At 37.7% G+C, this 57,671-nt stretch carries 50 protein-coding genes (2 of these 50 cut by a window edge); 13 read left to right on the top strand and 37 right to left on the bottom strand.

Features of this window, described 5'->3' with window-relative positions; genetic code table 11:
* From dcm to proC, 9 genes are all read right to left on the bottom strand, one after another.
* Nucleotides 1-839 carry the 5' portion of a DNA (cytosine-5-)-methyltransferase gene (dcm, locus tag ACSBPO_RS03085; RefSeq protein ID WP_442598621.1) on the bottom strand. 187 nt of this gene lie to the left of the window's left edge, so the window shows 839 of its 1,026 coding nt (coding positions 1-839); its start codon is at nucleotides 837-839; its stop codon lies beyond the left edge, outside the window.
* Between the two features lie 16 nt (nucleotides 840-855).
* Nucleotides 856-2,262 carry a protein NO VEIN domain-containing protein gene (locus ACSBPO_RS03080; RefSeq protein WP_442598620.1) on the bottom strand — a complete coding sequence of 469 codons (1,407 nt, stop codon included), beginning with the start codon at nucleotides 2,260-2,262 and terminating at the stop codon, nucleotides 856-858.
* A gap of 23 nt (nucleotides 2,263-2,285) precedes the next feature.
* Nucleotides 2,286-3,335 carry a DNA cytosine methyltransferase gene (locus tag ACSBPO_RS03075; RefSeq protein ID WP_442598619.1) on the bottom strand — a complete coding sequence of 350 codons (1,050 nt, stop codon included), beginning with the start codon at nucleotides 3,333-3,335 and terminating at the stop codon, nucleotides 2,286-2,288.
* Nucleotides 3,336-4,043: 708 nt separating this feature from the next.
* Nucleotides 4,044-5,198, bottom strand: coding sequence for a glycosyltransferase (locus tag ACSBPO_RS03070; protein ID WP_442598618.1), 1,155 nt, complete (start codon nucleotides 5,196-5,198; stop codon nucleotides 4,044-4,046).
* Between the two features lie 461 nt (nucleotides 5,199-5,659).
* Nucleotides 5,660-6,919 carry a suppressor of fused domain protein gene (locus ACSBPO_RS03065; RefSeq protein ID WP_442598617.1) on the bottom strand — a complete coding sequence of 420 codons (1,260 nt, stop codon included), beginning with the start codon at nucleotides 6,917-6,919 and terminating at the stop codon, nucleotides 5,660-5,662.
* Nucleotides 6,920-6,925: 6 nt separating this feature from the next.
* Nucleotides 6,926-10,840 carry a transglutaminase domain-containing protein gene (locus ACSBPO_RS03060; RefSeq protein WP_442598616.1) on the bottom strand — a complete coding sequence of 1,305 codons (3,915 nt, stop codon included), beginning with the start codon at nucleotides 10,838-10,840 and terminating at the stop codon, nucleotides 6,926-6,928.
* A gap of 42 nt (nucleotides 10,841-10,882) precedes the next feature.
* The gene (locus tag ACSBPO_RS03055; RefSeq protein WP_442598615.1) at nucleotides 10,883-15,256 is read right to left on the bottom strand and encodes a VWA domain-containing protein; all 4,374 of its coding nucleotides are present in this window, start codon (nucleotides 15,254-15,256) and stop codon (nucleotides 10,883-10,885) included.
* 480 nt (nucleotides 15,257-15,736) lie between these two features.
* Nucleotides 15,737-17,389, bottom strand: coding sequence for a hydroxylamine reductase (gene hcp, locus ACSBPO_RS03050; RefSeq protein ID WP_442600298.1), 1,653 nt, complete (start codon nucleotides 17,387-17,389; stop codon nucleotides 15,737-15,739).
* A 498-nt stretch (nucleotides 17,390-17,887) separates the two neighbouring features.
* Nucleotides 17,888-18,700: a pyrroline-5-carboxylate reductase gene (gene proC, locus ACSBPO_RS03045; protein WP_442598614.1), complete on the bottom strand. Its 813-nt coding sequence runs from the start codon at nucleotides 18,698-18,700 to the stop codon at nucleotides 17,888-17,890.
* A gap of 192 nt (nucleotides 18,701-18,892) precedes the next feature.
* On the opposite strand from proC, the gene ACSBPO_RS03040 reads away from it, so the two are divergent.
* Nucleotides 18,893-19,132, top strand: coding sequence for a hypothetical protein (locus tag ACSBPO_RS03040; RefSeq protein ID WP_442598613.1), 240 nt, complete (start codon nucleotides 18,893-18,895; stop codon nucleotides 19,130-19,132).
* Nucleotides 19,133-19,310: 178 nt separating this feature from the next.
* On the opposite strand, the gene ACSBPO_RS03035 is transcribed toward ACSBPO_RS03040, so the two are convergent.
* The 5 genes from ACSBPO_RS03035 to ACSBPO_RS03015 all read right to left on the bottom strand — a co-directional run bounded on the left by ACSBPO_RS03035 (nucleotide 19,311) and on the right by ACSBPO_RS03015 (nucleotide 23,851).
* The gene (locus ACSBPO_RS03035) at nucleotides 19,311-19,967 is read right to left on the bottom strand and encodes a carboxymuconolactone decarboxylase family protein (RefSeq protein WP_442598612.1); all 657 of its coding nucleotides are present in this window, start codon (nucleotides 19,965-19,967) and stop codon (nucleotides 19,311-19,313) included.
* Nucleotides 19,968-20,012: 45 nt separating this feature from the next.
* Complete coding sequence (locus ACSBPO_RS03030) at nucleotides 20,013-20,399, bottom strand: RidA family protein (RefSeq protein ID WP_442598611.1); 387 nt, start codon at nucleotides 20,397-20,399, stop codon at nucleotides 20,013-20,015.
* Nucleotides 20,400-20,454: 55 nt separating this feature from the next.
* Nucleotides 20,455-21,807, bottom strand: coding sequence for an APC family permease (locus ACSBPO_RS03025; RefSeq protein ID WP_442598610.1), 1,353 nt, complete (start codon nucleotides 21,805-21,807; stop codon nucleotides 20,455-20,457).
* 157 nt (nucleotides 21,808-21,964) lie between these two features.
* Entirely contained in the window at nucleotides 21,965-23,155 is a 1,191-nt protein-coding gene (locus ACSBPO_RS03020) for a MalY/PatB family protein (RefSeq protein ID WP_442600297.1), read from the bottom strand.
* 15 nt (nucleotides 23,156-23,170) lie between these two features.
* Nucleotides 23,171-23,851 (bottom strand): helix-turn-helix transcriptional regulator, encoded by a 681-nt coding sequence (locus ACSBPO_RS03015; protein ID WP_442598609.1) that lies wholly within the window; start codon nucleotides 23,849-23,851, stop codon nucleotides 23,171-23,173.
* A 391-nt stretch (nucleotides 23,852-24,242) separates the two neighbouring features.
* On the opposite strand from ACSBPO_RS03015, the gene ACSBPO_RS03010 reads away from it, so the two are divergent.
* Both ACSBPO_RS03010 and ACSBPO_RS03005 read left to right on the top strand, forming a co-directional pair.
* On the top strand, nucleotides 24,243-24,959 hold the full coding sequence (locus ACSBPO_RS03010) for an MBL fold metallo-hydrolase (protein WP_442598608.1): 717 nt from the start codon (nucleotides 24,243-24,245) through the stop codon (nucleotides 24,957-24,959).
* Between the two features lie 3 nt (nucleotides 24,960-24,962).
* Nucleotides 24,963-25,532: a TetR/AcrR family transcriptional regulator gene (locus ACSBPO_RS03005; RefSeq protein ID WP_442598607.1), complete on the top strand. Its 570-nt coding sequence runs from the start codon at nucleotides 24,963-24,965 to the stop codon at nucleotides 25,530-25,532.
* A 571-nt stretch (nucleotides 25,533-26,103) separates the two neighbouring features.
* Here ACSBPO_RS03005 and ACSBPO_RS03000 read toward each other — a convergent pair.
* Nucleotides 26,104-26,673, bottom strand: a complete 570-nt coding sequence (locus ACSBPO_RS03000; protein ID WP_442598606.1) for a Uma2 family endonuclease — start codon at nucleotides 26,671-26,673, stop codon at nucleotides 26,104-26,106.
* A gap of 328 nt (nucleotides 26,674-27,001) precedes the next feature.
* The gene (locus ACSBPO_RS02995; RefSeq protein WP_442598605.1) at nucleotides 27,002-27,739 is read right to left on the bottom strand and encodes a hypothetical protein; all 738 of its coding nucleotides are present in this window, start codon (nucleotides 27,737-27,739) and stop codon (nucleotides 27,002-27,004) included.
* A 218-nt stretch (nucleotides 27,740-27,957) separates the two neighbouring features.
* On the opposite strand from ACSBPO_RS02995, the gene ACSBPO_RS02990 reads away from it, so the two are divergent.
* Complete coding sequence (locus ACSBPO_RS02990) at nucleotides 27,958-28,695, top strand: type II toxin-antitoxin system prevent-host-death family antitoxin (protein ID WP_442598604.1); 738 nt, start codon at nucleotides 27,958-27,960, stop codon at nucleotides 28,693-28,695.
* 146 nt (nucleotides 28,696-28,841) lie between these two features.
* On the opposite strand, the gene ACSBPO_RS02985 is transcribed toward ACSBPO_RS02990, so the two are convergent.
* Both ACSBPO_RS02985 and ACSBPO_RS02980 read right to left on the bottom strand, forming a co-directional pair.
* Nucleotides 28,842-29,465 carry a CPBP family intramembrane glutamic endopeptidase gene (locus ACSBPO_RS02985; RefSeq protein WP_442598603.1) on the bottom strand — a complete coding sequence of 208 codons (624 nt, stop codon included), beginning with the start codon at nucleotides 29,463-29,465 and terminating at the stop codon, nucleotides 28,842-28,844.
* Nucleotides 29,466-29,598: 133 nt separating this feature from the next.
* Nucleotides 29,599-30,684 carry a citrate synthase/methylcitrate synthase gene (locus ACSBPO_RS02980; protein ID WP_442598602.1) on the bottom strand — a complete coding sequence of 362 codons (1,086 nt, stop codon included), beginning with the start codon at nucleotides 30,682-30,684 and terminating at the stop codon, nucleotides 29,599-29,601.
* Between the two features lie 111 nt (nucleotides 30,685-30,795).
* On the opposite strand from ACSBPO_RS02980, the gene ACSBPO_RS02975 reads away from it, so the two are divergent.
* Together ACSBPO_RS02975 and ACSBPO_RS02970 are read left to right on the top strand one after the other, a co-directional pair.
* Complete coding sequence (locus ACSBPO_RS02975) at nucleotides 30,796-31,674, top strand: LysR family transcriptional regulator (RefSeq protein ID WP_442598601.1); 879 nt, start codon at nucleotides 30,796-30,798, stop codon at nucleotides 31,672-31,674.
* Between the two features lie 274 nt (nucleotides 31,675-31,948).
* Nucleotides 31,949-32,311 (top strand): hypothetical protein, encoded by a 363-nt coding sequence (locus tag ACSBPO_RS02970; protein ID WP_442598600.1) that lies wholly within the window; start codon nucleotides 31,949-31,951, stop codon nucleotides 32,309-32,311.
* Between the two features lie 139 nt (nucleotides 32,312-32,450).
* Here ACSBPO_RS02970 and ACSBPO_RS02965 read toward each other — a convergent pair whose 3' ends face one another.
* The 5 genes from ACSBPO_RS02965 to ACSBPO_RS02945 all read right to left on the bottom strand — a co-directional run bounded on the left by ACSBPO_RS02965 (nucleotide 32,451) and on the right by ACSBPO_RS02945 (nucleotide 37,599).
* Complete coding sequence (locus tag ACSBPO_RS02965; protein WP_442598599.1) at nucleotides 32,451-33,782, bottom strand: hypothetical protein; 1,332 nt, start codon at nucleotides 33,780-33,782, stop codon at nucleotides 32,451-32,453.
* A 390-nt stretch (nucleotides 33,783-34,172) separates the two neighbouring features.
* Entirely contained in the window at nucleotides 34,173-35,432 is a 1,260-nt protein-coding gene (locus ACSBPO_RS02960; protein WP_442598598.1) for an ATP-binding protein, read from the bottom strand.
* 166 nt (nucleotides 35,433-35,598) lie between these two features.
* The gene (locus ACSBPO_RS02955) at nucleotides 35,599-36,435 is read right to left on the bottom strand and encodes a nuclease-related domain-containing protein (protein ID WP_442598597.1); all 837 of its coding nucleotides are present in this window, start codon (nucleotides 36,433-36,435) and stop codon (nucleotides 35,599-35,601) included.
* A gap of 9 nt (nucleotides 36,436-36,444) precedes the next feature.
* Nucleotides 36,445-36,750 (bottom strand): nucleotide pyrophosphohydrolase, encoded by a 306-nt coding sequence (locus tag ACSBPO_RS02950; RefSeq protein ID WP_442598596.1) that lies wholly within the window; start codon nucleotides 36,748-36,750, stop codon nucleotides 36,445-36,447.
* A 291-nt stretch (nucleotides 36,751-37,041) separates the two neighbouring features.
* Nucleotides 37,042-37,599, bottom strand: coding sequence for a GNAT family N-acetyltransferase (locus ACSBPO_RS02945; protein WP_442598595.1), 558 nt, complete (start codon nucleotides 37,597-37,599; stop codon nucleotides 37,042-37,044).
* A gap of 226 nt (nucleotides 37,600-37,825) precedes the next feature.
* Between ACSBPO_RS02945 and ACSBPO_RS02940 the strand changes: the two genes are divergently transcribed.
* Nucleotides 37,826-39,823 (top strand): S9 family peptidase, encoded by a 1,998-nt coding sequence (locus tag ACSBPO_RS02940; protein WP_442598594.1) that lies wholly within the window; start codon nucleotides 37,826-37,828, stop codon nucleotides 39,821-39,823.
* A gap of 176 nt (nucleotides 39,824-39,999) precedes the next feature.
* Complete coding sequence (locus ACSBPO_RS02935; RefSeq protein WP_442598593.1) at nucleotides 40,000-40,704, top strand: DUF421 domain-containing protein; 705 nt, start codon at nucleotides 40,000-40,002, stop codon at nucleotides 40,702-40,704.
* Nucleotides 40,705-41,182: 478 nt separating this feature from the next.
* Here the strand turns inward: ACSBPO_RS02935 and ACSBPO_RS02930 are convergent, their stop codons facing one another.
* From ACSBPO_RS02930 to ACSBPO_RS02915, 4 genes are all read right to left on the bottom strand, one after another.
* Entirely contained in the window at nucleotides 41,183-43,042 is a 1,860-nt protein-coding gene (locus tag ACSBPO_RS02930) for an ABC transporter ATP-binding protein (protein ID WP_442598592.1), read from the bottom strand.
* Between the two features lies 1 nt (nucleotide 43,043).
* Nucleotides 43,044-44,771 (bottom strand): ABC transporter ATP-binding protein, encoded by a 1,728-nt coding sequence (locus ACSBPO_RS02925; RefSeq protein ID WP_442598591.1) that lies wholly within the window; start codon nucleotides 44,769-44,771, stop codon nucleotides 43,044-43,046.
* A gap of 531 nt (nucleotides 44,772-45,302) precedes the next feature.
* On the bottom strand, nucleotides 45,303-46,043 hold the full coding sequence (locus ACSBPO_RS02920; RefSeq protein ID WP_442598590.1) for a DUF4253 domain-containing protein: 741 nt from the start codon (nucleotides 46,041-46,043) through the stop codon (nucleotides 45,303-45,305).
* Between the two features lie 37 nt (nucleotides 46,044-46,080).
* A complete protein-coding gene (locus ACSBPO_RS02915; RefSeq protein WP_442598589.1) occupies nucleotides 46,081-47,058 on the bottom strand; it encodes a YbgA family protein in 978 nt (325 codons plus the stop codon).
* Nucleotides 47,059-47,265: 207 nt separating this feature from the next.
* Here ACSBPO_RS02915 and ACSBPO_RS02910 point away from each other — a divergent pair, with 207 nt between their 5' ends.
* Together ACSBPO_RS02910 and ACSBPO_RS02905 are read left to right on the top strand one after the other, a co-directional pair.
* The gene (locus tag ACSBPO_RS02910) at nucleotides 47,266-47,787 is read left to right on the top strand and encodes a hypothetical protein (RefSeq protein WP_442598588.1); all 522 of its coding nucleotides are present in this window, start codon (nucleotides 47,266-47,268) and stop codon (nucleotides 47,785-47,787) included.
* 135 nt (nucleotides 47,788-47,922) lie between these two features.
* Entirely contained in the window at nucleotides 47,923-48,516 is a 594-nt protein-coding gene (locus ACSBPO_RS02905; protein WP_442598587.1) for an HD domain-containing protein, read from the top strand.
* 35 nt (nucleotides 48,517-48,551) lie between these two features.
* On the opposite strand, the gene ACSBPO_RS02900 is transcribed toward ACSBPO_RS02905, so the two are convergent.
* From ACSBPO_RS02900 to ACSBPO_RS02885, 4 genes are all read right to left on the bottom strand, one after another.
* On the bottom strand, nucleotides 48,552-48,833 hold the full coding sequence (locus ACSBPO_RS02900) for a hypothetical protein (RefSeq protein ID WP_442598586.1): 282 nt from the start codon (nucleotides 48,831-48,833) through the stop codon (nucleotides 48,552-48,554).
* A 10-nt stretch (nucleotides 48,834-48,843) separates the two neighbouring features.
* Nucleotides 48,844-49,239 (bottom strand): SHOCT-like domain-containing protein, encoded by a 396-nt coding sequence (locus ACSBPO_RS02895; protein ID WP_442598585.1) that lies wholly within the window; start codon nucleotides 49,237-49,239, stop codon nucleotides 48,844-48,846.
* A gap of 12 nt (nucleotides 49,240-49,251) precedes the next feature.
* Nucleotides 49,252-49,617 (bottom strand): DUF2089 domain-containing protein, encoded by a 366-nt coding sequence (locus ACSBPO_RS02890; RefSeq protein ID WP_442598584.1) that lies wholly within the window; start codon nucleotides 49,615-49,617, stop codon nucleotides 49,252-49,254.
* A 202-nt stretch (nucleotides 49,618-49,819) separates the two neighbouring features.
* Nucleotides 49,820-50,299: a DinB family protein gene (locus ACSBPO_RS02885; RefSeq protein WP_442598583.1), complete on the bottom strand. Its 480-nt coding sequence runs from the start codon at nucleotides 50,297-50,299 to the stop codon at nucleotides 49,820-49,822.
* A 170-nt stretch (nucleotides 50,300-50,469) separates the two neighbouring features.
* On the opposite strand from ACSBPO_RS02885, the gene ACSBPO_RS02880 reads away from it, so the two are divergent.
* Nucleotides 50,470-50,685 (top strand): DUF2281 domain-containing protein, encoded by a 216-nt coding sequence (locus ACSBPO_RS02880; protein WP_442598582.1) that lies wholly within the window; start codon nucleotides 50,470-50,472, stop codon nucleotides 50,683-50,685.
* Complete coding sequence (locus ACSBPO_RS02875) at nucleotides 50,678-51,022, top strand: type II toxin-antitoxin system PemK/MazF family toxin (protein WP_442598581.1); 345 nt, start codon at nucleotides 50,678-50,680, stop codon at nucleotides 51,020-51,022. The genes ACSBPO_RS02880 and ACSBPO_RS02875 overlap by 8 nt, the downstream gene beginning before the upstream one ends.
* A gap of 232 nt (nucleotides 51,023-51,254) precedes the next feature.
* On the opposite strand, the gene ACSBPO_RS02870 is transcribed toward ACSBPO_RS02875, so the two are convergent.
* The 4 genes from ACSBPO_RS02870 to ACSBPO_RS02855 all read right to left on the bottom strand — a co-directional run bounded on the left by ACSBPO_RS02870 (nucleotide 51,255) and on the right by ACSBPO_RS02855 (nucleotide 54,908).
* Nucleotides 51,255-51,956 (bottom strand): response regulator transcription factor, encoded by a 702-nt coding sequence (locus ACSBPO_RS02870; RefSeq protein WP_442598580.1) that lies wholly within the window; start codon nucleotides 51,954-51,956, stop codon nucleotides 51,255-51,257.
* A gap of 102 nt (nucleotides 51,957-52,058) precedes the next feature.
* The gene (locus tag ACSBPO_RS02865; RefSeq protein WP_442598579.1) at nucleotides 52,059-52,997 is read right to left on the bottom strand and encodes a c-type cytochrome; all 939 of its coding nucleotides are present in this window, start codon (nucleotides 52,995-52,997) and stop codon (nucleotides 52,059-52,061) included.
* Between the two features lie 422 nt (nucleotides 52,998-53,419).
* A complete protein-coding gene (locus ACSBPO_RS02860) occupies nucleotides 53,420-54,127 on the bottom strand; it encodes a M48 family metallopeptidase (RefSeq protein ID WP_442598578.1) in 708 nt (235 codons plus the stop codon).
* A gap of 58 nt (nucleotides 54,128-54,185) precedes the next feature.
* Nucleotides 54,186-54,908: a YwaF family protein gene (locus ACSBPO_RS02855; RefSeq protein WP_442598577.1), complete on the bottom strand. Its 723-nt coding sequence runs from the start codon at nucleotides 54,906-54,908 to the stop codon at nucleotides 54,186-54,188.
* A 306-nt stretch (nucleotides 54,909-55,214) separates the two neighbouring features.
* On the opposite strand from ACSBPO_RS02855, the gene ACSBPO_RS02850 reads away from it, so the two are divergent.
* Nucleotides 55,215-56,555: an amino acid permease gene (locus ACSBPO_RS02850; RefSeq protein WP_442598576.1), complete on the top strand. Its 1,341-nt coding sequence runs from the start codon at nucleotides 55,215-55,217 to the stop codon at nucleotides 56,553-56,555.
* Nucleotides 56,556-56,648: 93 nt separating this feature from the next.
* On the opposite strand, the gene ACSBPO_RS02845 is transcribed toward ACSBPO_RS02850, so the two are convergent.
* Nucleotides 56,649-57,110, bottom strand: coding sequence for a hypothetical protein (locus ACSBPO_RS02845; protein WP_442598575.1), 462 nt, complete (start codon nucleotides 57,108-57,110; stop codon nucleotides 56,649-56,651).
* Between the two features lie 432 nt (nucleotides 57,111-57,542).
* On the bottom strand, nucleotides 57,543-57,671 hold the 3' portion of the coding sequence (locus tag ACSBPO_RS02840) for a hypothetical protein (protein WP_442598574.1). The gene runs 426 nt beyond the window's last position; 129 of the gene's 555 nt are visible here — the last part of the coding sequence; its start codon lies beyond the right edge, outside the window — the gene reads right to left on this strand; its stop codon occupies nucleotides 57,543-57,545.

The following is a 57,671-nucleotide window of genomic DNA, read 5'->3' as shown; positions in this document are numbered from 1 at the left end:
CTAGGAGTAAACCTACGATACCTATCGTTAATTTTTAGGACAGGGTCTGTACTGTTTAGACTAACCTTAGCTAAATGAGCTCCAACCGTATTACATGGTTTGAAAATATCCTGTGCTCGTCCTTTATTCATCTCTTTCTTAGCATTTAGCATTCCTTCTACCGCTTTATCGCTAAAATAGTATTTCTCATCAACTTGACTTTCAGGAAAAATCACATCTATTAATGGAACATACGACCTACCAAAGAGACTACCTTCCTCATAATGGGTTGGTTCTGGAAACTTATAATCAATTTTCAGATCATTACGAATTCCAACAATTATTACTCTTAGTCTGTTCTGTGGAACTCCAAATTCAGCAGCATTTAAGAGCCTATATTTTACTGTGTAACCTGCTGCTTCAAACTCTTTAATAATCAAAGGGAACGCTTCACCTTTATTTGCAGATAGAAGACCTTTAACATTTTCAGCTATAAAAGCCATAGGTTGCTTCTTTTTTAGTATTCTTACCATCTCAAAAAAAAGTTTACCGGATTCATCATTTTTAATTCCTAATCTCTTAGGATTTTGTGCAACTATAGAAAAGGATACACACGGGAAACCGCCAACCAAAACATCATGCTCTGGAATATCATCTTCATGAACATTTCTTATATCTTGTACATCAGGAATGATATTAAAATTTTCACTAAATATTTCTGCAATTTTTGCATCTATCTCATTTGCATAAACTGTTTCAAAAGGTAAAGAATCATAATATTCTCCTAGGAACTCAAATCCACCTTTTAGTCCCTTATCTCCTCCACCACAACCTGAAAACAGCGATGCTACTTTGTACATAATTATTTCACCTACTTTATATTTTAAGTGTCTCCTCTTTTCCACACCTATTCGGGTCAAAGATTATATCCATTCCGTTTCTAGGGGTTGCAGACAGATTTCCAAGTTTATAGTTACCAACTGGGTCCTGAATAGTAATTAGCTTTACTGCTCCCTTAGTTACCATTAACCGATAAACGTAGTATCTTTCTTTATTTGATTCTGCCGCGCTCCATTCATTTGGAGTCAAGTGAAAACGCATGAAAGACAACGGAGTGGCACTTGAAGTAGTCTTTACTTCGATATTACGATGAGTTTCATCTATCTCTCTTGAATTAATGTCATACCCAATAGCATATTGAGTAGGTATCAATTTTATCAGATGTTCAAGGTCAGGTCGACCTTCCTGAACTATTCTTTTCTTCTCATGGTTGAGTATTAGGCTCTCACCAATTGAGCCTATACTTCCTGTTGTAGATAAGCCACCTTCAGCAATTACTCTATCAAGGTCAATAAGACTTTTTAATTCCCGATATTGTGATGCAGATTCAGCTACCAACGCAAGTATATCCGTATCGAAAAACCCTTCATCACGTTGAGTGTTAAAATATGTAACCCACTCTGCATCTAATTCTTTTACTTCACGAAGTGTAAGTGTGGACACGTCAGAAATTTCATCATAATAATTAAATAAATCATTAGTAGGATTAATAAATCTACGAATAGCAATACTTTCAACTCGATTTATATAATATTTATGGCTGGCATGTCTGACGAGTAAATTTGCTTGCACCATATAATCTAAAATATCACCTGCATAGCGTATTACATCACCAGTCCAATCATATTCCATTCCATTGTCCCTATTCTCTTTTATTAATTTCCAAGTATCTTTTTCTGGTCTACCGTCCCTTGTTACGCGAAGGTCATTAAATATACAATGTGTTGCTTCTGACTTACTTATTCCAGCGCGAACTCCTTCATGTTCTTCGACTTCGCTTAACATTTTTAAAATGTAAGAACATGGTCTGAAATTAATTCCGTTTCTTAGATATTCCAGATTAACATGTTGCTTTAAAAACCCACCTGGGTACTGAAAGTGATAGCAAAAAAGCTTGAAAAATTTGACTAAATCTTGATTATTCGCTAATTCAATTGCTCGATGACTTGGTTTCAGAAATCTTCCTTCTAGCTCGATAAAACAAAAAAGAGCATCTATTTCAGTCCGCCAATTATTTATAGTTTTTTGGGATTTTGTTAGATTACCAGGATATTTTTTTATGGCAAAATCTAAATCCAATACAAAATCTCTTATCGGTTTCCTTCCAATGGCAGTTATTTCTGTTGCAAAATAAATTAAAACATTTTCTATGTCATTCTTAAAGCGAGGTCTAGGATGATGTAGTCTAAAAAAGTATTGGCTTGGTACACTGTATAGTGTCATTTGTTCACCCCAAATTATGAATCCTAATTAAGATATTTAATTAATTGCTCTGCTATAGCCTTTGCTAACAATGGTGGAACTGCATTTCCTACTTGTCGATACTGTTGAGTTTTATTTCCATAAAAGATAAAGTCATCAGGGAATGATTGGAATCTAGCATTCTCTCTAACTGTCGGAACTCGGTTAGCTTTATAGTGAAAATGGTGGCGATGCCCCGTATCAATAGTTAAAGTAGGTCTTTTACTATGATATCGTGTCCATGCCACATTAAAATTCCTTTTGCCTTTAAACTCTTCAGGAAGATTTTTATAATTCCCACCTTCTGGTACAAGGCTGATGATTTTTATGGTTTGCTCAGTGTGTTTTGTTGCCAAGTGATTATGAATCTCTTGAGAATTTTTTCTGCAGTATCTCTGATAATCATTTTGTGGCTCACCTGTATAGTGTTCTATTTCATTGCCAAGAGAGTTCTCTAGCAATGGTAAATCATTTGTTGCATCTTCTGCTGTAATCCAATCATTCTCATAGAAAATCTTCGGCTCTGGAAAACTGAAAGTTTCACCTTTTTTAATACCAACAAAGAACACTCTCTTTCTAATTTGAGGTACACCGAAATCGGCAGAATTTAACAGCTGATACTTCACATTATAACCCATTTTTTGGAATTCTTCTAATATGCTGTCCTTAATTGCCCCTTTAAACAAACTTACGATACCTGGTACATTTTCAATTACAAACGCTTTAGGTTGCAGTTCTTGAACAATCCTGATAAATGATAAATACAACTTATTTCTTGGATCATGTAACTTTCTTGGTCCTGCCAAAGACATCCCTTGGCAGGGTGGACCCCCAATAACTACATCAATATTTGTATGGCCAACTATCTTCTTAATTTCTTCCCCAGTAATCTCAGTAATATCTGTACTTAGACCAATACTGCCTTTATGATTTTTGACGAATGTATCTACTGCTGCTTTATCATTATCAATTCCTAATAAAGTTTTGTAACCAGCCAGTTCAAAACCTAATGATAATCCCCCACACCCACTGAAAAGGTCTATGATTTTATACATTTATTTCTCCTCGAATCTATTCTTATTATTAAATCATTTATTTCAAAATTAGAATTGAGTTGACAAAAAACTCTTCATAATACCTCATTGTAACAAAAAAAGACAATATGCAGTATGGAAATCATTGAAAATTAGTAATGGGTACAAAACTGTTTTAAATGAGGAAAGAAATGTCCCAGTATAGGGACATTTCTTGATAGTGTAATTACTAATTAGCTTTTCCCACTTTAAAAACCGCTTTAATTCAAGTCAAAATAATTTCCCTATAATCCTTAGCAAGAAAATGCTAATGTATCTATTAATTTATAACCATTACCTTGATTTTCTATTATATTAAATTTTTTCAAATTATTAATACATTCCTCAATTCATCTTTTTTGATTATGTTCTCATTATTTGTTTTTTTATACATCTTCACAGAATCTGCTAGTTTAATTCCTCTGTATTCTCTCAGTCTTGACACCTCTTCTACGTTAGAAGATTACAATCATACATTCTAGCCCTTTATAAATGAATTTATGTAGCTGGTTAGCAACGAAACATTAGATAGGTCAAAGCCGGGTTCCTAATTCCTATCAATTTTTTAAGAGGTACCAGTTGCAAGTACTAGGTACCAACAAAAGACAAATAATCAATTTGTCTATGTAGTGCTACATAAAAAAGCGAACACGTGAACTGTTCGCTTTTTTTATTTATTGAATATCAGGGTTAAGTTTTTTTGTTTAGGTTTTTTTCTCTTAATTCTTTTAACGAATAAAAGGTGCCTCGCCATTGGATGCCGCCTTTGATATAGGTTAAGGCAACTGCCCGTATGGTGGAGTAGAGGAAGATCGTTGTGGTGACTGGGTATACGGCTATTTTCCACAGTGAATAACTCGTCATTTTTACAATCGTTACTCCATAAAGTGCTAGAAAAATCAGTAAGAAAAGAGCACTCATGAGTTGTACTCTGGGGTCATGCGAAAAAAGCGTAAAAATAGGTAAAAAATGAGTGACTAGAATGGAAGTAATCGCAAATACCGTGACGACAAGTGAATAGTGTAATCCGGCGAAGGTGTTTTTTTCCAACCCTTTAATAGCTTCTTTCAAGGATGGATACCATTCCACCCATACTTGATGAACACCAGAAAGAAAACGCTGTTTAAATCCCTGTTGTTTAATCGCTTGTCCCAGCTTCAAATCATCATCGGGACGATTTTTAATCGCCTCATGGGTTCCAATCTGCTCATAAACATCTCTTTTTATAAGATTAAAGGCGCCGATTCCCACCCCACCTTTTCTTGAATGGTCATTGTTCGCTGTCCAAGGGCGTTTGAACACACTAAATCCATATAGAAAATAGCTGATAAAGGCTTGAAGCCAGAAACCTCTTGCCTGTAAATCCGGAGCAAGGGTCAAATGACCCACATTCTGAGCCTTCATGTAGGTGAGAGCCTTACTAATAGTGTTCGCTTGGAAATGAATGTCAGCATCGGCAAATAATAAAAAATTCCCAGAAGCTGCTAGATACCCTTTATAAAGGGCATGATTCTTTCCCAACCACCCTCCCGGCAATGTTTCAATATGTATGGGAACGATCCGTTGGTGCTGATTGGCTAACCTATTTATTTTCAAATCTGTAGCATCCGTGGAACGGTCATTGACGACAATCAGTTCTAGATTTTGGTGAGTTTGGTTCAGAAGTGATAAAATGGTCGCCTCAATTGATATTTCCTCATTCCTTGCCGCTATAATCACCGAGACCTGCTCATCATTTGCTAGAGGTTCAACAGCAGATAGTGGCAATACGGTTTGAATACCTCTCCATGTATCAACAAATATGATAATTCCAATGATGATCATGACACTTAAAATCCAAATCAAGGTACTCCCTCCCATAAATGAAATCCGGATTCTCTTACTTATTCATGGAAATGCCTATTCCTTTACTTTTTTCCCAATCTTGTGGTGTGGTGGGGATAAAAAAGACAATTCCCACCACTCTCTGCAGCTATTTTTTATACTTTACCATAATAGTCAGTAGAATGCCTTATCACCAAAATCACCGAATCACCAAACCTCACCAGCCGTAATATCTCTTGCTGCCATCAATTAAAGGTTAAACATTTATCTGTTAGCTCGAATCTTGACTCATTGAAAAGTGTTTCATACGCTACAATTGCTACTCTTTGGGTCGCGGTTGATAAATTTGAAAAACGGTTGATAAATTTAATTTGCGGTTGATTAACCGCCAAAACCAGTTGATAAATCGATTTCCCCCCAAAAAAAGGCAACAAAAAAACGGTCCAGAGCTCTCAACAAGCTCTAGACCACTTTTTTTGTATCTAGCAAATGGATTTTCGATTTAAATCAAACATTTTTTCGATTCCATGTTCAAGAATTCTCTTAACAAAACGATCTTTACCTTCTTTAAAATAGAAATGGATCTCTTCTCGATAAAGAGGAATCAAAGTATGGAAGTAAATCGGCCATTCTCCTTCCACCACTTTTCCTTCATCTAAATAAGGCATTTTAAACACATCTGAGATCGTTGGAAAAGGTGGTGCAATCATGACTCCGCAGAAGTCAGTCTCAGGGCAGTAAGATTCCAACTTCGAATCAAAATGAAACGTTTCAACCCCGAATAGGGCGGCATACGTATTTCGCATCTCTTCTTCCGATTGGTTAGGGAATACGAACCACTGTCCTAGCCAGTAGCCTTTTCTCATCACATCTTTTCCGAAATTTTTCATAAGCGTTACTGGCCAACCATTTATATCCCAATCCGCAGGGAGGTGCAGCATGAGTTCGGCGTATGCACTATCGACCGTCGAAGGCGCCTGCATTTTAAAGAAGCTATTTCCTTTTGTGATAATCGTGTTAGCCTTTATTTTAGAATTCGGACGAACACAATATAAATCTACTTCTGTTAACAGATTAGATGGATCGACTATTACTTTATCAATTTCACCGACATGTTCTTGAATATGTGCTTCAAAATCCGTTTTTGTCACAATTCTTAGAGACGGATTCTTTTCAGTGTAAATCGTTTTCTTTTTAACATCAGTACCTGAATTCCAGATGCTAGTAAACCTAAATCCCTTCAATCCATTTTCCTCTACTCGTTGCTTGAAATCATCAGATACGATAGGAACGAGCGAGGGTCTCGCCGTTTTCTTTATATAGACGAAAAATATATGTTCCTCTTGAACTTTTTCCTCTATAAAATCATATTTTTCGATGACACCCCATTTGCTCATCTTCGCGGTTTCCTCATTCAAACAATCTAGTACATTCATAATATTAATCAGATAGCCATCATATTGGTCATGGTGAATAGGTAAGATTTCTACTGAGTCTGAAATGAGATCTTTAAGAACCTCCACTGCCTTCTTTGTAAAAATAGGATAGATGGTATTTTTACCGTAGCTTATCATGTCTCCCGCGTCACCTGGTTCAATTGTCACCAGCTCAATAGGGCTCCACGTATCCTTCATTGAAGTACCCGTTAACCCTTTTCTATCACTCATGACTTGATTGGATTGGTCATCTTTTCCCCATAATTCGTCAACAGTAGGATCTACACGAAGTTCCCAGAATCTCATTTGTTATCACTCCAAGTCTTTATATAAGAAATCAATTTCACCATTTAATAATTTTTGTCGAGTATCGTTCAAGAAATCAATCATGGCATCTCTACCTAATCCTGCTTCATCGATGGCTCTAATATTGGAGGAGATATAATCAATATATACCTGTCCGTGTCTAAACATTGGATTTCCTGAATCCGTGAAATTCAAGAAGGCATTATGAGTGACTTGCCCTGGCCAGTCAAGATTTTCTTTCGCAGGCAGGTACACTCCATTGGCTGCCGAGTTAATATGAATGCCATTTCTTTGTAAAATATTCACGATATCCTGTCCTGCTTGTTTCGCTGGCACAATATGATGAGTTTCCACATCTGCTGGTCTTGTCATGCCCGCATTGACTAGTTCATCACTCAAGATTTTAGATGGCGCTGTACCATCTCCATATGTCTTGCTTAGGTTCGCCAACGTATCAGCAGATAAATTGTTAATTTTGCTAGCATAGGTGTCAGCTAGATTATTAGCCTGATTTCTTAATGTCTTGATTAAGTCAACATCGACATTTCTTCCATCTTTTAATGCTTTATTAATCTCTGACAGTTCGCGTTCGGTTAGATGGGTAGCATCACCTGTTTGACTTACTAGCTTTCCATTCCATGCATTTGGTGTTAGTATACCATCCTCCGTTGCCTTCGTCAGTTGAACGGCACTATCTACTGACCAACCTTCGTCTAAAAATTTGACGATTGTTTTTAAGTCTAATCCTTGTTTCACAAAGTCTGCTATCTGCTGTTCTGTTAAAAGTGGATTACAGGAGGCAGCTGCAATGGCTGCTGTTACACATTTCGTTTTTTCTAGTAAGTTTTTGAGACTAGTAAGACCGTCTAGTCCTTGTTCATCCGCTACCTTACTGATTAGATTAGGGTCTACTCCACTTGCATTCAAGTCATTAATAACCTGTTCAGCTTGTGGCAATTTTTCAGGACCATCAATACGGGCAATGTCTTCGGCGAGGTCATCACCAATGTTATCAGCCGCTCTGGCGACATCATCCATTTGGTTTTTAACCCCTTTAAACAACGCTGTTAATCCTGGCAATACCTTATCCAGAACCTTGAAAATCCCAAAGACAGACATATTCATGATTAAATCGCCCATCAACGCACTAGCATATTTATAGTCACCCGTTTTCCAATACATAATGATGTTTTCCAACGTCATCACCAGTGCAATTAAAGCAATGACAAATAACGCAAAGAAAACGAACATCATAATCGGACTAGTTGCGGCGAGGAACGCCATCGCAATCGTGATGACATCAAATATCGCCCATGCAAGTGCCGCTAAACCAACTAAATTAACACCAATATCAATGGCTGCTGAACCTCCAGCTAGACCACCGCTGATCATATAACCGGCTGCTCCTGTTGAAGGGTCCATGACAATATAGCCTGCCCCATGCCAGTCATAATAACTGAATTCTTTTTGCGGAATCGTAACAACCTTTCCGCTGTTAACCGCATTCACGATGTCTGTTTTCACAGAGCTTGATACGGTTATTTCATTAAGCTGATCCATGTTGTCCTTGCCAATCGTATAGATTGGGATTCCTCTTTTGCTTGCTTCCGTTAGGATTTTAATAGAGGAAACGGAAGGTACTTGAAAAATTTGCTCATGAATGCCGTGCTCCATAGCTGAGCCTATCACACCGGTGTTCATCATGTAGCTGATTTCTTTTTCCTTTTTCCCTTCTAGACTGACCACTCCAAATACGTCGTGATCGACGTCGATAAAGAACGATCCGCCTGTCACCTCAACCGGACTGAAGAACATATACTTCACATTTGGTTGATAGCCTGTCATCGCTTCACTAATCTGACGTGTGGAGCTTACTTGGTACGCATTAGCCGCTACAGAATTAAAGGCATCCAATTGAGCAAAATAGGATTTTCCGACACTATTTAAAATTTCACCCATGACTTCATCTGTATAAATACTATCCTCAGTAGCTGTATCTTTGACAGCCATAATCCGATCCTTAATGGTCTGTAGTTCTTCTACATCTATTTTTCCATAGTCAAAGGAAATGCTGTAAAAACCTCCAGCCGTAACAGGATTCGTCACATTCTCTACGGGTCGACCTGCATGCCCCATCGCAATCGTAAATTGCTGTCTATTACCAAAACCAACAGCCTTCCCTTCTGTAATGATGTCACCATCAGCCTTTAACTGCGGCTTCAGCTGAAGCATGTAAGCTGGTGTTTTAAATAGACCACCGTATTCTTCTATGATCTCTTCATCCTCTTGTGTAGCTGGAATCCAAGAAAGGGTAATTCTTTTTCCATACAATTCAACGGCCCTAAATTCAACGTTAAAATCATTCTCACCGGAAAAATTTAAGTTGAACGGGTCATTCCCCTTAATAGAAAAGCCGATTTTTTCACTGCTTGCAAGTGGAATCGTATTGGTTTCTGACAGTACCGTTATCGTTTTGTACGGAAGTGTCAGCGGCAGTAATCCGAGATTTTCAGGGATAATTTTCTTACCACCAATCAATTCTTTCGCATCCGTGTCTTCAAGATGATGATCGGCTATATATTGTTCAATTTTATCTGTTGAACCATCTAGGAAACTACTTAAATCAGACATATCAAGATTGCTAATCGAACTTCCGTAGATCGATTCATTGCCTTTCATTTTAAAAGCATCGACAATTTGCTCTTCGGAAACTCCAGCTATTTCTAGGATATCCAAGCCTTTTTCGATCTTATATTGCTTAAAACTCGGGTCAAGAGGAACCCATATCTTCTTCCCCTTTTTTGCCCCGATTCCACGATAATTTTCATATGGCACATACGCTTCTACCCAGGTATGTTCAAAGCGTGCAGCGATAATTTTACCACCAGACACAAGGGAGACGGTTGGAATCCCAAGTGAGCTTAGTACTTTGATGGCTGCTTCTGGAGTAGGAGCTCCTGTCCAGCTCTTTACCTTTTCAATTGGGACCTGTACGGTTCCATTCACATAACGAGCAGGGATGTCTTTGTATCTCAGCATCGAAATTAACAGGGAGGCTTGATCATAATCATTCCCTGTCATTTGATGCAAGGTACCCGTAGCCCCTTTTCTAGAGCCGTAGTATGGAACGAAATCGATGTTATTTTTGATATATTCATAGATTTTGACAGGTGTTTCCAAAGAATCGGCAAGCTCTTTGATTTTAGGTGTAAGCTTTGTTTCAGGCGTTTCAGCTAAGTCTGCCTCTACAGGGGTTACAGGTAATCCTTGCTCAGATGAAATGCTTTGTTCCAATCCCACATATGCCGGGGTGACCCCTCCACCAGTAGCTGGTTCTGGAGGAGTGATGTTTGCATTGCTATGCGGTAGTGCGCCAAGCGGCTGCTGGGGCTGCTCTGGATTTAATGTCTTGGCAATCTCATCTAGCTTAGTTTTTATTGCATCCTTATCTTTTCCCTTTAATTCCTTTACAAGGGTTGATAGTTCATCAAGCTTATCGAGTAAAGCTTCAAAGCTGTCCAGTTTTTTATCTAATTCTGCCTTCAGCTGATCATGCTGTTTTTTCGCTTTAATTGCATTTAATTTATCTAGAGTCTTGCCATTTTCAGCAAGCTCTTTGTTTATATTTTTTCGAATATCCTGTAAAGCCTTTTTCGTGTCGTTTGCCTGCTTCTTTAATTCTTTTAAGTCTCCCTCTTCAAGGGATGCTTCCATTTTCTCAACATATTCAAGCAGCGTTTCTACAAAGCTACCTAAAGTCGTTGTCGTAGTTGGCTTGTCATATTTGATATTTGCATTGGCTTGTTTAATGTTTTCGATTGACTTTGCAAATGCTAGTTCCTTTGTGGGAAGCCCAAAAGAGAATGTGAAAACAACCAACACAAGAAGAACTACCCATTTCATTAATTTCTTCGACGTCATTTTTTTATCTTCCTCCGTCTAGTTTGATGATTTGGATGCTCACTATTCACGAGCAATCATGGTTTCCATTGTGTTAAATTTCAACATTCCATTTGCTGTCGCATAATAGGAATCTAGTGTTACAGGGTACGTTCCTGCTGCTTCAGGAAGCTTCAATAGCACTCTGAATGTGTACTCCTGACCTGTAACGGTCTCAAATCTCCATGCACTCGTATCTGGAGACATCCATACCACCTCTGAACCTTGAGGAGTCGTTAAGATGATTTCTGCTCCAATAGATGTGTTTGCCTTCACTTTTACTTCCAGCTCTGTATATTGATTGCTCGTTTCTATAGTTGGTGTCACCAACTCAATCGATTTTTTCAAAATGGTAGAGGTTTCGCCTTGGCTACTACCAAGATCGAAGGTGAATAAAAGCGTTTTTCCATTTTCATAATTAGAAGTGACAACCCCAGGTGAGTCTCCTTTTTTGCTCGTTAATACAGCTTGCTGCTCCCCACCTTCCAGCTCCACATTTAATGCTTTGCCTGTTCCACTTAAAGTGAAAGGACCAAAGTAAGAATTGGCTAAGAAATCAACTTTGTAATCATGTGGAGTTGTGCTTCCCTTTACTTTCACACCAAATAGATCCATATTTTTAAAATTATCACCATTTGCGTGATGGGATGCGATAATTCCGTTTCCTTTTGCTACTTCTGCCGCTAACTCTTCGTCATCGTGTCCGGTTAAAGGAAGTTGACTATCAAGTAACATGTATAGATTGTATTTTCCAGTTCGTAATTCGCTCATAAAATCGTCACGGTTATCTACCATTTGATAGAAAGCTGACATGCTTTCAAGCGTTTCCTTTGCTAGGTTGATGTTGTTGTTACTTTCAGCCCATACTAAAACTCGAGGGCTTACGATCTGACTGAGCGTGGTTTCATATGGTTTTTCCACTTGAATATAACTGCTGCCTAGTGGAACCTCTTTGCCGTTTGCAAGAATCGCATCAAATACGACCATATAAACACCCGTTTCTAATGGTTCATGCTCCCAAGCCTTTTCCGCTGTATAGCTTGATCCGATTTCGATGTCGGTTTTTTCTTGAATCGTTCCAAGTACCTTCTCGGATGCCGTATCCACAATTCGAATTCTTGCTGTCACGTCAGTTAGATTCACATTTCCTGTATTATTCAAGATGTATTTAAACTGAACTGGGTCTACTGGATAAATATTTTTCTCAAGTACTTGAATGTTACCCGAAACGCCCATGACTCCTTCTTTTTCAGAAACAATTTCAAACGTTGCTGTGCTTTCGGATAATTTGACTTCACCTTTCAATACTTCAGCGGTCACTGTATAAATTCCCGGCTTATTTTGAGCTGTATTCCAGTTTGAAGTTAAGGTTAATTGTGCTGCAGGAAGCAGTTCTGATGCTGCTTGTTCTGCTGTCCAAATGATGTTGCCTTGCTCATCTGTAATCGTTGTTTTTAAGATAAGGTTATTTTCTATACTGTTTGTGCTGTTATTAATGAGATCTGTACGAATTCTCACTTCTTCATCTGCAGCGTATTGTTGTTTATCAACCGTTATTGAGCTAGTGAGGTCACCATCTGCTTCAATTTCGAAGCTAGCTTCTGTCACGGAGATGGCCTTGTCATTTTCGCTCCAAGTCACCTTTACCTTATAAAGTCCTGCCATTGTTTGACTGCTATTCCAAGTGAATGTGGTTGTTTTACTTTCTGAACTATTCCATGTCATCGGAATGTTTTCCTCAACTACTTCTACCAAATTTCCATCCGCATCCGTTATTTCGACTTTTCCTGTAAGAGTGGATGCTTCTTTTGTAAGATTGGTAGCCGTATTGGTGATCGTCACATTTTCGTTTGCTTGGTAGCTTACCTTATCCGTTTCTACCTTTGAATCTAGTAAATATTTATTAACCGGAATCTTTAAATCTGGAAGATTAACCGTTACAGTCGTTTTATTTTTATCGACATACGTCAACTTCGTATTTTTCGTAAGATGAACGGTTGTATCCGAAAGAAGATTCGTGCCTTCGTATGTTACTTCAAATGGCTTTTCCTCCCCGATGACCATTCTGTCCATTGTCCATTTTAGAGTTTTTGATCCATCAGCATGTTCATCGATACTGCTTGGGGCTGGATTGATTTTCAAAGGGTCTACAGTCATTCCGTTTGCTGGTATGGTTGTTTCAAGAACCACATCTTCACCGGCATTATCAAAAATTTCTCCAGCGAGCATCGTCATCATCTCGTCCAGCTGTGCCATCGTTGGACTGTATACATATTTGCCACCTGTCATAATGGCAAGCTGCTCCATTAAGTATCGGTCGGCACCTGCACCTAGCGCTATCGAGAAAATTTTGTAGCCTTTCGCTTTCGCTTTTTCTGCCTCTCTCATGGCGTAATATCGCGATGAATCACCATCTGAAAGGAGAACGATAACCTTATCTCTGCCTTCTTCGCTTTTATTGTTCAATATTTCCATGGCTTTGCTAAGTCCACGGGCTATATCCGTTCCATCCCATGGAGAAGGTGGCGTTTCGGTAATTCTCTTTTTCAAAAGTTCTTTATCTGCCGTTAAATCCTGCTGAATCCACACACTGCCTGCAAATTCAACAACGGCACCCTTGTCTTGAATTTGAAGTAAATCTACTACTCTCTTAGAAGCATCCTTGGCAAAATCAATTCTCCAAGGCTTTGTGGTTGACCAATCACGGTCTCCCCATTCCATACTTCCTGAATTATCAATGGTAAGGATCAAATCAATCGGGTTTCGTTTTGGCATGTCAGGAGTACCTTCACCCTTTAGCTTCAGCTGAGCTGTAACCGAGTCTGTACCAGGGAATAAAACCGTTTTATCCGTACTTTGTGTAGCATCGATTCTTGTTGGAGGTGGAGGCGGCAGCACCTGGAACGTCTTTTCACCTTGAGCGATGACATTCGTTCCATCAAAAACTTCAGATTTAATCAGGTAATCCTTTGGTACAGTAGTATCTGGGGTGAAGATGAGAGATCTTATTCTGCTAATTTGATCTGCTGCTTTACTTTCAAATGTTTTCGTATCCTCGGCCATAACTGTTGTTCCATCCATAACAGATGTTTTTAGGGTTAATGATTTGTCCATATTTGAATTGGAAATGATCGTAATTTCTGTACTCACCTCTCCTGAAGTGTTCACTCTCTTATTTTCAGGATCTGTGGCAATGGAAACCGCTCCAATGGTAAAGGTTGGATTGATGACAAATGGCTTCTCTAGGCTTGCAATGATTCGACCACTTGTATTGTCCTTTACCTGTGCAATAACCGAATAATCGCCTGGAAGACTATTTTTCGTATTCCAGCCAGGAAGTCCATCTGTTTGTGCAGAGATAATGGTTCCATTCTTTTGTTTAATAAAATAAAGAAGGGTTGCCTGATTCGCATCAAAAGTGCTATCTACTCTGATTTCAAAAGAATCATAGGCATTGTAACTATAGCTTTCTATCTGACTATCATTTTCGTTTTTCCATAATTGTATCGAGTCTATTTTCGCAAAAGGCATATTCATTTTTTCTTGAAGTGCCTTTAAAGCAAGAGCGGTCAGATAAGGGTCACTAAACCAGCTGCCGTCTGATTGCTGTACACTGACAATGGAGTTATCTATATTTTTTAGTACATCTGCTCCTACCGTATTTAAAATAGCTCGATAGGATAGTAGACTATCCATAATCGAATCTTCATCCATCCCCCATGTCTGGGTAGAAACCAGATATTCTCCAGCTAATCTCAAAGCTGTTTGCAGCTCACTGGATGTCCGATTTGTCTTAGTCTGAAATTCACTTAAAGCTAATACGGTTTGAGCCGTCAAAGAAATAACTGAGTCATCGACTTGATTAAAAGCCCATGATCCGTTGGCTTGCTGCTTACTAATGAGGTAATTTACGGCGTTTTCTAAAACAGCTGGGTCTGTATCCTCCATGGCCGTTAAGGCATTTAGGATAAGCGTGGTATCTAAAATATCACTTTCATATCCCTCTGCAATTCCCCAGCCACCGTCTTCATTCTGGCTTAGGATTAATAGATTTTGAAGGTCGTAATTTTGGATGAGCGGTAATACTCGAGAAGCTACATCAAAATTATGAATCTCTAATTGTTGCAACCAAGTTTTAGACTTCTCCACATTTGCAGGCAGCCTATTATTTTTGGAAAGATAATCGGCTACTTCCGTCGTGTTGAGAAAGGCTAACTCTGCACTCCCCCAACTTCCATCCTCGTTTTGGGTCGCTTCAAGCCAATTAACAGACTTAACGATCGCTTCTTCTAATGGTGGTGTTTCCGCATAGCTTGTAATAGAGGTGATTGGCGACAAGAGCATACCAAACATGAGAAATAAGGCTAAAAGACTTTTCATACATGTGTTTTTGTACAATATTTTCTCCTTCTCCTTTCGACTATTACTTTTTGGAAAATCGCTTTGTTTCCAATGTGATTCGTTCATCCTAAGATTCTTTAAATTTGGCTCTTTTCTAGGTCAATATCCATTTGCGCGAATAGTCTTCACGAACTATCGCAGACTAACTTTTTACAAAAATTGACATTATATTCAAAAAGAAATCCTTAAATCTAGGGCTATTATCACAAGGTTATTATAATTGTTACAATTTTGTGAAAACAGAGTACTATTTACTATTTTGGTAATATTTACTAAGTGTTTCTAGGTCAAAAGTTGATAAATTTGAAATTCAGTTCATAAGTAAGCGAAAAAGGATCCACACCTCATTTTCTAGGCATGGATCCTTTAAACTGTTATGATTCTTGATCGTTATGGTACCGACATAGACAAAAATAAGAAGACCATTTGGACGAAACCAATCTGGGCTTTTAGTTTATCTAATTAGATGTTATTTCTTTAATTTGCTGTTGCATACATGAACATATCAATGTCCGCCTTAGTATTAGTAATGCCGCCTACACCGAAGTTTTCGATTAAGAAATTCGTTACATTTGGTGAGAGGAATGCAGGTAGTGTTGGCCCAACGTGAATATTTTTCACACCAAGATACAGTAATGATAAGAAAACGATGACGGCTTTTTGTTCATACCATGCGATATTATAAGACAACGGTAAGTCGTTTACACTTTCTAATCCGAATGCATCCTTCAGTTTTAAGGCTGTCATCACTAAAGAATACGAATCATTACATTGACCGGCATCAAGCACTCTTGGAATACCATTGATGTCACCTAACTCCAGCTTATTATATCTGTATTTCGCACAACCAGCTGTTAAAATAATCGTGTCTTTTGGAAGTTCTTCTGCAAATTCCTTATAGTAGGTTCTGCTCTTATGTCGACCATCACAGCCAGCCATCACAAAGAATCGTTTAATATCGCCATTTTTAACGGCATCCACCACTTGGTCGGCTACCTGGGCAACTTGATTATGGGCAAATCCACCGATGATTTCACCTTTTTCAATTTCAATTGGTGGTTCACATTGTTTTGCGTGCTCGATAATAATGGAAAAATCTTTTGTTCCATCTTTCTTCTTTTCAATATATGTTACGCCTTCCACTGCCGTAGCACCTGTTGTATACATTCTTCCTTTATATGATGCTTTTGGTGGCACAATACAGTTGGTTGTCATTAAAATAGGTCCATTAAAGCTTTCGAATTCACGTGTTTGTTCCCACCATGCATTCCCGTAATTTCCGACAAAATGATCATATTTTTTAAAGGCTGGATAATAGTTTGCGGAAAGCATTTCACTATGAGTATAAACGTCTACCCCAGTACCCTCTGTTTGTTTTAAAAGTTCTTCCATATCTTTCAGGTCGTGACCACTAATTAAGATTCCTGGATTTTGACGTACCCCGATGTTTACCTTTGTCATTTCCGGATGGCCATACGTGGAGGTATTGGCGGTATCCAATAATTCCATTGCCTGAACGCCATATTTACCACATTCCATTGAAAGATTGATTAACTCTTCCATTGACACTTGATCATCTCTTATGAGGACAAGTGCTTTTTGCATAAAGGCATAAAGCTCATCATCTTTATAATTTAATTCTCCTGCATGCTGTAAATAAGCTGCCAATCCCTTCAAGCCATAGGTGACTAACTCTCTTAATGAACGAATATCTTCATCTTTTGTTGCTAAAATACTCACTTCTTGAGAAGCTGATTTTATTTCAAGCTGGTCATTTGTTTCCCCATACCAGGTAACAAAATCACTCGTATTCTGAAGTGGGTGACCTGCCTTTTCAATCACTGCTTTTATTTCTTCACGAAGATTTAATCCTTCTCTTACTCTATTAAAAAATTCATTTTTATCCCAATTGGCATTTGTGATGGTCATGAATAGTCCATTAACAATAAAATCATCAGCCTTTGTATTATGTAGTCCAATTTCACGAGCCAACGTATTAACAATCGCAACGCCCTTCATTGTATAAATTAATAAATCCTGCATATTAGCTAAATCATCTTTTTTTCCACAAACCCCAACAATCGTACAACCGGTTCCATTTGCTGTTTCTTGGCATTGGTAGCAAAACATACTCATCAAAATACCCTCCTATTTTTCATTCTTATTAACAAATCAAATTCGTGATAAATCACACAATATTTAAATGAACTAAATCACAATTTCCATACTACCAACTACTAAAGTTGTATTTATGTGACAAATATCACAAAAGTATTCATTGACATAGAATTGTCAAAAAAGGAGAAAATGATAGGTTTCAGATTGCCATAAGTGGCATTAATAATAGGTTTATTGGCCAGCGGTTGATAAATTTGAAAACGGTTGATAAATACCGATTTTCGGTTGATAAAATGAAATTACGGTTGATAATTTTCAAAAACCGGTTGATAAATTGATTTTCTGTTTGTCAACCAACACCGTTTTGAATAAAAAACACCTGTCACTCGGCTACAAACCGAACTGACAAGTGCTTATCTATTTTTTTGAACAGTATTTAGGATAAAGAGTCTATTTCTACCAACACTTCGCCATTTCTTAGACATTACTTTTGGGTGTCTATTAGCCTTCTCATTTTTTCTTTGATAAATGTTTCGATTTTTGCGTGCAATGATCCATTGCCGTTAAAATAGCAGAGCGAAACCCTTCTTGTTCAAGAGCGGCAACTGCTTCAATTGTTGCTCCACCAGGCGTACAAACATCATCCTTTAACTCTCCGGGATGTTTTTCGGTTTCAAGAACCATTTTCGCCGCTCCCAAAACAGCCTGTGCCGCAAGTTTATAGGCTTGTTTCCTTGGTATCCCTTGTTTGACTCCCCCATCTGCTAACGCTTCAATAAACATGTAAACGTAAGCAGGTGAAGATCCACTGATGGCAGGAATAGAATCCATTAATTCTTCTGCCATTACTTCTGCTTTACCGAAGCTATTAAAAAGACGCAGCACCTTATCCAAGTCTTCCTGATTGACTTGTTGATTATGGCAAATTGCGCTCATCCCCTCTCCAACCAACGAAGGGGTATTAGGCATTGCTCTCACTACCTTCACTTTTGTTTGGAAAAAGCTTTCTATGTAGTCTAAACTGATTCCTGCAGCGATTGTGACAATCACACTTTGTTCATCCAACGCCTCTGCTATTTCTTTTAAAATAGCATCATGAATGTTAGGTTTTATCGCTAAAAACAGGATATCCGCATGTTTCGCAACCTCAATATTATGACTTGAAACTAAAATGTTATATTTCTCTTTAACAGAGTGTAAAGTTTCGTCTGTTACGGCACTTGCCATAATTGCTTCGGGCTGGACAACTTTCGATCTTATCATTCCCTCAATCATCGCTTGCGCCATTTTTCCACAACCAATAAATCCAACTTTCTGGTTCATTTCATTCACCTTTCCTTCTGTAAAGCATACTCATGGTTAGCAACATTTCTATATGTAAAAACCTTAACGTTTCAAAAGCAAAAATGCAAAGGAGAGAGTTCGTGCTTCAGGTCCTACTAAGTGCTCAACCGCCCATCACTTATTTGGGCGATTCACATAGTCTATAGTATCAACTTTTAAGGATGTATGATGATGAGACAGTTAAATCCAAAACCTATAATAGGTCAAGCTTGGACAGGAAGACATGTTATTTTGCTTCAGTGTACGGTTGATAATCAGTTTTTAAATTTATATAAAAGCTACCATGCACCGATTGAGCCACCTCGTCCCAATTGTGCAGAAACGTTATCACAGTTGCTTAGTATTGGATATAAGATCCATGCCGTAACCCCTATTACATCTAACATCATTCAATACTTTTTAGTGCTTTAACACAATAAATAGGGACATTGACTGTATACCTAGGAAACCTGATTATGTGCAAATCCCCCGATCATTTCACCGTTTTTGATTTTCAATTTTTTGGCATTGGTTATAACAAAAAAGAGTAGACTTTGTAAAAGTCTACTCCAAGAAAAATTCCAGCTATTCTCCTTCTGAACCATGTTGGTCAATCATATGCATTTAAAGCATTTACGCTATGAGCTAATGCGGATCCTGCTTTTAACGCTGTTGCGACGAAAATGCTTTCGGTTAGTTCTTGTGGTGACACTCCCAATTGTTTTGCTTTTTTGGTATGTGATTCAATACAGTATGCGCAGCCCGTAACATGGGCGACGGCCACCGCAATTAGTTCCTTCTCTTTTCGGCTAAGTAAACCCGCCTTTAACGCTTCCCGGTCAAAGTTTGCAAATCCTAGAAATGTCTCTGGATTTATATCTTTCATTTCGTTGAAACGGTTGAAGTTTGAACGAGAATATAAATCTTCTTCGCCCGTCCCCTCATAAGCATTTAATGCGTTGGAACTATGTGCAAAGGCAGAACCTGCTTTTAATGCGGTTGCCACCATGACAGCCTCCATGATTTCTTCCTTAGTTGCTTCGAGCCTCTTTGCGCTTGTTACATGGCCTTCAATACAATAAGGACATCCCGTAACATGTGCTACTGCAACCGCAATAAGTTCTTTCATTTTCTTTGGTATAACTCCTGGAGATAATGCTAATCTATCAAACTCAACAAAAGCCCGAAAAGTTTCTGGGGAGTACTCCGCTAATTCTCTTAATCTGCGAATATTGGATTTTCGATATAAGCTCTCATTATCAGACATGCAGCTCGCCTCCATTTTTCAGATTTGGTACCACCCTTCTGTTTTTTAACAAGTTTTCGCCATTGCAATCGCCTCAACCTCGATTAATACATCCTTTGGTAGTCGGCTTACCTCTATGGTTGATCGTGCTGGACGATGGTCACCAAGAGCTTTACCATATTCTTCATTCACAATCGAAAACTGATCCATATTCTTTAGGAATAACGTGGTTTTGACAATATGCTCCAAGGATAGCCCCTCTTCTTCTAAAATGGCCGCAATATTCTCCATCACTTTCCTTGTTTGTAAAACAATATCTTGGGTTACAACCTCATTGGTATAAGGATCAACAGGAATTTGACCCGATAGAAAAATAAATTCACCTACTTTTACTGCCTGCGAATAAGGGCCAATGGCCTTAGGAGCTTTTTCTGTAAATATGACTTTCTGCATTTTTCGACTCCAATCTGATTATTATCGTTTTGTATTTGATCCAGATACGGATGCTTTAGCTTTTACTATCGGCTTCATTAAAGAAATCAAGATTCTTTTTCACTCCATACTTCTTACTGTTGCCAACAATATTCACGTATAGGGCTGCCAATACTATATAAATAATAGTTCCGTAGATATATTTAGAAGCAAGAGAAGTAATAAGAAGGTAGCTTTGTGCAAAAAGAAGAACAGCGGCAATGGCACAAATGAGATACAGTGCTTTTGTCGGAAGTTTAAAAGGAGCGTTTTGATAGAGTTCTGGAAATTTATTCGGTAATCTTGTTGCAGCTATAATCGGAATAATCCCTGCTACCATATAAACTCCTGTCCCCAATGCCGAAATCGTTTCAAGTGGAACAGACATAAAAATGGGAATACATCCAATCACATAAAACATGGTTAAAAGCCAATGTGGTGTGCCATATTTTTGATTCACTTTACCAAGTGACTTTGGCAACCAACCATCCTCACAAGCAATTAATACACCTTTTGTGACCCAAGATAAAGTAGCATTTAATGTAGTCGCTAACGCAAACATAGCCCCGCCAATCATAAAGAAGATAAATAAAGGTTCTGGAAGTATGGTTCTTGCCACATCGGTAAGCGGCTTATTAGCAATCTCTGAAACCGGCAGCACCCCGACGGCAATAGTAGCCATAAACGCATATAGTATGCCGACACCCACAGTTGTTACAATAATCGTAAGCGGGATATCTCTACCTGGTCGTTTCATTTCACCACCAAGTTCGGCAACTACTTGTGCTCCTCCTGTTGCAAAAGAGAGTAAGGCTACAGCTGTTAAAAATCCAATACCTCCAGCAGGGAACATATCCTTCGCATTAAATACAGCGTAATTAACTTCTGGCATACCCCAGAAGGCAAAAATAGCAAGAGCTACTACTAGGACAATAACCATTACTTTTTCAACAATAGCAGCAAATTTCACACCAATTAGGTTGGTTAGAAAAAACACAGTAAGAAGTAAGAAGGCTAAAGGCATAATTGGAGCTGATGGAACAAGTCCTTGAACGTATTGGGCAAAGGATATCGCATAAACCGCGAGAGTTAGGTTACCTACGATAAACATTAGCATCCAAAAAAATCCAATCTTAGAGGAAAGTAATCTACTTGAGTATCGATATAACCCTCCGGTAGTCGGTATAGCCGATCCCATAACAGCTATTGGTAGAGTAGTAAAAATCGTAAAGATGGAGGATAAAATAAATGCAAGCGTCACACCACTTCCTGTCATACCAATTGCCACACCGGTTAACGCCATCACTCCTGCTCCAATAATCTGACCTACCGCTATTCCCATTACATCTCCAAGACCCAGTACCTTCTTTAAATTTGCCTCTTGACTCAAATCATTCACCCCACTCTTGGATTTCGAATATTCAGACATTAAGATACCAAAAAAAATATGACACTTCACCGCTTTAAAACATTGGGGGTCTGACCCCCAGCTCTTTAAAGCGGTAAAGGGATTACCTTTTAAACTCTGGTAGTATTTTTGCTTTTCATTAATTCAGGTCTTCAAATTCCCGGACGATTCGCTCAAGTGCTTCTTTTATCAGTGGACGTGGAGAGGAGATGCATATTCGCTGAAATTCCTTTCCTTCTTCACCAAACATTTTCCCGTCCTCTAGCAGCACATTGGCTCGATTGTAGATACGATCGTGGACTTCCTCTGGAGTAATGCCATACGCACTAAAATCCATCCACATGACATACGTTCCTTCTGGAATTTCCACTTTCACCCTTGGCATTTTTTCAGATAAGAAACTTCTCGTGAACTCCAGTGTGTCATCAAGGTATTCCTTCAGTTGCTCCAACCATTCTTCTCCTTCATTGTAAACTGCTATCAGGGCGGCAATCGTAAAAGGAGAGGCTAACTGAAACCCCATGGTTTGACTAAAGGTTTTTCTAAGTTCCGGATTCGAAATAATCACATTGGTGCAGTGAAGACCGGCCACGTTAAAGGTTTTGTTAATCGCTGTACAAGTAATAAGGTTATCCGAATGATTAGCCGCCTTTGCCATCGGATAGAAGGTTTGATTCCTTCTAATTAAGTCTCCATGAATCTCATCAGCCACAATTATGACGTCATGCTCTAAACAGATATCATATAGTCTTTTTAATTCATCTTTTGTAAAAACTCGTCCGGTTGGATTATGAGGGTTACATAAGATGAACATCTTGGTGTTCACCTCTTTCGCTTTTGCTTCAAAATCCTCAAAATCGATGGTATAATAGCCCTCTATATTACAAAGAAGAGCATTATTTCTTACGACTCTACCATTTCCCTCAACCGACGCTGTAAATGGCGGATAGACAGGTCTTTGAATAATGATTCCGTCTCCTGGATTGGTAAATGCTCTTACCGCAATATTTAAAGCGTGAACAGTGCCTGGGCTATAGACAATTTCATCCTTTTGAATATCCCAGTCATGCCTTTTCTTAAACCACTGTTGAATCGATTGATAATACTCATCTGGGAATATTGAGTATCCATAGATTCGATGATCAACTGTTTTATGCAAAGCTTCTATCAATGGTTGAGGAACCGGTAAATCCATATCCGCTGTAAATAATGGGATCGTCGCTTCATCATATCGATCCGTAAGACCCATTTCCTTTATCAATTGCCCTCCATCCCATTTGACCGAATAAGTATTTCGTCGATTCACGATTTCATCAAAATTGTATTTCATCATCCATCCCCCTCTTTAGGTTAATTTTTGTAAATAGCGATAAATGGTCGCTTCGGAACTTTTCAGCTGAGTAGCTACTTCTGACACCGCCCCCTTTATTAAAAATACACCTCTTTCATTCAGTTTTTGAATGATCTCCATTTTCTCATCCGTTGACATTCTATCTGGAGGGATATGAACCTCAGAAAGCGTTTTCATTATTATGGAAGTCGTCAACTCCTCAATTGATGTATGAAAATCTTCAATCGGATTTGTCTCATTACCTGGACTCTTCCCATTTAGATGTAAGCCATTTGAAGGTACCTCCAATGTTCCATTTATTAAAGTATCTAACAGGTGTCTAGTCTCAATCATTTTACTGACATCCATATTTAGGCATAGCATCCCAATGACTTCTCCATTTTCATCTTTAATAAAAAATGTTGAGGAACGAACAATCTTCCCCTCTTGAGTTTTACCGGCATAATTTAATAGAAAATCCTTTTCTAAATAAGATTTATTTTTTAAAATACTTAAAGCCAAGTCCGTCAATGAACCGCCAACTTTTCGTTGACTGATATGAGAATTTTTTATCGCAACAATCGAATTCTCAATATTACGAACATCGTGAAGGACAACCTCACAATGATTTCCCATCACACTTCCTAAGAATTCCACTAAAGGAATAAAACTCTGAATTTGTTTTGTACCTGCCAATTGTCACACATCTCCCTTAATCGAAAACAAACACATTTCATTTAATCTCTAAATTTCACAAACAATAAAAATTAATTATCGCCATAATTTTTTTTTATCATGATAATTTATTCTTAATATATTTATGGTCGAAATAATATATTCCGAATTTTTCGTAAAATAAACCAAGCTGTTTAAGATCAAGGGGTCGATCAGAAGCTTTGCGTGTAAAAGGTAATAAAACTGCAAGCTGTGCCTTGCTGTTTTATTACCAAAAGCGTTTCAAATATTGAAAATCACCTCCTTCGGCTGTAAAAAGTGAGAAATTTACTAAATTGAAAAAACCGCTTGCTAAAACTAATACCATTAGTTATAATAAAACTAACAATATTAGTTAAAAGGAGATAAGATGATGAGAGTAATTAAAAACGGGTATTTGTATCAAGTGACATTTATGGCTAACGTTTTTCCAGTGAATTGCTATTTAGTGGAAGAAGAGGATGGATTGACTTTAATTGATGCTGCTCTTCCTTTCGGTTCCAAGGGGATATTAAAGGCGGCAGATTCTATCGGGAAACCCATTACCAAAATAGTTTTAACACACGCACATGAAGACCATGTTGGTGCTTTAGATTTGCTAAAAGATACCCTGCCAGACGTGCCTGTCTATATTTCTGTTCGAGATAACCGTTTAATGAATAACGACCGTACATTGGATCAGGATGAAGACCAAACTCCCATTAAAGGCGGAGTTCCAAAAAAGTTAAAAACCAAAGCAACTATTTTATTAAAAGAAGGTGATCAAATCGGGTTCCTGACTGCGATCGCGTCACCAGGACATACACCAGGATCCATGTCTTTTTTCGATAAACGAACAAAGGCATTAATCGCTGGTGATGCCTTCCAAACAAGAGGCGGAATTGCCGTTGCTGGGGATGTAAAACCGTTGTTCCCCTTCCCTGCTTTTGGTACTTGGAGTAAAATGACAGCATTGAAGAGTGCAAAAAAATTAGCGGAGCTTGAACCGAGTCTGCTGGCAGTTGGCCATGGGGAAATGATAGAAAATCCTGCATCCGCAATGAAACAGGCAATCGATAACTTAGAGAAAAAAGTAAGAATAGGAGCATAAGTGATGTCACCCAGACCTAAAATCGGACTTGAATTAACGACCATACTAGAAGCTGCATCAGATTTAGCTAACCAATATGGAATGCAAGAAGTTACCTTGGCAAACCTGGCAAAAAAACTAAATATCCGCCCACCATCACTATATAACCATTTTGATGGCTTGCCAGGATTAAGAAAAAAGTTAGCCATCTATGGACTTGAAAAACTATATGAAGATTTAACGATGTCGGCTATTGGAATATCAGGCACAGAAGCCCTTCTTTCGTTAAGCAAAGCCTATATTAATTTTGCGCGAAAGTATCCAGGTCTTTACGAAGCAACCTTAATGGCACCCGATCCAGAGGAAGTCGAAGTCCAGGAGGCAGGGGGAAAAATCGTCCATTTAGTCGTTCTGGTATTACAGTCGTTTCAACTAGAAGGAGATTTGGCTTTACATGCTGTTAGAGGCTTGCGCAGTATTCTGCATGGATTCGCGGCTCTCGAGCAAACGGGAGGCTTTAAAATGACATTGGATTTGGACGAAAGTGTAGAAATCGTGATAACGGCCTTTATTAGAGGGATGAAGGAATTATAAGGACCTGGCTTTGGGGCTGACAAGAGAGGCTTTGTTATTACACCACTCCGAAATGATAAAAGGAGAAGCCATCACGATGGCTTCCCCCTATTCTTTATTGAAATGCGCTATTATAGTTTTTTAAAGGACCCTAATTCCGTTATTTGTGAAAAAAGCATCCTTTTATTAGCTTTATCTGACTCTGGTTCCGTTATATAGGTATTAGAACCACATTTTCAGCTAATTTCAAGCAAATAACGGAACCAATGTCCGATAGGTTCTTGAAATGTTGACGTTTTGAGTAAATAACGGATTCTCTGTCCGATAGCTTCCTTAAGCCAAGCTTATTACGACCAAACTACCGACCTATAAAATGTAGAAATGTATCATCATTAAAATAAAATTAAAAAGAACCTTTGTAGTCATTTAAACCACACTCCTTGTTCTCTCAATTGTTATTTTAATCATATCGCGGTTTTATTAATCCAGTATGAAGATAGAGTATTTTATTTATTAATTTTAAAAAATGAGAAGCAATAATTATGCTTTCCATCATCATTCTGTTAATTAAAAATTAAACTAGCCCTTTGTTTTATTGTTCTTGAAAAATCTCACCAAGATCAACACGGAATCCAGGCAAAAACTTCGATGTAATACTTCCAATTTCTGTTTTCATATCATGCTGAACATACAGAGCTTCCTCATTTAAAGCATATACCGAAATGGAATTTAACATAGGATTCACTATCCAGTACTCTTTAACTCCATAATTCATATAGAGATTTAATTTGGTAATTAAATCATGGGTCTGATTAGAAGGACTCAGGATTTCTACGATAAGATCGGGTACCCCAACATATCTAGTATCGGTAAATCCAGTTTTCTCACATATGATGCTAAGATCCGGAATGACAATTTTAGTCCCTTCCATTTTTTCATTTTTTAATTCAATATCAATCGGAGCATGAAATACTTCACAATGCTTCCCCTTAAGAAAATTTGCCAATTTCATAAATAATTTACCCGAAATTCTTTGATGCTTTATCGTTGGTGAAGGGGAGATATAGACATACCCATCGATATACTCTAGGAGTTCATCGCTGCTCTCTCGTATTTCCATGTATTCCTTTACTGAAATACGGTCATTTCGATATAGACTCATATCCTCACTCCTAACCGAACATATTTTCTTGATTTTACCATCTAGCACCTACCTTTTTGCTATCGGCTGAACCTACTGCTACAGAACACTTTCAAGCGCAAAAAAGAAGCATGAAAATAAACCCATACCCAACATTATAAGTTTCTTTTAATAGCTTCAATTTCCTTATAATCTAGTTCTGTAATTCGTGCGATTATTAATTCCATTTTAGCCGGATTTATTTGCATTTTTACTAACATTCTCAAAAATTCTTTTTCACCTGGATTTTAATGCCATTTTAGCACATCCTTCTTTAGGAATTTCAAAAATGTTTAAACGTCTATGAAAATTACTTTTGTGAAGATGCATTTTCTAAAGATACCATTTTTTCTATTTGTAGCATTGCGGTAAGTACGTAAATGAAGGCTTCATGCATGGGAGAAGTTTTTAGGTGCTTGTCGAAGTAGTAATGTAGGTGGTTGGCGATTTCTTGCCTGGCTTCAAAATCAAAATGATAGAAATCGGTAATCGGGAAAAATAGTCCGCCTCCTAAAGGGATTAAAGTTCCGAAAGCTATTTCTCCTTTTATTGGAGGGGTCGCGTGTGGGTCAAATACTATGACATCTAATGTTTCTTCTGCTAGCATATCAACCGCAACAAAGACTCTTTCATTAAATGTGTATCCTATAAAATAGAATTTAGATATCACCTTATCACATTCCCTTAACCAGGAAATGAGAATTGGCTTTTTCCTCAGCCAATGATGGTTTTCCGTAATATAGTCCTCTATAATGCTTGTCCCTTTCTTCTGGTGAGATTCATAAAATAGCCGCCACCAAAATATGTTCTGCATTAACCCCTGAAGTTTTTCTTCCCTCACATGAAGATCAGCTAAAATTTCCTCTAAAATGGGAATGTTATCTTCATAATACAAATCCAACGCATACTTCATAAAATCTCTGAAAACCTCATTGACCATTTCCTCTCGTAACTCTTGAGAAACCGAGTAATCTGGGCGGAATTTTTTAGAGTTTGAAGCCGTCTGTACAAATTCCATCACATTTTCATCTGTTCCTTTTCTTTTCATTCTTTTTCACCCCTCCTGTTTCTTAAAATGAAACTGTATTGGTTACGCCAATACATTACCATAATCCGTGTAAAATTAGGCACCAACTGAAAGGGGATTTTTGACGGTATTGTTACATTTTCAAAAAAGATAGTGTGCCAATTTGACTAATGATTTAGGTAATTATAAAATAAAGTTAGCTAAAATAGCTAATTTAGCTAATAGAGGATGATTTTGATATGATCATTAATTCCACCGAATTACAAAATAATTTTGGAAAATATTTAATGCTTGCTGCACAAGAGGATATTATTATTACTCGCAACGGTACTGAGATCGCCAAACTAATTGCTGTTAGAGAGGCAACGGAAACAAGTACAACTAGGACAGAGCAAGTTCGTGAAAAGGCTCAAGATTATAGCTATGATGGTAAAAAGGGGACATATGAAGAGTTTCTTGAACTGCAGAGAGAATCCGAAGAAAGATATGAGTACATTGATGGAGAGATCTATTTGTTAGCATCTCCAAAAACAGCTCACCAAATTGCTTTAACAGAGCTATTTGTTATCTTTTATAATTTCTTTCAAGGCAAAAAGTGTAGACCGATGGTTGCTCCATATGATATTGAGCTAAAGAGAACACAAGATAACATTAATATGGTTCAGCCTGATATTATGATCATTTGTGATTTGGAGGAAAAGTTAAACGAACATGATTATTATAAAGGTGTCCCTTCACTTGTCGTAGAGATACTTTCTGAAAGTACCCGAAGGAAAGATATGATCAAAAAGCTTGATCTCTACATGTCCTGTGGTATCGAGGAATACTGGATTGTGAATCCATTTAACAAAGAAGTCACTGTCTATCTTTTTGAAGAAAAAAACATAAAAAATAATACGACATTTAAACATAATGAAGTGGTTCAATCTTTCATTTTTGAGGGATTAGGTGCTGAAATCAAGCGGATTTTTAGATAGCGTGGTACTCGGACAGGTCCCTTACACTGGTATATTCCCCTGTCCCTATTCTCTCTAAAAAAAGTGGCCAGCACTTCCATAGCGTTATTGATAAACTCGCTTGAAGTGCTGGCACCAATTTTAATATATAACTCACTTCATCTACCTTAACTCAACAATAATATGGCTATCCCCACAAATGAATTCAATAAAATATGGGTCACCATTGGTACAGCTAACCGATTGGTATAATAATAAGACGTAGATAAAATCAAAGACATCCAGAATCGTTGAAGAAGACCAGCTAGCGACATATGCCAAACAGCAAAGAGGATGGAGGTGATGAGAATACTAAGGAAAGGGTTAAACTTCCTATGTAATATCCCCTGAATACCTCTTCTGAAAATAAGCTCCTCTAAGACAGGGGCTATTAATGCCTGAACAATGATTACCATCGGGAGGGTAACTAGCAAACTTTCACTATTCGAACCACCTGGATTTAAGGCTTTTAATGGTATAGAAGAGATCATTTTCTGACCAAGTACGATAATAATGAAGCCACCCAAAATGACTAGTAGCGATTTGACGACAGAGGCTCTATCCTTCTCAAACAGCTTTACTTTACATTCATCCTTTAACAAATAAAGAACGATGATCAAAACAATCGGTGGCACCATTAAGTTTATCATTGCACTTGTAAAACTACTAAAATCCACCACCCACTTGATCAGATCGAACAATAAATAAGTGCCAAAATAAATTAACAAAGACAGTAAAACTTTCTTGTTCATTCTTGCTAACCTCATTCTATGAAATTCAATAATTTGTAAATTATACCATATTCATAAAAATAGGAAGAATCTCCATTTGTCCCTTCGTTCCATTTAAAAAGCATGCGGAAACTCACTCCACATGCTTTTACGGTTAAAATATAGGTCCAACATATTCGGACTGCGGTCTAAACAATACATTGTTTTCTGCTTGCTCCAACACATGAGCACTCCACCCTACTACTCTACTTGCCGTAAAGGTTGGCGTAAACAGTTCTGGTTCCATATGAATAGCCTTCATAATGGCCGCTGCGTAAAATTCCACATTTGTATAAAGGGCACGGCCAGGCTTATATTCTTCCAAAAGCTTAATCCCGATATCCTCTACTTCCATCGCAAGATCCAACCAAGGATCGTTTCCGACAAATTCCTTTAGCTTTGTTTTTAAAGAGATGGCACGTGGGTCCTTCGTTTTATAAATTCTATGTCCGAATCCCATGAGTCTTTCTCCGATGGTTAATTTTTCACGGATGACCTTTTCGATATCTCCGTTTTTTGAAATTTCATCCAATAATTCAATGACTTCTGATGGTGCTCCGCCGTGGAGTGGTCCCTTCATCGTGCCTATTGCAGATGTGATCGCGGAAACCAAATCGGATTCGGTTGAAGCGGTGACTCTTGCTGAAAAAGTGGAGGCATTCATTCCATGCTCCATCGTGAGGATCATATACGTTTCGAGCGCCTGAATATGGGCTTGCTTTGGCATTTCACCAGTTAACATATAGAGATAGTTTTCCACATGAGTTAGATCGGTTCTTGGATAAACAAATGGTTTTCCTTCTAGAAGTCTTTTTCTAAAGGCAATAATGGTGGGAATCAAAGAGGTTAGTCTGATTGCTTGAAAGATGGTAGGCTTCCATTGGTAGGTGTGATTTCCTTCAGCTGATATGCACGTTCTGATGACACTCATTAAATCCATATCCATCGGAAGGCTTTTGATTAATTGTTCCATTTGCGGTTGGAGCATTCGATTGCTGCTCATTTCTTCTTTTAATTGGTGTAACTCCCCTTCATTTGGCCATCTGCCATACCATAATAAATAAGCCGTTTCTTCAAAAGAGTGATTCTTGGTGATTTCCAAAATATCATAACCTCTATAAATGAGTATCCCTTCCTGCCCGTCTATATGACTAATAAGCGTTTCTGCTGCCACGATCCCTTTTAATCCTTGGTTTATCATGGATATTCCCCCTTTTCTAAGTTATTAATATTGTATAAGATAGATAGTATTAAGAATATTAATTATTTTTAATTATATTAATTAAGATTTTTAATCAAAGGGGTTTTCAGAATGGAGTTAAGTTGGATTCACACCTTCATCACCGCTGCTCAATGTGGAAATTTTAGAAAAACAGCCGAACTCTTATATATTTCTCAACCATCAGTGACCGTACATATTAAACTACTAGAAAAAGAACTAGGCGTGAAATTGTTTCTTCGTGACGGCAAAAAAGTCAAACTAACAGAAGAAGGACTGCGCTATTTAGAGCATGCCAACAAGTTAATAGACCTCTACCAACATGGATTGGAAGACCTGCAATCTTTTAGTCAAGGTTATACACATAAGCTATCTTTGGCCATTTCCCCACTTATAGCCGATACCATCTTTCCTTATGTGTTAAAAACCTATTTACAGAAAAATCCTACTGTTGAAATTTCCGTTCAAATTCTCGAGTCAAAGGATATTGAGAGTGCGGTATTAAATGATGAAGTAGATATGGGGTTATCCTGTTTAAATAGTGTTCATCCCGATTTGGTGACAGAACTCCTTTATAAGGATAAAGTCATTCTTGTTGTTCCTCATGACGGAAAAGACTCTGAAAGTGCTCCACCGCTTGATGAAGAAGATTTTTTAACAACCACTATGATTCTTACACATAACCACCCCGATTACTGGGACGGATTGTGCAGAAAAATTAGAAACAAATATCCAAAGTCCCGAATGATGAAAGTCTCACAGGTTCATATATCCAAGAGGTTTATTAGTGAAGGCTTGGGAGTTTCCTTTTTACCAGTCTCAACGGTGCGAAGAGAGTTACTAGAGGGAAGTTTATTAGAGGTCCCTGTCTATTCCTTTGAATTACCGGAAGCGTCTACCTATGCGATTATGAAATATAAACATTCGATCCAACAGGAATTTTTAACCTTTCTTTCTGGGTATCGAATTTAAAAGTGTCAGGGTATAAATTTACACTAAAAGAAGAACCTTGCTGCTTTTCTTCAAGACTCTTAAGCTATTTTTCGATAGCTTTTTTTTGTGGCATTTTTGAAAAAATGGATTTATAGACTGCCGAGGAGTTTAGACTTTTAGCGGAAAATAGGATTTAGTAGAAGAGCATCTCATTCCGTCAGTTTTCTTATATCCATATAGTCGTCAATCCAATCAATGAATAGCTGCTAGAAATATTATAAAGCAGATGGACAAGAAAGAAGGTGAATTTAGCATGTCAAACAGACACAATTATGACTTAACAGGTACTTGGAAAGGCTACAACAGGCATGGAGAATACATCGCCAATTACTATATCCGCCAGACAGAAGCAGGTAGTTCTGTACAAATCCATTGGATAGGTCTATCAAGGGATCCTGACTATTTTTCTGAGACTTTCTATGGAAACAGAGTTGGGGATCTCATTATCGGGCAATGGGTGAATGTTCCGAGAGGCGCAGCCGATAATATTGGTTCACTCCAAGTCCGAGTGGAGGACAACGGTCGTAAATTGGTACAAGTTGATGCAACTGAAAACTATGATGTCGTCAAATGGAAAAAAGTCAGCAATGGTTTCCCACGTGGTTCATATTCATAAGTAAAAGCTGGACTCGAACTGTCGTCATACTAAAAAAAAATTGATTTTGTCGCGAGGTCTGACTCCCTTCATCTTTGTAGGGAGTTTTTTTTAAAAATCCCTAACCATTCATCTCGCTAGGGATCTCTTTATCAAGAAACTATTTTACAAACGAAATAATGACAATACTAACAATAGAAAAAATGAATGCATGTTGACCATTGACCCTCAGCCCTTCCTTCATTCCCGTTATACCAGAAAGTCGACTGACCATGAGGCTGAGACCCGAAAAAGGGCTTAACGCAGTGGAAATCGACCACGATAATAAGAGAATTAAAGCAAGTGCGACATTACTGATTCCGAGCTCTGTTGGATTTAATTGCATCGCTAACACACCAACAGCCGCAATTTGATGAATCCCAATATAGCTGACAACAAGAACAAAGATTAAAATCGCTATCGCGAATAAGAAAAAGGACTGATTGGCAAAGCCAATGAGGATGCTGCTAATGCCATTCATCGCTGTTGTTCCTTTCATCGCGAAGGCTAACATTCCGGCACTCATAAATAACATGATTTCATTATTTAACATTGGAACAGTACGATCACGGTAGTCAACCAATAAAGGATGCATCTGTCTCCAATTGGATTTTTTCAATCCAAATACAGAAGGAATGACGATGGACACTAAACAAACGATAACCATCATTGACCAATGGGTGATACTTTCCACCCCAAGGCATACCCCTAATAATATAACTACAAATAAGACTAGTTTGAATAAATGCTTTTGTACTCTTTTATCAAGTTGACCGTTTACCGAACCACCTAATGCCAAAGGATGCCTTTTTACCCAAAAAACAAATAATAGATTTCCTACGATTAAAGAAAGCAGACCGAGACTGATTCCATAAAGAATGTATTCATGAAAGGAGACATTCAGATAATGAAGCACTAATGAAACAGAAGCAAAATAGGGTGACCACATGATAGCAGTCGTAAATCCCATAATATACCCCTTTGCGGTCATCGCAGACGGGAACTTCAAATCTTCCAAAAACTCATGAATAATTCTTACTGACCCAAGATTGAGGATCGGGCTCAATAAAAATAAAGTCCCTGTTATTCCTGTAAATAACTTTTTCGGTTGGTGTAAAAAATGATGCAACAAATGAGAAATCGATTCAAAATAACCTCCAAGCCTTAGAGGAATCGACAGAAGTGGTACTAACGTTAAAAGCGTTAGTAAAGGTAGAATTAAAATCAGACCTTCACTAATTCCGTCTATACCAGTCCCCTTACTCCACTCCACCGCGATCCCAACGGCCATCATGATTAAACCGGCAATACGGGGAAAACGGCTTGCTTTCGTGACGCTTCCAAAAAAAGCAATCAACGAAACAACTACCAATAAATACTGCAGCCATTGGATCTCCACGAAATACTGTATTAAAAATAAGATACACATTCCCAAAATAAGGTAACTTCTCATCTCTATCTCCCCTAAGCTGAAAAAAAATCATTTAAACACGTAAGCTATTTAAATAGTAATTGTAAATACAATCAGTTGGCAATGATAAATTTCGGATGGCGAAACTCTGCGGACATAGAGACAGGAATATTGATATATCTAAAAGGTCATAGTCGCGGTTGATAATTTTAAAAAACGGTTGATAAATAAGAATTTCCGGTTGATAAATCTTCCGATGCGGTTGATAAATCTCAAAAATCGGTTGATAAACCACATAGGTTAGCTTGATGACATAAATTTTAAAAATAAAAAACCGCTCTTCCCTCCGAAATACGAAGAGAAAGGCGGTTATACAGTTTAAAAGTTCACTAGATTTGTAGGTTGTTCTACATTAGCCGAGGGACTGTTCCTCTATGCAATGACCAACTTATCCTTTTTAACTGTCGGCAATAATAAAGTGACTTCTGTTCCAACTCCTGGGGTGCTTTTATACAAAACTTTTCCGTTCATCGTTTCGATAATTTTCATCGATACAGTGGTACCGAGCCCTGTGCCTTTATCTTTTGTTGTATAAAATAATGTCCCAATCCGTGAAAGCTGTTCCTTGTTCATTCCTTTACCTGTATCCGTGATGAGAACTTTACTATTTTCCTCATCAGGGGAAATGATTTTCACACTGACACTGCCACCCGCACTAGTTGCTTCAATTGCATTTTTTATAAAATTAACCATAGCCTGCTTTAGTTGATCCCGGTCGGTGTAAATGGATGCTTGAGTATCATCAAATTGACTTTCAAGGATGATACCTTCTTTTACAGCCAGAGGTTCTATTAATAAGATAACCTCCTGCATGACCGCCACCAAAGGAACAGCTTCCATCTTTTCAAATTGTGGTTTTGCAAAATTTAAGTAGTCATTGATAATGGATTCCGCTCGCCCCAGTTCACTCAGTATCAACGTTAAATATTCATCATTCTTAGCATTTTCTTTTTGCTTCATTAATTGAAGAAACCCCTTTACAACCGTTAGAGGGTTTCGAACTTCATGAGCAACAGATGCCGCCAGTTCGCCTAAAATATTTAGCTTTTCAGCTCGTAAAATGCTTTCCTTCATTTGCGTTCTTTCAATCGCTAATTCATTTAATTTGGCTGTGAGGATGATACCAATGATAAATAACAAACCAAAGAGCCATATATCTAAGTGCATAATGCTATGTCTATGATTATTACTCATAACAAAGAATGCCCCTGAAATAAGCATCGGCCAAACTGAAACTAATAGGGAAACCATCATTCTTTTTTTAGGACTGTAGGTAAAAAAGTTCTTGGCCATCATAAATGGAAGAATAATGGAAATTAAACAACTAGCTAATCCTAATAACAGTTGCTCTCCACCCATGAGCAAACGACCTGTGAGAGCGATCCCAAGCACAATTCCACCTGCCATTGGCCCACCGTATAGGATCGATAGAATTAAAGGAATATAGCGTAAATCCCAATTATGCCCAAAACTATGATAAGAGAAAAGCATACATAGTATAGCGGAGGCGCCTTGTAACAAACCGCACATGTATGGGGAATTAAAAACTTTATTATTCCCAAACCATATCAGGTAAAGCAGAACTGGTGTTATGACAATTAGTATTTGTAAAAGAAGTTTTTCCGCTAGCATCGTCTCTTCCACCCCACACAATCTATTATGGAGAAAGGTTCGACAAAATCCTGCATTTCCCTTCCTACACTACAAAATAAAAAAGAGAGGATGGAGGAATAAACAGCCTGTTCCTCGTTAAAAATTCGACGGAACAGGCAGTTATCTTTTTTAGTATATGTAGTCCCTACACCAAAGTCTTTTGATGTTCAAAACAATATATCTTCCCCTCAAACTTTTTATTAGATAAACAAAAATCTCTTACCTTTTCCGAAACAGGTGCTGAACAAATACTACATTTATTGGATGCCTGCACCTTATTTTCTTCAGGTTTATTACTATTATCATCTTTCAATGCTTGTTTATGAAGTTCTCTAATAGCTGGGTCCTCAATGTTTTCTTGCTTAATAGAAAGATAGATTGATTCTATTTCTTCGTTGCTTAAAAACGGTTCCTTTGACTGCAGTTTTAGGACAGATACTTTTCTATGTATGTATTCGGATAGCTCTATGTCATAGACGATTAAGTCATTAGAGGAGATTTTTCTAAATTCTAAGTCCACCTTAAAGGTACAACGTTTTGTAAAAGAGACCATTGAAATAAAGTTCTTATGATGTTTTGGAGAAATGATGTTTTTTAGGGCCTGAATGTGACCATAGTTTTGAATAAAGGGATTCATCATTTTGAATTTCCCATTCACTAGCCACGTTTTTCGCTCTTTCCCTCCATAAATAGTACCCTGATAGTTTTTTGTCTCAATCACAAAGATTCCATATGGCGTGATGACTACATGATCTATTTGTGAATAGCCTGATTTGGCTTCTTTATTCTTTATTAAAAGGTCACTTAAATATCGATACTCTTTTGGAAGCTGAGCAAGTTGAATATCAATCTTGTATTCTCCTAGTTCACCTTTTCTAGCTGCAACCTTTTCATTGTTGATAGTGTTAACTTTTTTGGGTTCTTTCATAAGTATAGCTGTCTCTTCTTTTTTGCTCTTTTTAAATAAATCTAGAAATGACATTCGTATTCCTCACTTTACTGGTGCCGGGTACTTTATAGCATTCTTCTCCATCTTCGCCAGAACTGCTTCTTCCAAATCAATCTCCAGCTTGTCCGCTAGTTGTATGAGATAGATTAAGATATCGGCCATCTCTTCCTTCATATTTTGAAAGGAATCCTTATTGTTGACGGCTTCCTCACTGCTTTTCCATTGGAAGTTTTCGAGAAGTTCATTGGCTTCTAAAGAGATTGATATAGCCAGGTCTTTTTCATTATGGTACGGTTTCCATCCTCGTTCATCACGGAAATTTAGTATCGTTTGGCGCATTTTATCCATGTTTGTTTCTCTCCATTCTTGTTAACTAACTTTGTTGTTCAAGGTATCAATTTTGCAAAATGGCGGAGGTACTAGTGTGTATAAAAATTTTATCGGACACACGTTCCTTTATTTTATGAAAATATGGTGTTTTTAGAGTGCTATAGGACCGTGGTTCCGTTATTACCCCTAAAGTATGCCTTTTTCCAATGAAATACGGTGAATAACGGATTCTGTGTCCGATAATCTATAAAAAAACGTCTATTTTACGGAAATAGCGGATCCTGTGTCCGATAAATAACTAAACTATCATTATCCCTGCTGATTCATCCAATTTTCTCTCGTTAACTTCATATTAAATGCATCAATCATTTCGCCTTCAAACTCTAAATCTGCTTTATCAACACTATCAACCACAAATCCGACTTTTTCATAGACTTTTATGGCTCTTGGATTGAAGGCATAAACACCTAAAGTGATTTGTTTTAGATCTGTATTTTTAAAAATATGGTCGATGATTAATTGAGTGGCTTCTGTGCCCAATCCTTTATTTCTGCCTCTAGGACCAATGAGTATTCTGAAATTCATACTATGATTGGTTTCATCATAAAGGTTAACTACTGCTTCTCCAACTAAGATATTCTCGGTTTTATCAACAATAGCAAGATCTAATCGGTCCGTTTGCTCATTTCTGGTGCTGTACCAATTTATGATCTGTTCTCTATCAAACCCTGGGGAGCTTCCTGTTAATTTTAAAACCTCAGGATCCTTTAAGCATTCTTCTAAAAAAGGGAAATCCTTCTCTACTCTAAAAGGTCTTAGGATCACTTTTTCTCCAACCATTTCTGGTTTAGCAGCTAAATCCACCATTTATCTCACTCCATTAATCTATTATTTATTGCACGTCATATGGTTCCATTATTCACTCATATCCTTATTTTACCATAACAACCTATACGAACTCCCAATTTAACGGTAAAACCTTATACCATTTCATCTTAAAATAAATATTCTTTTTATTTCGAAAATTACGTTCTATTTCGCCTGTCGAAATGATAAAATAGATTCATAGTTTACAAATTTGGAGGTAATTAAAATGACGAAACGTCCTGTTACAGCAGAAGATTTATGTAAATTTAAGTTTGTCGGTGATCCTCAAGTTTCCCCTACTAAAGACAAAGTAGCCTATGTTTTAACACATGTGGATCACGAAAAAGATGGCTATTATTCTTATATTTATGTGACTGATTTAAGTGGGAAGGGCCGACAGTTTACCTCTCATTATTCAAAGGATAGCTTAGTGAAGGATGCAGCGCCAAAGTGGTCTCCAGATGGAAGTGCCATTGCGTTCCGTTCTAACCGCACAGGAAAAAATCAAGTTTGGCTTTTACATACAGATGGTGGAGAAGCGATTCAATTAACAGACGTAAAGCAAGGAGTTGGCGAATTTGTTTGGTCTCCAGACGGAAAGCAGCTTGCGCTTACTGTTCATGGTGAATTTAAGCTTACCTCTGATAAGGACGAAGAGAAAAAAGAAGACAAGAGTGATGTGAAGGTCATTACGAGACTTCGTTACAAAGGTGACGGAGTTGGTATTTATAACGACGACCGTAAGCATGTTTACTTATTTGATGTTGAAACGAAGTCTTATACAAAGGTGACAGACGGAGAACATGATTTTGGTCAACCACGTTTCTCTCCTGATGGAAAAACTTTATTCTACGTTGCAACGAAGGCGGAAGATAAAGAGTGGGGCTACCTCCCTGCTGTTTGGAAATACGATATTGCTTCAAAAGAAGAAGCTCTTTTATACCAAGGAAATGGTTATGTCCATTCCCCTTCTGTTTCTCCAGACGGTAAATGGCTAGCAGCTGTGGGCCATGCACGTGGTGAAAGAAGTCAAGGGAATGCGAACGTTCTCCTGCTTTCAGTTGAAACAGGTGAATTAACGAATTTAACAGAAGGCTTCGATTACACGGTTGGCGACCTAGTTGGTGTGGATGCAAAGTATGATACGGCAGAATACCGCGTTATTTGGGACGCAACAAGCTCGAACATCTACTTTAGTGCAACGGTTGGCGGCGATTGCCAGTTATTCAAGGTAAACCTTGAAGGTGAGGTTTCCGCTGCATTATCCCCTACCGTTGGAGTGGTTACTTCTTACGATATCGTAAGTGATGACCAAGCGGTTCTTGTTCTGGCTACTCCTCATTCAACAGGAGACGTTGTAACTCAGGATTTAAATAATGTCGCTAATGTGGTAAAACTAACTGATTGGAACCAGGAGCTTTATACTGAAGTGTATTTAAGCACTCCTGAAAACTTCCATTATAAGAGTACAGATGGCTGGAATGTTGAAGGCTGGGTATTAAAGCCTCATGGTTTTGAAGAAGGTAAAAAATATCCAATGATTCTTGAAATTCATGGCGGTCCAGCAACGGCTTATGGAAATGGTCTACACCATGAAATGCAGTTAATGGCCTCTAAAGGGTATGTCGTTCTTTACACGAATCCAAGAGGAAGCCATGGCTATGGTCATGACTTCGTCAATGCGGTTATTGGTGATTACGGCGGTATGGACTACGAAGATATTATGGCTGGTGTCGATTACGCTTTAGCCAACTTTAACTACATCGATGAAGACCAATTATTTGTTACGGGCGGAAGCTACGGCGGCTATATGACTAACGTGGTTGTCACTCGTACAGACCGTTTCAAAGCAGCGGTTACACAACGCAGTATCTGTAACTGGCACAGCTTCTACGGAACAAGTGACATTGGTTTCTTCTTCACCGAATGGCAGCACGGACATGCGGATCTTTGGGATGATGCCCATAAGCTATTAGAGCTATCCCCACTTCACTATGCTCGTAATGTTAAAACACCAACTCTTATCCTGCACAGCGAGCAAGACCTACGCTGTCCAATGGAGCAAGCGGAGCAATGGTATGTGGCTCTTAAGCGTCTAGGTGTGGATACGAAATTTGTTCGTTTCCCTGATGAGAACCATGACCTTTCTCGTTCTGGTAAACCAAAGCACCGCTTAGAACGTTTAAACCATTTAATTGGTTGGTTTGATGATCGTAGAAATTAAGAATAGAAAAAGATAGATGAGAAAGAGCTCAATGGGCTCTTTCTCTTTTTTTCGGTCTTTCGATTTTTGTTTTACTCAGTTAGGTAGCATTCTCATTTTTTAACGATTAAGGGTTACCAAAGGTACATCTGTGTCAAACTAAGTGATAGCATACTAGTGAAAAGGATGTGCCTTGTATGGATTTTTATCAGAGCCAGGATACGTTAACTGCCATAGAGTGGGCTCTTCGTGCGATTATTGCTTTTATTTTTTTATTAATTGTTACTAGAGTATTAGGTCAGCGTGCCATCTCACAATTAAGACCACTTGATTTTCTCATGGCATTAGTGATCGGAAACATTATTGCCCACCCTTTATCAGATGAACACCTTGAAATGAAAGGGTCCATTATTTCAACTATTGTATTAGTCATCTTGTATCTTCTTGGCATTTTTATGATTCTAAAATGGCCAACTTTTAGAAGACTAGTGAATCCTAAGCCGATCAACATTGTTCAAAATGGAGAAATTCTTCATAAAGGATTAAAAAAAGCACGAATTTCCGTTGATATTTTATTAGAAGAATTACGAGAAGCTAAAGTGGAAGATGTAAAGAAGGTAGCCTTAGCCATTTGGGAGGCTGACGGAAAGATTTCCGTTTTTTTAGATCCAAAGTACGAACCCCTTACACCTGACTCCATGAAAATACATACAGAGCCTTTTGATATGCCAAGAGTGATCATAAAGGAAGGTATTATTAATTTAAAGGAGTTAAAACAAATCCAAAAGGATGAAGATTGGCTAGTATCCAATTTAAAACGCTTATATCAAACCGATGTAAAAAACGTACTGCTAGCTACCATAGATAAGAAAGAGAATATTAAGGTGTTTTTATATATGTAAAATGCCTGTCCCTACATGCTTGGTTGCTTGTTAGGGGCAGGCATTGTTTCATTAGTTAAACATCTAGCTCTGCTTAAGTTGATCATTGTGGGTTAAAAATTGGCCTATACGTTTTAAAGGACACACATTCCGCTATTCAACGAAAAAGTCTGATTTTACTAGGGTTATCGGACTGTGGTTCCGCTATTGCATGAAAAGTATGGCTTTTCCTCTTATTTTTCGTATATAACGGATTCTCTGTCCTATAAACATTGAAAAATGATGATTTTTACGGGTTTAGCGGATTCTCTGTCCTATAACTATGAAAATGGTGTTTTTATGAGATTAGCGGATCCTCTGTCCTATAAACCCTAAAAAAGCGATTTTTACGGGATTAGCGGATTCTCTGTCCGCAAGCAAACACACATCAAAGCACACACACCTCCCCCCAAAAAAAAACAAGCCTGCTCCCCCCAATAGGAAAGCAGGCACTACCATTCTAAAAATTCTCCACTTGCTGCAGCGATTTAAATTGATTGGAAATCATCTGATGATAGACTCCCTCTTGTGTCATCAGTTCATCATGATTGCCTTTTTCGGCAATTTCTCCGTTTTGAATGACCATAATCGTATCGGCATCGCGAATGGTGTTCAATCTGTGAGCAATGATAAAACTCGTTCGTCCTTTCATCACATTCGCCAAGGCATCTTGGATATGCAGCTCAGTACGGGTATCGATGCTGCTCGTCGCTTCGTCCAAAATAAGCAAGGACGGCTGGCTAAGGATGACCCTTGCAATCGCCAATAATTGTCGTTGTCCATGGCTTAAATTTCCGCCATTTTCCGATAGGACGGTATCATATCTTTTCGGCAAACGATTAATGAATAGGTCCGCATTCGCCATACGCGCTGCTGCATACACTTCTTCATTGGTTGCATTCGGATTACCATATTTAATATTTTCCATAATCGTTCCCGAAAACAAATACGTGTCCTGAAGAACAATTCCAAAGCATTTTCGCAAACTTTCTCTTGTATATTCTCTGATATCACGGCCGTCTATCAGGATTTCCCCTTCCGTCACATCATAGAATCGGGTTAGTAGATTCACGATTGTCGTTTTACCTGCACCGGTTGGACCAATTAAAGCTGTGCTGCTGCCTGCTTCAGACTTGAAGCTTACATTTTTTAAAATTGGAACATCATTCCGGTAGCCAAAGCTAACATTTTTAAATTCCACCACACCATTAGGGTTTTCTAGAGAAATAGCATCTCGACGGTCCGCAGGTTCTTCTTCCCCATCCAGGATTTCAAATACTCTTTCTGCCCCGGCAATTCCTGATTGTAAAATATTAAAGATATTAGCCAAATCGTTTAATGGTCTAACAAATTGACGGGAGTACGTGATAAAACTCGCAATGACACCAATCGTGATCATATTTTCAACGGCTAAGTATCCCCCAACCACTGCCAAAATGGTAAAACCAAAGTTATTGATGACATTCATGATTGGCATTAAAAATCCTGCGGCTATTTGTGCCTTTGTTCCGACGTTTCGCAGTCTCGTATTGATTTCTTCAAATTCGGCAATCGCCTTTTCCTCATGATTAAAAGCCTTCACGACTTCTAAACCGGAAATCGTTTCTTCAATATGACCATTTAGCATTCCCAGCTCTTTTTGTTGGTTTCTAAATAATACTCTTGTTTTTTTGGCAATCGATTTTGTTAAAAGAAAGACTAAAGGCACCGTAACTAGACTGGCCAATGTTAAAATCGGGCTTAAGACGATCATCATCACCAGTGACCCTAGAATAATAATCGAGCCTGACATTAACTGGGTCGTAGATTGAGAAATCGTATTGCTGACGTTATCAATATCGTTCGTCAATCGACTCATCAATTCTCCATGTGTACGAGAATCAAAGAAGGATACCGGTAGCTTTTGCAGCTTTTGAAAAAGATGACTTCTTAATCTCTTCACAATCCGCTGAGCAACTCCTGACATCAGCCAGCCTTGTGAAAAGTTCAAAATGGCGCTAGCGAGATAGGCGATTAAAAGTGTCACGATCACCACATGGAGTAATCCAAAATCGACCCTTTTTTCTAAGGACATCGCATCAACCGCTTTCCCTATTAAAAATGGTGCAGACAGGACAATGGCGGAATCGATTAAAATAAAGAAGAAAACGGTTGTTAAAAGCTTTCTCTCTTTTCCAAAATAAGACCAGAGCCTTTTCAAGGTACCCTTAAAATCCTTAGGTTTTACCACCTGTCCCCGCAAATGGGCAGCACCGCCCGGACGGCCAGGAAGAGCTGGAACGTTTTGATTTTTTTGATTCTGATTTGTTTTCTCAGACATGTTACAGCACCTCCTTACCAAACTGTGACTGGTAGATTTCTTGATAGGTATGGCAGGTTTTTAATAAATCATTATGTTTTCCATTCCCCACTAATACTCCATCATCTAACACTATAATTCGGTCGGCATCCATGACAGAGGTAATCCGTTGGGCAATCAGAAGACAGGTCAGTCCCTCAGCGTACTTTTTCAAGGAATCTTTAATCTTAGCTTCTGTTGTCACATCGACAGCACTTGTACTATCATCGAGTATTAAAATTTCTGGCTTCTTGATAAGAGCTCTGGCAATGGACATTCTCTGTTTCTGACCACCTGAAAAATTAACTCCACCTTGCCCAATCCGAGTATCATACGCTTCCGGCGATTCCATAATAAATCGATGGGCATCCGCTATTGTGGCCGCTAATTCGATTTCTTCCTGAGTAGCATCTTCACGCCCCCAGCGAATATTTTCGATGACTGTTCCCGTAAACAAGATTGCTTTTTGAGGAACGATCGCTACTTTCTCTCGTAACGCTTTCGGGTTAATTTGACTGATGTCTTCCCCGTTAATTTTAATTTTTCCACTTGTTATATCGTAAAAACGCGGGATGAGACCCACAAGGCTACTTTTTCCTGAACCAGTCGAACCAATGATTCCAACGGTTTCTCCTGGCAGACAGGTAAAGCTAATATTTTTCAGAACAGGATCTCCGGATGCTCCTTCATAGGAAAAAGAGACATTCTCGAAATCAACTCTTCCACCTTTTTCCACACCGGTAGTCGTCTCGTTTTTCCACGTCATGTCATCTTCTTCGGCTAACACTTCTCCAATTCTGCTTGCTGATGTTTTCGCACGAACAAACATGTTAAAAACCATTGATATCATCATTAAGGAAAAAAGTATTTGTGTCATATAGTTCGTAAAGGCAATAACATGCCCGACTTGGATGGTCCCTTTTTCAACTCCAAAGCCTCCAACCCATAAAACAACTACAATTCCTAAATTCATCACTAACATAATCATTGGTGCAAAGGTGGCGATTACACGTGCCGCGGTGATGGATCGATTTTGAAATTCTTCATTAAACCCGCTAAATTTTTCAATTTCATAATCAAAACGATTAAATGCCTTCACTACTCGTACACCAGATAAATACTCTCTCATTACCCCGTTCACTTTATCTAGGGCACCTTGTACCTTTGAAAAAAGTGGTATGCTCAGTCTCATATTGATGATAATCAAAACAGCAACCATCGGAACGACAACGGCCAAAACAATAGAAAGATGGACGTTTAACCTTGTCGCCATAATCAGCCCGCCAATTGCTAATAAAGGTGCTTTAACGAAAATTCTCATCAGGCCGTTTACGAACATCTGGACCTGTCCGACATCGTTCGTTAATCTTGTGATCAAGGAAGCTCGGTCATAGCGGTTAATATTTTTAAAAGAGAGCTGTTGAATTTTTCGAAATAAATCGAACCGCAATTCTGTGCCAAAATTTTGTGAAGTGATACTTGCCAGGATACTTCTAGTGGAAGCAGCTACCGCACCTAACAAAGTTACCCCAAGCATCACGGCTCCCATTTTTAACACATAATCTAAATCCCGATTCACTACCCCCACATCCACGATCTTCGCCATAATCGTAGGCTGAAGTAAATCACAAACCGCCTCTAGCGTAAGAAATAATACCGCAGCGCTAAATGGCTTCCAGTATTTTTTTATGTACTTGCTGAAATTTCCCATACCCAATCCCCTCTTAGGTGCCTGTCACTTCCCAAAGTTTGTCGAACCTATTCGGTGCAGCATTAAGAACCTATATGAAAATTCTGAAAATGATATTTTTGTCTATTACTATAATATCACTTTTTAAATAAATTTCAGTTTTGAAGTTCCGATTATCGAAATAAATTGCCTTTGTTTTTTAAAAGTATTCATTGTTGATTTTCGTGTAGGTACGAGAAATAATAGGCGGAGAATTTCCGGCTAATGTATATGAGAAAGCTAAAGAAGCAGATATAAGCGGAGAAATTCCGATTAACGGCTCTTAATACGACAGAAATCCAAAGGTATGGATAGGATAGCCGGAAAAACTCCCCTTATTTTTAAGGAAATATAGGTATTTCCCAAAATAAACGGAATTCTTCCGTTTATTTTGCAAACACATTGAAATCAACATTTAGTGATACCATAGCCTAAAAGAAAATGCCTCTTTTTTCGTAACAAAAAAGAAGCTAGAAAGTTTCGCTAGCTTCGTTCTTTTCTAATTAGCCCTAATTAATCCCACCAGAAGAACCATACCCTTGAATGAATAAGGGTACCCGCTAATTCTTTGACGGTTCCAACGCCTTGATACACAATATCCGGACAAAATCCAAACTGTTCCCATGCCAATGCTTCCGATTCCTCCTGCGTTGTAGGCGGGTGTTCAACATAAAGTTCCCACACATCATGGGTTACTAATGCAGGTATTGCTCCATACTTATCGTACCAATATTTAAAAACAGCTACTTGTTCCTCTGGTAAAGGGCATTCATTGAACCCTCCCATTGGGATCCAAGCCGCTGCTTCCCAAGGTTTATCCGTTGGAACTTTTGCGAGAATTAATTTTTGATTCACGAAATCTTCTAATGATCGAAAATTGTTTAACTGTTCACTAACTGTAAACTCACCCACCATATCTTCTTCGTCGTCATCCTCATCAGGCATGACATCCGCAAGCATCCGTTTAAATAATGCTGTTTCATCGATATCCTTCGCCTTGGTTAAAATGGTCTCGGGATGATCTTCTGGATATTCTTTCTCATCTTTATTAAAGATCTCTACCATTAGTTCAGAAGGAACGATGAAAATGGGCGTGAATCCTTCTTGTTTACCTTGATGAAGCGCTTGCTGATAGCTATTCATCGTATCTTGAATATTTTTTACTTCTAGAATTTCATATTCGAAACTCAAATGATCCGCGATTTCTTTGATGACATCTTTTTTTCGCTTACGAAATTTATCAAAAATCCCCATCAACTTCCCCCCCTTAAAATTGCCGCTCCAATGCCAGTCAGCTATACTCCCTTCCCTTACCCGAATCACTAATTTCCACCAGTTCTTCTGGATAAGGTTCAAAAAAGGTTTGAACTTTTAAGTAGTCATTTTTAAAGCGAATGACCCACGATTTTAAAACACTAGTTAAACTGCTTAACGGAACTTTATCGTTTCTATATTTTTCAAGCATTTCAGCAAAAAATTGCTTCTCATCATCGGAGAGCTGCTGCTTGAAATAACCGGCAATATGTTGACATACATTGATATTGGATTGATCTCTTGGCTTACGTGCAAAAAGACGATGTAATTGTTTCTCATAAGCTTGGTAAATCGTATGGATCGGTTGTTGTTTATGACTAGCGACTATTTGCCCCATTTCTTTAAGGGCTGCTTGATTGTAAGCCATAAAGAGGTATTTATTTTTCGAATGAAAATCTATTAAAGGCTTAATGTGAAGCTCTGGATGATTTTTGAGTTCCCTAAACGCTGCATAGGTAAATATTTTAGTCAGAAAGTGCTCCCGAATCGAGAAATTACTTAATCTGCCTTCTTCCTCAATACCGTAAGAACCAAAATGCTCTAATACCGCTTTTCCAAAATAACCACTGTCTTTTCCGATAACAGGGGCCCTACTTAAACCACTATAAACCTTTACATCTTTTATCCCACAGGTAGGTGATTTACTCTTTAAAATAAATCCGTCTATATCATTTAATTGGTGTAAAAATTGTCTAGAAAAGGATTCCATTTCGGAGGTAAGATCTTTTTCAGTTGAAGGTTGAACTAGTTGACGAACCCCCTCCGTTTCGACTATTCGAATGGTTTCTCTAGGGATCCCAAGGCCAATCTCTACCTCAGGACATACTGGGTAAAAATCTACAAATGCTTGAAGTCTCCTCACCAATGGGTCAGAAATAACATCTCCATTGTACCTGCACTCGGCAAATTCCAAGCATTTACTCACCACCACTTTCGGTTTAACAAACTGATTCATATCATCCCTCATTTTAATCACATGTTGGAGTTAGATTAGACCCGTGTTTATTTCTTGTCTTATTCTATCCTTAGATTTTAAAAAATAAAGGTAATTGATCTATCAAAAACCAAAAAGTCCCACTCTAATCGTACATTTTAAAAGATGTACGAACACTATCTTCTTGTTGGAATATACTTTGAATTATAGCTTGAAAGGAAGATAACAATGACAAGATTATCTCCACCCTGGTATACATTGTGGAATGAAATAAAAAATACAATTGGGAAGGATCCTTCCATTCATATTGAAAATTTAGATGTCAGCCAAAATCCTTACCAAATTAACATTGTAGTCGACGACGACAAAAAGGGCAGTGCCCTTACAACCATTATCGCGGATACACATCAAATGGGAAACATAAGTGTATTGGTCCAAGTAATAAACAATCAAGGTGTCTCATATCAAGGTAAGACTGTTCATTCTCCAATTGAATTATCCGATATTGTGACAGCTGGGTTATCTGGAAATCCCCTTTTTGTGAAAAGTATCGTCCAACGAGTATCACCTGACCCGAATGCCCCAACTAATGTTTTCCCCGTTTTCACTAAGTCTGTAGTTCAATTTTTTAACGATGATTTAACAGACCTATACCATAATTACAATAATGTCACGGCCATTGTATTCAGCGATATTTTAAAAAGCACCGTTAATGGAATGACATTGGATTGTTCCACAGACATTAATTAAAAAAGGCACTCCCTTTCCTGGGAGTGTCTTCTTATACTGTCACTTCGAGTAAAAGCCAAAAAGTAGCTTAGATTCTAGTAATTTTGCTAAAGTAATATGAAGGCAATACAAATAAATCAAAAAGAAGGAGCATTCATGAATAATCAGAGACTATTAGATCAAATTCAATTTATTGTGGAAATTGACAAGTTGAAATCTATCTTCAGACAGTCCTTTATTATGGATAAAAGCCGTAACGAAAATGACGCGGAGCATACTTGGCATTTATCTGTAATGGCGATTATTTTGTTAGAGCATGCAAACGATGCTCATCTTGATATTTTAAAAGTATTAAAGATGATTTTAATTCATGATTTGGTGGAAATTGATGCAGGAGATACTTTTCTTTATGACGAACAGGGATATATGGATAAAGAAGAACGGGAACTGAAGGCTGCTAAACGTCTTTTTGGTTTACTCCCGGCTGATCAGCAAGAAGAGTATTTTTCATTATGGCGTGAATTTGAAACTAAGGAAACGCCTGAAGCTAGATTTGCTGGAGCATTAGATCGCCTCCATCCACTATTACATAATTATTATACAGAAGGTCACACGTGGAAAAAGCATGGTCTTACTAGCGACCGCGTTTTAGACAAAAATAAGCAAATTGAATGGGGCTCTAAGGAGCTTTGGAAGTTTGCAGAAGACTTAATTCATGATGCAGTTCGGAAAGGGTATTTAGAAAAATAACTAGAAAAAGGAGAGGGAATCTACCCTCTCCTTCTTTATAACTTAATCGTAATTTCTGATCCATCTTTCGATTTCACATGAACAAGATCTGTTCCTTTATGATTTTTCAATTCTCCTATCAATTGTTTGAGCAGTCTTTTGTCTATTTGTGGAATAGTGAAATTAATTTCTTTATCATTCATAGCCTTTTTGGTCCGACTGTTTATGAGGCGCGTGATAGTTTTTGATGAAAGGACAGAAATACCCAGATTGAGAATCGTGTATGGAATTGGAACGGTGAAGTTTTTGTCCTTTGTTTTGACTTTTATATCTATCATATTTATGCCACTATTCAATGCTGACGGTGACGATATCACCATTGGCTGAATTTACTTCGATAATTTGACCATCTATTTCGTTTTCGATTGCTTTTAAAATAAGGTCGATATCTTCTTTTTTAATATCCTTCACATACTTTTCAGACTGTGGAATACTTGAGGCGATGCTATGTCCAGCTAATAATACAACTTTGACTAATTTAATCGGCAAATTGACACTCACTCTATCATTTTCTTCTGAGACGACACGGATTTTTAGCGTTTTTTCTACGTAATTACTTCCTTTGGAAGGAAGGCCACTTCTCTCCTGTTTTGCTTTTAAAACATCAATAAGCTCTGACGCCTTCTGAGAATCAATTTTCCCCTCTTGAACCATTGTTAATACTTTTTCAATTTCTACATTCATCTCCAGTTCCTCCTATTCTTCTTTTAAAAGTTTAATCGCTTCTTCCGAAGTGATTTCTCCAGCTTCTAACATCGCAATGATCTTTTTTTCATCCACATCATTTTTCTTTTTCTGTTCGTATCCTAGGGCTGAAATAATGTCATTTAGCTTCCCACGTACAGTTGGATAAGAAATGCTCAGTTCTTTTTCGACCTCTTTGATATTTCCTCTACATGCTAGAAAAACTTCAATAAAATATAGTTGTTCCTGAGTTAACGATGCTAATTTCGTTAATTCAAATTCATTTTCTATGGTGGTGTGACAATGAGCACAATGAAGCTTTGTTATTTTTAACGTTTTGCTGCAAACTGGGCAATTGGTGATGACTGGATAGCTCATTTTAAACTCCTTCCTTCACTTTGTTTTCATTATATATTGAATTAATTAAAAAGATGATAAAATAATTTAATATTTTATTGATTTATTTTTTAATAATTTAATTATAATATTAAATAATTTAATATTCAAGTATCAACTTCCATTTCAAAACTATATACATAAAAAAAAGGAGAGGATTCTGTCCCTCTCCTTTTTTTCATATTTAAAAAGCTCTTTTTTCTGGCCATGACCCTTGAAGTTTTCTTATTTGAATGATTTGGCCCGTATGGTAGGCATCATGCATATTAATACTGGAGATCATTTTAGAAAAGCTCTTTCCATTAAACTCTTTATTAAAATCTTCTTCCGTGAAGCTACCAATCAATTTTTCAAGCTTGTTTTGATTGTCATTACATCGAACAAGCATCTCTTCCCAAGCCAACTCGGTACAGTATTGAAAAGTATCATCATTATCTTGTGCACTGTGTTGAAAAGTCTCTCCTTGGAGTTGTGCTAGTAATCTTTCCTTATAAAAAAGAATATGACTAGCATTTTCCCATATCGAATTGACCGCAACACCTTCAGGCTTCCAGTTTGCTTGTTCAGCCGTAAGTCCCGTTAGAGCATCTTTTAGCGGCGGATACCAATCTTCGGTACCATAACTAAATTCCAACTGTTTTTGAATCAGTTCTTTTAATTGCATCGCCATTCCCCCATCTATCCTTATCACCAAAATATATTTAAAAAGAGATATAATTATTCATTTTATCTCATCATTATATTGTTATTCATGTGAAAAACTAGATAAATTCGAAAGTTAGTCTCCTGTATTTTGTAACAAAAGGCAAAGTGCTATAATGGAATGAGATAGATATGAAAGTAGGTGGAGAAATGAATACAGCAAAAGAACGATTACTAAAAATTATTGAGGAGATACCTGAAAGTGAAGTAGCAAAGATTTTGGATTTTGCCGAGCATATAAAATCAAAAAAAGAAAAAGAATTGACCAAAGATTTAACGAAGACAAGTGAATCTAGTCTAGATTTTTGGGATAATGACTTAGACGATGAGGTATGGAATAATGTATAAACAAGGTGAAATTGTTTTTGTACCTGTTCCTTTTAGCGATCTGTCACAAAGAAAGCAACGTCCTGTTCTAATCATTTCAAATAATTCCTACAATCAATTAACCAACGACCTTCTCGTAGCTGCCATTACTTCACAACTTAAAGACTTGGATTATTCCGTTGTCATTAACTCAGATGATCTTGTAAAAGGTTCCCTTAAATTAACTTCTTCCATTAGGTCTGACAAAATTTATTCTCTTTCCAAAACAATCATCCTGAAAAAATACGGAGAAGTAATACCTGATATTTTACATAAAGTTATCATTAAACTAAACGATGTTTTGAATACTAATAAATAATTTCACAAATTCATCCAATCACTTAAATTTCACAACTAAAAACAAGCAGTATACTAGAATTAGTCCATTCATAAACTCCTCTCTCACCTGTTCGACACCTCAAAAATCCCTACAGAAAGCTGGTTAATTTTTTCTATATAAAAAGCCAATCAATGGCCATCCTACAAGCAAGAAAGCGATATAAATCGTTAAAAAAGACACCGCCATCATTGGGGTGCCTGACACATTTCTCTTAACCTTCCGTTGTAAACTTATACCCAATCCCTCTTAATGTCACGATATAAGGATAATCTGTATAAAGGGCAATTTTTTCTCTTAAATTCTTGATATGAACATCTACTGTTCTTTCATTGATTACCTTTTCATTCTTTTTATAAATGGTATTGATGATTTGTTCCCTTGAAAAAATTTGATCTGGGTGGGTCATAAAAAGATATAACAACCTATATTCAAAATGGGTTAAATCTAGTACTTCATCGCGGAATTTCACGATTCCTTTTAACGGTTTAATTGTTAATCCTTTATAACTTAGTTTACTGCAGCGATTGGCCGTTCTTCGTAAAACCGTTTCAATTCTGACCAATAGTTCCTCTAAATTATATGGTTTACCGATGTAGTCATCTGCCCCTTGTTTCAGTCCTTCAATCCGATCCAAGTCAGTATTTTTAGACGATACAATGATAATCGGCACATTACTGTCCAGTTCGTAACGCATCCAGGAGCAAACTTCGAGTCCATCTATATCAGGCAGAGATGTTTCTAGAAGCACAAAACAGGGATCGTGTTTTATATACATTTCACGAGCCGTTTCCCCATCCACTGCCTCCAATATTTCAAAACCTTGCCTAATCAGATGAAATCTTAACACCGCTCTATTTTCACTATTGCTATCTATAATTAAAATGGTTTTCCCTCTTAATTTTTTATCTTCCACGTTCTTCAGCCCCTTGCCTCTATTATAATGATTAAAAAGAGATTCACAAAAGGTTGTGTTCTATATACAAAAATGACCCGTGTGAAACGGGTCATTCGCTATTTATTTCTTTTCCGCACCTTTTTTCCCTGCAAGTGTTTCATAGGCTGCATCATCTGGTGCGTCACCTTTTGGCCAGTCATAAATTTTGTCAGGAAAATCAGGTCTATCCATAGAGTTAATGTATGCTGCGATATTCATTGCTTCTTCATCTGTAAAGGAACCTGCTTCATATCCGCCCATTGGTGCTTTTGGCATGAAATTTTTAATAAAAGCTCCTGCTGTTCTTACACGTGCCATTCCCGCCCCAATGTTATAGGATTTTTCTCCCCAAAGAGGAAGTCCAGTCGCACCACCGTCGCCACCTACACCATGACAGGTAATGCAGGCTTTATTGTAAAGTTCTCGGCCGGCATTCACATCTAACTTAGCTAAATCACCTTCAACTTTTGGCACTTTAGCCCAAGGTCTTTCTTTCGTACCATCTGGAACATTGCTTGAAATATAGTTATAATAAGCAACCATCGCTTTCATTTCCTTGCTATCTAATGGAAGTGGCTTACCATTCATACTTCTTTTAAAACAACCATTGATACGGTCTTCGATGGTAACTACTTTTCCAGCACGTGGATTGTATTGTGGATACGTTTTGGAAATACCTACTAGGTCAAGGGATGATCCAACTCCACCATCCGCATGACAGCTTGCACAGCTTAAATTGTTTCCTACATTACCATCTAAAACTGTATTTGTTTCATTATGTTCTTTTAACCCTAATTTGATTAATTCCCCTTCTTCCCCTGCAGGAACATCGTCCATACTAGGTGGTAAATAAGGATGTTCTGGCTTTGCTTCTGTTTGTTCTACTGGCGTTGCTGGTGCTGCTGAACTTACAGCTGGGTGCCCCTTTGAATCTAGTACAAATAAGAAAAATACAGTAAACCCAAGTGCGATCGTAGCAACAATGGCCGCAACGGAAGTAATAAAAAATTTATTCATCATTAAGCTCCTCTCCATATCGGGGGACTTCTCATTAGAGAAGATTTTTCCGAATCGTCTTTACAAACTCATTATCCAAAAGGTTTGTTAAGATTCGGTTAAGGAAAATTGAGCGTTATGTGAACTCAGGGGTATTTTATAGGGTCGTTCACCAAATGTACAAAAAGTGGCTATTGGAGCGGAATTTTGTTAGTAGGATGCGGGTGATTTTTATAGTGGAAGTTGATATGTTGGAAATGCGGTTGATAACACGGTGAAATAGGTTGATAAAATCCTCCATTCGGTTGATAAATGTTGAAAAACGGTTGATAACTGCAAGTCTTCAAAAAAAAACAAGCACGAGTTCCCCACTCATACTTGCTTTCCCCTGTATTTCAAGGCTTTAGCCCCGTTTAATCAAACGTTTGATTAATAAATTTTGCCTCTTACACTACCATTTTCCAGCTTGATAATGCTAACCAGTGCTCCTTTTGTTCATAATCGGGCATGATTTTACCAACCAACCTCCAAAAGGAGCGGTCATGGTTTAGATGAACCATATGGCACATTTCGTGGACTACCACATAGTCAATGACATCTAGTGGTGCCATCGCCAGCTTCCAATTGAAGGTTAATTGCTGCTTGGCATCGCAGGTTCCCCAATTGGTTTTGCTATCGGTTATCCGGATCGAACGCGGCTTTGTTTTGAAGTTACTTTGATATTTTCGAATACTCTTCTCGACTAACAGCTTACATTGCTGATAATAAAACCGTTTAAGTGCCTGCTTGATTTTTTCATCCTCCAGCTGTTTAACGGATATATGTAACTGATCATCTTTAAAAACAGCATTATCCTGTGCGATAGTTGGATCATGGATGATTTGGATAGGATAAGTCTTCCCTAAATAAAGGAAACCTTCTCCCTGTTCGTAAACTTTCTCCTGCTTCCCATCCAATCTATCCTTCATATCCTTCTTCTTCTGTAAGATCCATTCCCATTTTTGCTCTAAAAATTGGAGCACAGTTGGTTCCGGTGTACCTTTAGGAGCCTGTACTTCCACATTTCCATATGAATCTATTTTTATGCTAATCGATTTACGTTTCTTATGTATTAACTCAAAGCTAATCGTTTCTTCTAAAAAGGTATGAATCATCTTTATCACCTGGAGAATCTTTTTTGTCATTAATCATAACATAAAAAACCCCTTTGCATTAAAGGGGCTGACGGCTTTCCAGTTTCCTCTCCCGTTTCATCAACCTCCCCATTGGAAGATAGGTGAGTATAAATGTTACTAGTGCAGCGCTCTCAAGGCTTATATAATACATAATCCCAGTGCCGAAAAAATTTAAGAGTGTTTTCGTTTCTGCGGGATTCGCTAAGAAGAAGAAATTCGTATCTAGGAAGATATTCAAAATAAAGACAGGTACAGCAATCATATTCAGAGTTAAAAAACTAGTAAAAATAGCTTTTCTTGGAACCCTGTACCCTTCAAATAAGATGAAATATAAGACGGCAATCGGAATCGCGGAATGGTGGATGAAGTATTTTAAGAAACGAAAGTGAGGAAATTGATAAACCATATCAGGTGTGACCATGGCTAAAATCGGAGGAATGGTACCTATAAAAAACAATAAGTGAAATACCTTTTTATTAGGTTTTAAAAATAAAAATATGGCTAAAAATGTACTAAGCGAACAAAGCTGAATAGGGAGATCCGCAACTTCCCAGTCATTTATTAAGATTAACCATAAATGATGGGATATCTCACAAACAACCAAAATGCTAAAAAGTGTCCATTTTACCTGCCGTTGGTACGGCTTAAGTCTCTTTCTATAATAAATGAAAAGAAAATAAGCGATGAAGAATAATAGGAGCGTAACGAGATGGGTCATTGAAAATATCGTGAAATCTCTCATTTCTGTCACAGAAAACATGATTTCAACACCCTTCATAGTGGAATTACATGCTGTTATCTACCATTGTATTCACCCGAATTAAATCTAACACGAATTTAGGGAAAAATAGGCTTTCATAGGGATTGCTGCTTCAGAAGTTGATAAATTTTAAACTTGGTTGACAAAATAAAGTCTAATTGCGCTTTAAATACAAAATCCAGCTGGAATAAATAGTGAATTGACATTGATTCATATTATGATATATTAAAATAGTAATTCACTTTAATAGATAAAAGCATAAAAGCATAAAAGCGCAAAAGGATTTTAATAGAAAGGTATGACACCATGGAAAACAATCACCCAGATTTAAAAAAGGGATTATTGCCGAGGCATGTCCAATTTATTGCATTGGCCGGCATGATCGGAACAGGAATTTTTAAAGGCAGCTCTGAAACCTTAAATATGGCTGGACCTAGCGTTGTTATCGCCTATTTGATTGGGGGATTATTGCTCTTTATTGTCATGGGCGCCCTCGGTGAGATGGCTACCGTTTTTCCCAATTTAAATGTACAACGTTTGGTGCATAAAGCGTTCGGATTCCAGACCTCTTTTATCGTCGGCTGGCTATATTGGATTAACTGGGTTCTTGTCACCATTGTCGAGCTAATCGCTGCAGCAAGCTTTTTACAATACTGGTTTCCGAGCATTCCATTATGGATATTAAGCCTGTTATGTGCGGCATTGATTGTTGGGATTAATCTTTTTCAAGTAAAACACTATGGCGAAATGGAATTCTGGTTTGCCGGAATTAAAATTTTAGCACTAACATTATTTATTATTTTAGGAGCATTGATTTTCTTTGGAATCGTTCCGAGTTCGATTCAGGATCCTATCTCGAATTATACTGGACATGGCGGATTTTTCCCTAATGGAATGGGAGGAGTTCTAAGTGCATTCCTAGTTGTCATGTTTTCTTATGGTGGGGCAGAATTAATTGGGGTTGCTATCACAGAAACAAAGGATGCCGAGCGTGTTCTTTCTAAAGTAATCAAAGGAACGGTTTGGAGAGTTATTCTTTTCTATGTTCTTCCCATCCTTATTATTTGTGGAATCATCCCTTGGGATCAAGTTTCGGGACAAGAAAGCCCCTTCGTCCAAGTCTTTAGCATTGCAGGAATTCCAGGTGCAGCGGATGTCATGAATTTTGTGCTCATCACTGCCGTTCTTTCAGCTGCTAATTCTGGTATTTACGCTACATCTCGGACTCTATTTTCGATGTCGCAAAACGGTGAAGCACCAAGAGCCTTTTTAAAAATCACGAAAAAAGGAATTCCGTTAAACGGCATCGTCATCACAACCCTATTAATCTTATTGGGTGTGTTCTTAGCCTATATGATTCCTAACCAAGTCATTGGCTATTTAATGGCGATCCCAGGGTTTACGGTCATCTTAATTTGGTTAAGTATTTGTTTAGCACAGTTGAAGCTTCGTCCATTATACAAAGAAAAGCCAGTCTTCCAGCTAAAATGGTTTCCTTATACCACCATCATCGCCATTTTATCTCTAGGCTTGATTTTCTTAGCTTTCTTATTTAATAAAAATAATGTGATTGGGACGATTGTTTGTTTAGTTGTCGTCACTGTTCTTACCGGTCTTTCATTTGTTTTCAAAAAGAAAGCTAACTAATTCATTTTAGTTAGCTTTTTTTATGGCTCTTTTCTAAAACTTCTTTGCCTTTCGGGATTTTTACCAACCACATTTTATATGAAAACAACCTTTTTAATAAAGAATAAATGGATAGTCAAACTTTTCATAATGCTTTTCTGCAAATTTTTCCAAACTATCAAGGAACAGTTGATATTCCACATTTCCTTCATCATAAACATTATTCAGTTGGGCTTTCACCATTTGATCTTTATTTTTCAAATAATCGGCGTATCCATGGTGATAGTTCGCTCTCTCTTTCAAATACTTTAATAAATGAGGATGTGCTTTATTGGCAGCCTCCTTTTTTAATGCTTGTTCATATAATTTTTCATAGGTTGTGGCTAAATGTTGATAATCTTTTGGCATGACTTCTTTTTTGGTTATCTTTTTATTGATGCTTTTTAATTCATGATTGATCTCAAAAGCTATTTCTTTATCAAACCAGCTTCTATATTGATCATAATCGGAAATAGGTTTCATTTTAATAAACAAAATACATAAGATACATAAGAGGATGGTGGCAATCCCTTTCATTCTTCACATCCTTTTCAATTTGACTACCTGTTCTTTTATTGTAAATGACCCTACTAGGTGTTTATCAACCGAATCCCCGCATTTATCAATCAATTTTAACATTTATCAACTTTCCCTCCCTTTACTCTTATGAATCTCAACAAAATGGTAAATAAAGAGAATAGGAATTCATTTTTCTAAAAAAGCGAGGTGCAATATGAGGCTAATTAAAAGATTAGAGTGGTTATGGTTTTTCGGTTTAGTCGTATTTGGCATCGGTGTCCTTTTAGATCTAGTAAACAGGCATTTATATTTTCCGACTTTACTTATATTTATTATGTATTGCGTCCTTTATTATCTTGCCTCCTCAAAAAACAAAGAGGAACATTCAAACACCTTCAAGCAATGAAAAAGAACGGACAGTTCATATTACTGTCCGTCCTTTCTTTAACGTTATTGTGTAATCTCAGTTGATAGTTTTAATTTTTTTTCTTTTAGGAGAATCAGAATAAAATAAACGACGTAGTAGGCAAACATGATTAAGACAAGTCCTGAAGACCAAGAATTTCCTACATACATATT

This window comes from Neobacillus sp. D3-1R (assembly GCF_052180215.1).
GTDB lineage: Bacteria > Bacillota > Bacilli > Bacillales > Cytobacillaceae > Pseudoneobacillus.
The sequence above is the reverse complement of the archived record's forward strand: the minus strand, read 5'-3'. Positions and strand labels throughout refer to the sequence as shown.

Coding starts and splice junctions, on each gene's coding strand:
- ACSBPO_RS02905 (WP_442598587.1), top strand. CDS start 47,923: ATGAATAATCAGAGACTATTAGATCAAATTCAATTTATTGTGGAAATT.
- ACSBPO_RS02990 (WP_442598604.1), top strand. CDS start 27,958: ATGATCATTAATTCCACCGAATTACAAAATAATTTTGGAAAATATTTA.
- ACSBPO_RS03060 (WP_442598616.1), bottom strand. CDS start 10,840: ATGACGTCGAAGAAATTAATGAAATGGGTAGTTCTTCTTGTGTTGGTT.
- ACSBPO_RS02875 (WP_442598581.1), top strand. CDS start 50,678: ATGTATAAACAAGGTGAAATTGTTTTTGTACCTGTTCCTTTTAGCGAT.
- ACSBPO_RS03000 (WP_442598606.1), bottom strand. CDS start 26,673: ATGAGTCTATATCGAAATGACCGTATTTCAGTAAAGGAATACATGGAA.
- ACSBPO_RS03080 (WP_442598620.1), bottom strand. CDS start 2,262: ATGACACTATACAGTGTACCAAGCCAATACTTTTTTAGACTACATCAT.
- ACSBPO_RS02895 (WP_442598585.1), bottom strand. CDS start 49,239: ATGAATGTAGAAATTGAAAAAGTATTAACAATGGTTCAAGAGGGGAAA.
- ACSBPO_RS02985 (WP_442598603.1), bottom strand. CDS start 29,465: ATGAACAAGAAAGTTTTACTGTCTTTGTTAATTTATTTTGGCACTTAT.
- ACSBPO_RS03010 (WP_442598608.1), top strand. CDS start 24,243: ATGAGAGTAATTAAAAACGGGTATTTGTATCAAGTGACATTTATGGCT.
- ACSBPO_RS02960 (WP_442598598.1), bottom strand. CDS start 35,432: ATGCTAGCGGAAAAACTTCTTTTACAAATACTAATTGTCATAACACCA.
- ACSBPO_RS02865 (WP_442598579.1), bottom strand. CDS start 52,997: ATGATGAATAAATTTTTTATTACTTCCGTTGCGGCCATTGTTGCTACG.
- ACSBPO_RS02935 (WP_442598593.1), top strand. CDS start 40,000: ATGGATTTTTATCAGAGCCAGGATACGTTAACTGCCATAGAGTGGGCT.
- ACSBPO_RS02950 (WP_442598596.1), bottom strand. CDS start 36,750: ATGGATAAAATGCGCCAAACGATACTAAATTTCCGTGATGAACGAGGA.
- ACSBPO_RS02940 (WP_442598594.1), top strand. CDS start 37,826: ATGACGAAACGTCCTGTTACAGCAGAAGATTTATGTAAATTTAAGTTT.
- ACSBPO_RS02885 (WP_442598583.1), bottom strand. CDS start 50,299: ATGCAATTAAAAGAACTGATTCAAAAACAGTTGGAATTTAGTTATGGT.
- ACSBPO_RS02925 (WP_442598591.1), bottom strand. CDS start 44,771: ATGGGAAATTTCAGCAAGTACATAAAAAAATACTGGAAGCCATTTAGC.
- ACSBPO_RS02880 (WP_442598582.1), top strand. CDS start 50,470: ATGAAAGTAGGTGGAGAAATGAATACAGCAAAAGAACGATTACTAAAA.
- ACSBPO_RS02945 (WP_442598595.1), bottom strand. CDS start 37,599: ATGGTGGATTTAGCTGCTAAACCAGAAATGGTTGGAGAAAAAGTGATC.
- ACSBPO_RS03065 (WP_442598617.1), bottom strand. CDS start 6,919: ATGAGATTCTGGGAACTTCGTGTAGATCCTACTGTTGACGAATTATGG.
- ACSBPO_RS02915 (WP_442598589.1), bottom strand. CDS start 47,058: ATGAATCAGTTTGTTAAACCGAAAGTGGTGGTGAGTAAATGCTTGGAA.
- ACSBPO_RS02850 (WP_442598576.1), top strand. CDS start 55,215: ATGGAAAACAATCACCCAGATTTAAAAAAGGGATTATTGCCGAGGCAT.
- ACSBPO_RS03075 (WP_442598619.1), bottom strand. CDS start 3,335: ATGTATAAAATCATAGACCTTTTCAGTGGGTGTGGGGGATTATCATTA.
- ACSBPO_RS02995 (WP_442598605.1), bottom strand. CDS start 27,739: ATGAAAAGAAAAGGAACAGATGAAAATGTGATGGAATTTGTACAGACG.
- hcp (WP_442600298.1), bottom strand. CDS start 17,389: ATGTTTTGCTACCAATGCCAAGAAACAGCAAATGGAACCGGTTGTACG.
- ACSBPO_RS02900 (WP_442598586.1), bottom strand. CDS start 48,833: ATGATAGATATAAAAGTCAAAACAAAGGACAAAAACTTCACCGTTCCA.
- ACSBPO_RS02975 (WP_442598601.1), top strand. CDS start 30,796: ATGGAGTTAAGTTGGATTCACACCTTCATCACCGCTGCTCAATGTGGA.
- ACSBPO_RS02890 (WP_442598584.1), bottom strand. CDS start 49,617: ATGAGCTATCCAGTCATCACCAATTGCCCAGTTTGCAGCAAAACGTTA.
- ACSBPO_RS02970 (WP_442598600.1), top strand. CDS start 31,949: ATGTCAAACAGACACAATTATGACTTAACAGGTACTTGGAAAGGCTAC.
- ACSBPO_RS02930 (WP_442598592.1), bottom strand. CDS start 43,042: ATGTCTGAGAAAACAAATCAGAATCAAAAAAATCAAAACGTTCCAGCT.
- ACSBPO_RS03035 (WP_442598612.1), bottom strand. CDS start 19,967: ATGTCTGATAATGAGAGCTTATATCGAAAATCCAATATTCGCAGATTA.
- ACSBPO_RS03005 (WP_442598607.1), top strand. CDS start 24,963: ATGTCACCCAGACCTAAAATCGGACTTGAATTAACGACCATACTAGAA.
- ACSBPO_RS02920 (WP_442598590.1), bottom strand. CDS start 46,043: ATGGGGATTTTTGATAAATTTCGTAAGCGAAAAAAAGATGTCATCAAA.
- ACSBPO_RS02845 (WP_442598575.1), bottom strand. CDS start 57,110: ATGAAAGGGATTGCCACCATCCTCTTATGTATCTTATGTATTTTGTTT.
- ACSBPO_RS02860 (WP_442598578.1), bottom strand. CDS start 54,127: ATGATTCATACCTTTTTAGAAGAAACGATTAGCTTTGAGTTAATACAT.
- ACSBPO_RS02980 (WP_442598602.1), bottom strand. CDS start 30,684: ATGATAAACCAAGGATTAAAAGGGATCGTGGCAGCAGAAACGCTTATT.
- ACSBPO_RS02910 (WP_442598588.1), top strand. CDS start 47,266: ATGACAAGATTATCTCCACCCTGGTATACATTGTGGAATGAAATAAAA.
- ACSBPO_RS02855 (WP_442598577.1), bottom strand. CDS start 54,908: ATGTTTTCTGTGACAGAAATGAGAGATTTCACGATATTTTCAATGACC.
- ACSBPO_RS02955 (WP_442598597.1), bottom strand. CDS start 36,435: ATGTCATTTCTAGATTTATTTAAAAAGAGCAAAAAAGAAGAGACAGCT.
- ACSBPO_RS03040 (WP_442598613.1), top strand. CDS start 18,893: ATGAGACAGTTAAATCCAAAACCTATAATAGGTCAAGCTTGGACAGGA.
- ACSBPO_RS02965 (WP_442598599.1), bottom strand. CDS start 33,782: ATGAGAAGTTACCTTATTTTGGGAATGTGTATCTTATTTTTAATACAG.
- ACSBPO_RS03030 (WP_442598611.1), bottom strand. CDS start 20,399: ATGCAGAAAGTCATATTTACAGAAAAAGCTCCTAAGGCCATTGGCCCT.
- proC (WP_442598614.1), bottom strand. CDS start 18,700: ATGAACCAGAAAGTTGGATTTATTGGTTGTGGAAAAATGGCGCAAGCG.
- ACSBPO_RS03020 (WP_442600297.1), bottom strand. CDS start 23,155: ATGAAATACAATTTTGATGAAATCGTGAATCGACGAAATACTTATTCG.